The following is a 57,671-nucleotide window of genomic DNA, read 5'->3' on the forward strand; positions in this document are numbered from 1 at the left end:
TCGAGGTTCTTCGCTTTCGCGTTTTCCCTTTCCGGCGGTTCCAACTTTACCAGACTCTTTTTCGTTCCGTTTCCGGTCCGAATTCGATTTCCGGTGGCCTGTGGAGTGGCCTTGCCTTTCGGCGGATCCGACTTTATCAGAGATTCTGAGTCGGAATTCCCGCCCCCATCCAGGTTGTCCCCGGCGCACGAGTGCGCGCGGTGCTTCCCGGTCGGGCGGAGCCGTAAACGTACTGGAGCGGGGCGCCCCGATGCAAATCGAGGGGCCCCGCTCCCGTACGGGCTGGTCAGGAGGGTCAGACCTCGACGACGACCGGGAGGATCATCGGGCGCCGGCGGTAGGTGTCGGAGACCCACTTGCCGACGACGCGGCGGACCATCTGCTGGAGCTGGTGGGGCTCCATGACGCCGTCCTGGGCCGACTTGTCCAGGGCTTCCTGGATCTTCGGGGTGACGCCGACGAACGCGTTGTCGTCGATGCCGGAGCCCCGGGCCTGGATGTGGGGGCCGCCCACGATCTTGCCGGAGGAGCTGTCGACCACGATGAAGACCGAGATGATGCCCTCGTCGCCGAGGATGCGGCGGTCCTTGAGGGAGGTCTCGGTGACGTCGCCGACCGAGAGGCCGTCGACGTACACGTAACCGGCCTGGACCTTGCCGACGATCTTCGCCTTGCCGTCGATCAGGTCGACGACCACGCCGTCCTCGGCGATGACGATGTGGTCCTTGGGCACGCCCGTCAGGGCTCCCAGCTCGGCGTTGGCGCGCAGGTGGCGCCATTCGCCGTGGACCGGCATCAGGTTCTTCGGCTTGCAGATGTTGTAGAAGTACAGCAGCTCGCCGGCCGAGGCGTGGCCCGAGACGTGGACCTTGGCGTTGCCCTTGTGGACGACGTTGGCGCCCCAGCGGGTCAGGCCGTTGATCACGCGGTAGACCGCGTTCTCATTGCCGGGGATGAGGGACGACGCCAGGATCACCGTGTCGCCGGGGACGATCCGGATCTGGTGGTCGCGGTTGGCCATCCGGGAGAGGGCGGCCATCGGCTCGCCCTGGGAGCCCGTGCAGACCAGCACGACCTCGTCGTCCGGGAGGTCGTCGAGGGTCTTGACGTCGACGACTAGGCCCGCGGGGACCTTGAGGTAGCCGAGGTCACGGGCGATGCCCATGTTGCGGACCATGGAGCGGCCGACGAAGGCGACCCGGCGGCCGTACTCGTGGGCCGCGTCCAGGATCTGCTGGATGCGGTGCACGTGGCTGGCGAAGCTCGCCACGATGATGCGCTTCTGCGCGTTGGCGAAGACCGTGCGCAGGACGTTGGAGATGTCCCGCTCGGGCGGTACGAAGCCGGGGACCTCGGCGTTCGTGGAGTCCGAGAGGAGGAGGTCGATGCCCTCCTCGCTCAGACGCGCGAACGCGTGGAGGTCGGTGAGCCGGCCGTCCAGCGGGAGCTGGTCCATCTTGAAGTCACCGGTGGCCACGGCCATGCCCGCGGGGGTGCGGATCGCGACCGCGAGGGCGTCCGGGATGGAGTGGTTGACCGCGATGAACTCGCAGTCGAAGACGCCGATGCGCTCGCGCTGGCCCTCGGTGACTTCGAGGGTGTACGGGCGGATGCGGTGCTCCTGGAGCTTCGCCTCGATGAGCGCGAGGGTCAGCTTCGAGCCGATGAGCGGGATGTCCGGCTTCAGGCGCAGGAGGTAGGGCACGCCGCCGATGTGGTCCTCGTGGCCGTGCGTGAGGACGATGCCCTCGATGTCGTCCAGGCGGTCCCGGATCGTGGTGAAGTCCGGCAGGATCAGGTCGATGCCCGGCTGTTCCTCCTCGGGGAAGAGGACGCCGCAGTCGACGATGAGCAGGCGGCCGCCGTACTCGAAGACCGTCATGTTGCGGCCGATCTCGCCCAGGCCGCCGAGCGGGGTGACCCGCAGGGCGCCCTTCGGGAGCTTCGGGGGGGTGCCGAGTTCAGGGTGCGGATGGCTCAAAAGACTCTCCTTAACCACACGCGCCACGTACCGCTGAGGCACGTGGCGCGCATGTCATTCGTGCACTTGCTGTTGTCTTGGGGTCGTGCTCTCGCGAGGTGCCTCGCTCGTTCTCTTCATTCAGTTGTGAAGTCTGTGGTTACAGCTGTACCCCGCCGGCGGCCAGGTCGATCTTGAGCTGGGCCGTCTCCTGGGCGGTGAGTTCCACCAGGGGCAGGCGCAGCGGTCCGGCCGGGAGGCCCTGGAGCGTCAGCGCGGCCTTGGTGGTGATCACGCCCTGGGTGCGGAACATGCCGGTGAAGACCGGGAGCAGCTTCTGGTGGATCTCGGTGGCCTTCTGGACGTCGCCGCCCAGGTGCGCCTCGATCAGGGCCCGCAGGTCCGGGGTGACCACGTGGCCGACGACGGAGACGAAGCCGACCGCGCCGACGGAGAGGAGCGGGAGGTTGAGCATGTCGTCGCCGGAGTACCAGGCGAGGCCGGACTGGGCGATGGCCCAGCTGGCGCGGCCCAGGTCTCCCTTGGCGTCCTTGTTGGCGACGATCCGCGGGTGGTCGGCCAGCCGTACGAGGGTCTCGGTGTCGATCGGGACCCCGCTGCGGCCGGGGATGTCGTACAGCATCACGGGCAGGCCCGTGGAGTCGGCGATGGCCGTGAAGTGACGCAGGAGGCCTTCCTGCGGCGGCTTGTTGTAGTACGGCGTGACGGCGAGGAGCCCGTGGGCGCCGGTGCGCTCGGCGGTGCGGGCCAGGTCGACGCTGTGGCGGGTGTCATTGGTGCCGATGCCGGCGACGACGTGCGCCCGGTCTCCGACCGCTTCGAGCACCGCCCGTACGAGCTGGTCCTTCTCCGCGTCACTGGTCGTCGGGGACTCACCGGTGGTGCCGTTGACGATCAGTCCGTCGTTGCCTGCGTCCACCAGATGGGCGGCGAGCCGCTGGGCGCCGTCGAGGTCGAGAGCGCCGTCCGCCGTGAAGGGCGTGACCATAGCGGTGAGGACCCGCCCGAAGGGGGTCTGCGGAGTGGAGATCGGAGCCATGGGTAACACGCTACTCGCTGCTCAGCGCGTGGTCCCCCCTCGGGGGGACGGGGAAGAGGAGCCCGGCACTGCCTGCTCGGGGGTTCAAGCAGTGCCGGGTCCGTTTGATCAGCCTAGATGAACTTCTCGAAACGCCGCAATACGGACACCGCTTACGGGGCTACTCGTCCATTTTTGTTGAAGGCCGCATGAGTGAGCGGCATGAGCTGCGCCCAGTGGGCTTCCATCTGCTCGCCGACCATCTCGATCTCGCGCTGCGGGAAGGACGGGACCTTCGCCAGCTCGTGCTGGGTGCGCAGGCCGAGGAAGTGCATCAGGGAGCGTGCGTTGCACGTGGCGTACATCGTCGAGAAGAGGCCGACCGGGAGGACCGCGCGGGCCACCTCGCGGGCCACGCCGGCCGCGAGCATCTCCTGGTAGGCCGCGTAGGAGGCCCGGTAGGAGTCTTCCATCGCACGGGTGGTGAGGTCGTACTGCTCCTCGGTGCCCTCGACGAACTCGTACTTGCCGGGGCGGCCCTGCTGGACGAGCTTGCGGGAGGTTCCGGGGACGTAGAAGACCGGCTCCAGCTCCCTGTAGCGGCCCGATTCCTCGTTGTACGACCAGCCCACACGGTGCCGCATGAACTCGCGGAACACGAAGATCGGGGCGCTGATGAAGAAGGTCATCGAGTTGTGCTCGAACGGGCTGCCGTGCCGGTCCCGCATGAGGTAGTTGATCAGCCCCTTGGACCGCTCCGGGTCCTTGGTGACCTCTTCCAGCGACTGCTCGCCGGCGGTGGAGACCCGGGCGGCGAAGAGCACGTCCGCGTCGCCCGCTGCGCTTTTCACCAGGTCAACGGTGACATCGCTGCGGAAATGGGGCTTTGCGGGTTCGGGGGTGTCGGTCACCGGCGGGGGTCCTTCCAGGGGCGGCGCTCGGGCGGCGACCACTTTACGGGCCGGGTGGGTGACGCATGCACGCGGCGGCGTCGGGCAGCCGTTCGTGGAGTCCGTCCAAAAAGTACGGCGATTCGGGCACCGATCCGGCCGTTCGTACGTCTGACTCATTAGCAGCACCCGCCACTGAGATCAAGGAGAGTTTCCTCATGTTCCGCCGGCGTGAATCCGTCCCGTTCTCGTTCGTCGCCGAGGCCGACCGATTCCGCAGTAATGTCACTCCCCCTCCCGCCCCCCGTGCCAGCGTTCCCGAGCTGCTGGGGCGCTCCCTCGTCGGGCTGACCGTGGTCGCCGGGCTCGTGGGGTCGCTGCTGCTGGGTCTTCCGGCGCTCGACTCCGGGCAGTCCGCCTCGCAGGGCAAGCAGTCCGAGGCGTCGCAGGGCCGCTGACTCCCGCCCCGGGGCCGTTGAGTCCCGCCCCGGGGCCGCTGGACTTACTCGTACGGACCCCCTGGGGTGGTCTGTTCGGGGGCGGCCTCGGTAGCCTCACCGGGCACAGCAATCGAGCGTGCTTGTGAGTGAGGATGAGTCGTGCCCCTGCCCTTTCTGACGGCCGACCGCGCATTCGATGCGAGCGCGGAGGACGTTGCGCTGCCGTTCGACGACCACGACAGCTGGCGGCGGCCCTACCGCCCCGGCCCGTGGCGGGTCGCGGCGGCGGCCGGTCAGCTGCTGCTGGCCTCGTTCGTTCTGCTCGCGGCGATGATCATCGCTTTCGCCGGAGCGCCTTCCGGGGCCCTGGTCTGTCTGCTGCTGGCCGGCGCGCTGATCGGTGCCGCTCTGCGGCTCCTGCGGGTCGGTGCGTGGGTGAGCCGGCACGGTGTGCGGCGCGTGGGGTTCTTCCGGACCACCACGGTGCCGTGGGGGGCCACCGCCTCCGTCCGTACGGTCCAGCAGCCCGTCAAGTGGCTGGGGCTGCCCCGTACGGTGCAGGGCCAGGCGCTGGTCGTGGTCCGGCAGAACGGTGAGACCCTGCCGCCGCTGGCCTCCGACCACAACGCGGACTTCCTCGGGCGCGAGGAGGCGTTCGAGCGGGCCACGGATGCGGTGGAGGCTTGGGCGGATGAGTATCGGCACGGGTAGCCGTGCCGCCGTTTACGCAGGTGAGCCCGGGGCCGTTGGTCGGTCCCGGGCTCACCTGCGTACAGGCGGGAAAGATGTCCTCAATCGCCGGACGGGCTTGATTTGGTGTCCTCAGACGCCGGACGGGCTGGAGGGAGCGGGCTGGCTGGAGCGGTGCAGGGCGATCGCCCTCTGCATGGCCTTGCGGGCCCTCGGGGTGTCCCTTGCGTCCTGGTAGGCCACCGCCAGCCGGAACCAGGCGCGCCAGTCGTCCGGGGCGTCCTCCGTCTCCTCGCGGCGCTTGGTGAAGACCGCGTCGGCGGCGTCCCGGTCGATGCGGCCGGACGGGGTGCGGAGCAGGTCGTCGACCGGGAGGCCGCCCTCCGCGTCCAGTTCGGCGGCCAGGGCGTTGGCGCGTCGGGCGAACTGGGTGTTCTTCCAGAGGAACCAGACGCCGATCACCGGCAGGATCAGCACGGCTACGCCGAACGTGACCGTGAGCAGCGTGCCGTGGCGGATGAGCATCAGGCCGCGGCCGCCGACCAGGACGAAGTAGAAGACCAGGACGGCGGCGGTGACGAAGTAGGTGATCTTTGCGCGCATGGTGGGCTCAGTCAGTTCAGGTCGAGGAAGTGTTCCAGGCCGAACGTGAGGCCGGGAGTGGTCACCACGCGGCGGGTGCCGAGCAGGATGCCCGGCATGAAGCTGCTGTGGTGGAGGGAGTCGTGGCGGATGGTGAGGGTCTCGCCCTCGCCGCCGAGCAACACTTCCTGGTGGGCCAGCAGGCCGCGGAGGCGGATCGCGTGGACGGGGACGCCGTCGACGTCCGCGCCGCGCGCGCCGTCCAGGGCGGTGGTGGTGGCGTCCGGCTGGGGGGCGCTGCCCGCCTTCGCGCGGGCCTCCGCGATGAGCTGGGCCGTGCGGGTGGCGGTGCCGGAAGGCGCGTCGACCTTGTTCGGGTGGTGGAGCTCGACGACCTCGACCGACTCGAAGTAGCGGGCGGCCTGCTCCGCGAACTTCATGGTCAGGACCGCGCCGATGGAGAAGTTCGGGGCGATGAGGACGCCGGTCTCCGGGGAGTTCTCCAGCCAGGCGGTGAGCTGCGCGAGCCGTTCGTCGGTCCAGCCCGTCGTGCCGACGACGGCGTGGATGCCGTGCCGGACGCAGAAGTCGAGGTTGCCCATCACCGATGCGGGGGTGGTCAGCTCGACGGCGACCTGGGCGCCCGCCTCGGCGAGGGCCTCCAGCTTGTCGCCCCGGCCCAGGGCCGCCACCAGCTCCAGGTCGTCGGCGGCCTCGACCGCTCGTACGGCCTCGGAGCCGATCCGGCCCTGAGCACCGAGAACGGCTACGCGCAGCTTGCTCATCTTGTATTCCTTAAGGATTAAGGGATTAGGAGACCGCTTCGTGGAGACGGTCCGCCTGCTTGTCCTTGAGCGGGCCGATGACCGAGAGCGAGGGGCGGTGGGTGAGGAGCTCGCCCGCCACCTCCCGTACGTCGTCGGGGGTGACCTCCGAGATGCGGGCCAGCATGTCGTCGACCGACATCTGCTCGCCCCAGCACAGCTCGCTCTTGCCGATACGGTTCATCAGCGCGCCGGTGTCCTCCAGGCCGAGGACGGTGGAGCCGGAGAGCTGGCCGATGGCGCGGGTGATCTCGTCGTCGTCCAGGCCGTGGGTGGCGACCCGGTCCAGCTCGTCGCGGCAGATCTTCAGGACGTCGTGGACCTGGCTGGGCCGACAGCCCGCGTAGACGCCGAAGAGGCCGCAGTCGGCGAAGCCCGAGGTGTACGAGTACACGCTGTAGGCCAGGCCGCGCTTCTCCCGTACCTCCTGGAAGAGGCGCGAGCTCATTCCGCCGCCGAGGGCGGTGTTGAGGACGCCGAGCGCCCAGCGGCGGTCGTCGGTGCGGGCCAGTCCGGGCATGCCGAGGACCACGTGGGCCTGCTCGGTCTTGCGGTTCAGCAGCTCGACCTTGCCGGCGGTGCGCAGGGTGCGGGAGCCCTCCCGGGGCGCCATCGGGACGGCGTCCGTACGGGAGAGGGCCCCGGCCTTCTCGAAGGCGCGGCGGACCTGGCGTACGACCGTGGCGTGGTCGACGTTGCCGGCAGCGGCGACGACCAGGTGCGTGGGGTCGTAGTGCTTCTTGTAGAAGCGGGCGATCTGGCCCCGGTTCAGCGCGTTGATCGTGTCGACGGTGCCGAGGACCGGGCGGCCGAGGGGGGTGTCGCCGAGCATGGTGTGCGCGAACAGGTCGTGCACGCAGTCGCCCGGGTCGTCCTCGGTCATCGCGATCTCTTCGAGGATGACGCCGCGCTCGGCGTCGACGTCCTCGGGGGCGATCAGCGAGCCGGTCAGCATGTCGCAGACCACGTCGATGGCGAGCGGCAGGTCGGTGTCGAGGACCCGCGCGTAGTAGCAGGTGTACTCCTTCGCCGTGAAGGCGTTCATCTCGCCGCCGACCGCGTCGATCGCGGAGGAGATGTCGAGGGCGGTGCGCTTGGCGGTGCCCTTGAAGAGGAGGTGTTCGAGGTAGTGGGTCGCGCCGTTCAGGGTGGGCGTCTCGTCGCGTGAACCGACGTTGGCCCAGATGCCGAAGGTGGCGGACCGGACGGAGGGCAGGGTCTCGGTGACGATCCGCAGACCGCCGGGGAGGACGGTGCGGCGGACGGTGCCGATGCCGCCTGTGCCCTTGAGAAGCGTTTGGGTACGGGCGACGGCCCGCGCCTCCGAGGAGGTGCGGGCCGTCGTCGCGGAACTACGGGACGTCACTTGTCGGTGTCGTCCTTCGTCTCGTCCTCTTCACCCTCGATGACGGGGATGAGGGAGAGCTTGCCGCGGGAGTCGATCTCGGCGATCTCGACCTGGACCTTGGCGCCGACGCCGAGCACGTCCTCGACGTTCTCCACGCGCTTGCCACCGGCGAGCTTGCGGATCTGCGAGATGTGCAGCAGGCCGTCCTTGCCCGGCATGAGCGAGACGAACGCGCCGAAGGTGGTCGTCTTGACGACCGTACCCAGGTAGCGCTCGCCGACCTCCGGCATGGTCGGGTTGGCGATGGCGTTGATCGTGGCGCGGGCGGCCTCGGCCTGCGAGCCCTGCTGCGCACCGATGTAGATCGTGCCGTCGTCCTCGATCGTGATGTCGGCGCCGGTGTCCTCCTGGATCTGGTTGATCATCTTGCCCTTGGGGCCGATGACCTCACCGATCTTGTCCACGGGGATCTTGACCGTGATGATCCGCGGGGCGTTCGGGGACATCTCGTCCGGGACGTCGATGGCCTCGTTCATGACGTCCAGGATGTGCAGACGCGCGTCACGGGCCTGCTTCAGCGCGGCGGCCAGGACCGAGGCGGGGATGCCGTCGAGCTTGGTGTCGAGCTGGAGCGCGGTCACGAACTGCTTCGTACCGGCGACCTTGAAGTCCATGTCGCCGAAGGCGTCCTCCGCACCGAGGATGTCGGTGAGGGCGACGTAGTGGGTCTTGCCGTCGATCTCCTGCGAGATCAGGCCCATGGCGATACCGGCGACGGCGGCCTTGAGGGGCACACCGGCGTTCAGCAGAGACATGGTGGAGGCGCAGACCGAGCCCATGGACGTCGAGCCGTTGGAGCCCAGCGCCTCGGAGACCTGGCGGATCGCGTAGGGGAACTCCTCGCGCGACGGCAGCACCGGCACGATGGCGCGCTCGGCGAGCGCTCCGTGGCCGATCTCGCGGCGCTTGGGCGAGCCCACGCGGCCGGTCTCGCCGACGGAGTACGGCGGGAAGTTGTAGTTGTGCATGTAGCGCTTGCGGGTCACCGGGGAGAGGGTGTCCAGCTGCTGCTCCATACGGAGCATGTTCAGGGTGGTGACGCCCAGGATCTGGGTCTCGCCACGCTCGAACAGCGCCGAGCCGTGCACGCGCGGGATGGCCTCGACCTCGGCGGCGAGCGTACGGATGTCCGTGACGCCACGGCCGTCGATGCGGACCTTGTCCTTGATGACGCGCTCGCGGACCAGCTTCTTGGTCAGCGCGCGGTACGCGGCGGAGATCTCCTTCTCGCGGCCCTCGAAGGCCGGGAGCAGCTTCTCGGCGGCGATCTCCTTGACGCGGTCCAGCTCGGCCTCGCGGTCCTGCTTGCCGGCGATGGTGAGCGCCTGCGTCAGCTCGGAGGTGACGGCCTTGGAGAGCGCCTCGAAGACGTCGTCCTGGTAGTCGAGGAAGACCGGGAACTCGCCGACCGGCTTGGCGGCCTTGGAGGCGAGGTCGGACTGGGCCTTGCAGAGCGCCTTGATGAAGGGCTTCGCGGCGTCCAGACCGGCGGCGACGATCTCCTCGGTGGGAGCCTCGGCGCCGTCCTTGACGAGCTGGATGGTCTTCTCGGTGGCCTCGGCCTCGACCATCATGATCGCGACGTCGCCGTCCTCCAGGACGCGACCGGCGACGACCATGTCGAAGACGGCGTCCTCGAGCTCGGTGTGCGTCGGGAACGCGACCCACTGGCCCTTGATCAGGGCGACGCGGGTGGCGCCGATCGGGCCGGAGAAGGGCAGGCCAGCCAGGATCGTGGAGCAGGAGGCGGCGTTGATCGCGACCACGTCGTACAGGTGGTCGGGGTTGAGCGCCATGATCGTCTCGACGATCTGGATCTCGTTGCGCAGGCCCTTCTTGAAGGAGGGGCGCAGCGGGCGGTCGATCAGGCGGCAGGTGAGGATCGCGTCCTCGGAGGGCCGGCCCTCACGGCGGAAGAAGGAGCCGGGGATCTTGCCGGCCGCGTACTGCCGCTCCTCGACGTCCACCGTGAGGGGGAAGAAGTCGAGGTTCTCCTTGGGCCGCTTGGAAGCGGTGGTGGCCGACAGCACCATGGTGTCGTCGTCCAGGTACGCGACGGCGGAGCCGGCGGCCTGCTTGGCCAGGCGGCCCGTCTCGAAGCGGATGGTGCGGGTGCCGAAGGTTCCGTTGTCGATAACGGCCTCGGCGTAGTGGGTCTCGTTCTCCACTAGTGATTTCTCCATACTCGTCGTCTTTCGTCCTGCCGCCCGTATGGCGGAGGACGGTGCGGGAGAAGCGCACCGTGTGTGCGGGCCGGTCTTCGATCGAAGCTCCCGGGCATGTTCCCGGGGGCCACTACCGAGGACCGGCGGCGGCGTCGCTGCGCCTCTCCCTCGTATCCCTCGTACTCGTACTGCGGTGGTGCGGTGTTACAGGTGTTCCGGTGTCCAGGTTACTGAGCTTGACACCGGTCGCGCACGTACGGCAAAGGGAGCGGTCCCCTCAGACGCGGGAACCGCTCCCTCTCCACGGCGTACTTACTTGGCGCCGCCGGCCGCACCGCGGCGGATGCCGAGGCGGTCGACCAGCGCACGGAAGCGCTGGATGTCCTTCTTGGCCAGGTACTGCAGGAGGCGGCGACGCTGGCCGACCAGGATCAGCAGACCACGACGGGAGTGGTGGTCGTGCTTGTGCGTCTTGAGGTGCTCCGTCAGGTCCGAGATCCGGCGGGAGAGCATGGCGACCTGGACCTCGGGGGATCCGGTGTCACCCTCCTTCTGGGCGAACTCGGACATGATCTGCTTCTTCGTAGCGGCGTCGAGCGGCACGCGTACTCCTCTTGATGTTCGAAGCGCCCACGAGTGCCCCTGGTCTTGATCTCAGGGGAGCTTCCGTGACTCGGAGGCGAAGGTCCGATGAGCGCAGTCCCCAGGATGATCCGGAGAGGCGTACACAAACGGCCACTGGTCAGAGTACCAGCCATTCGGGTCACCCCCGGACGGTGCCCGCGCGAGGTCCGGTGGTCAGCTGGTGAGGGCGCGGATCGAGCGGTAGGGGTCAGCTGGTGAGGGCGCGGATCGAGCGGTAGACGTCGAAGACCGCCAGGCAGAGCGGCAGCAGCGTGAGGAGGACGGCCGTCTCGGCGATCTCCAGGAAGCGGCCCCAGAACGGGGTCACGCCCTTGCGCGGCACGATCAGGCCGATGGCGGTGATCAGGGCCGCGACGCCCGCGACGGCGGCGGCGAGCCACACCGTACGGATGTCCAGGGCCGCGCCGTCCCCCCGCAGCGCGTCGCGCACCAGGGTGAGCGGCGGGTTGAGGGAGAGGCCGAGGCCCAGGAACACGAGGGAGCCGAGGCCCGCGGCGAGGGTGCAGCCGACCTGGGCGGTGTAGCGGAACAGGTGGGCCCGCATCAGCATGGCGACCCCGGTGGCCAGGGCGAGCAGCTGGCCCCAGACGTTGTCCGAGAAGCCGAGCACCGCGGCGGCGGCCACGGCCACCAGGGCGCAGCCGCCGACCAGGCCGAGGAGCAGTTCGTGGCCGCGGCGCGCCTGGGCGGCGATCCGTACGGCGTCGACGGGGCCCTGGGGCGCCGGCTCGGCGGTGCCGTAGTCGCCGACGGCGGAGCGGGGCGGTTCGAAGCCGATGGGGAGGCGGGCGAAGCGGGTGGAGAGGCCGGGCAGGAAGGCCAGGGCGCCGACGGCGAAGGGGGCGCAGACGGCGGCGGCCTCGATGGGCGCCAGCTCCGCCGTGATCGCGATGAAGGTGACGACGAGGCCGGTGGCGCTCGCGAAGACGAACGCGACGAACGGTCCGTCGCCGCCGGGTGCGGTGATCATGAGGATGACCGCGACGACCAGCACGGCGGCGCAGGCGAGCAGGAACTGCAGCCGGCCCACGCCCTGGCCCGTGCTGAGCGAGAGCAGCCCGGAACCGGCGACCGCGGCGTTCACCATCGCGCCGGTACCGAGCGCGATGGACGAGCTCCGGTCGTCGTAGACGCGTGCCCGGACGCAGGCGAGGGCGAGCAGGAGTACGGCGGTGACCGCGGCCAGGATGCCGGGCAAACCGTGCATGTCGTGCCTGGGGTCGGCGGTCCAGAGCACGAAGGCGAGCAGGGTCAGCAGGACGGACCCGCCGAAGAGGCCGGCGCCGCGCATGAGGGAGTCGCCCCAGAGCGTGCGGTCCTTGGCCACGGCGGTGGCGACGGCGTCGGAGACGTCGTCGAAGACGGCGGGCGGCAGCGACTCGGCGAAGGGCCGCAGGGAGAGCAGCTCGCCGTCGAGGATGCGGTGGCCGGCCAGCGTACGGGCGCTGTCCAGGACGGTGCCGTCGCGGCGTACGAGGTGGTAGCCGACGGGGGCGCCGGGGGCGGGGCTCTGTCCGGAGAGCCGGAGGATCTCGGGGTAGAGGTCCGCGACGGGCACGTCCTCGGGCAACGCCACGTCGACCCGGCTGTCGGGTGCGACGACCGTGACCCGGCAGAAGCCCGTGCCGTTGCCGGACGGGACCCCGTGACTCGGCCGGCCGGTCGTGGTGGCTGCCGCTTGGGCCGTCATTGTCACCTGCTGCTCCCCCATGCATGTTTGTTCTGGACTTCGGCGGCGGCGCTCCGAAGTGACCGCGGCCGCTGTTCACGGCTGTTCCGGAACCGCTGTGTGCCGTTCTGGAACTTCTGCCGGAAACACCCCTGAGGGCGGTGGATCCCGCCCCGCGTCCCGAATGACCGTCTTCTTGCGGTAGTTAGCGGATGCGTATACGCATCGCGACACCCTACCGCCAAGCGGCCCCCGCTCCGCCAGTAGGATCCATCCCGCGGATGGAGCCCGTCGCCACGGGGGCGCCGATAGGAACACTTCCGTCCGGCAAGGGAATTGGTGAGCTGTGAGCCAGATCGTCGTCAAGCGCCCACCGCGGGCCCTGCCCTCCGAAGTGCCGGTCGAGCAGGTGCAGTTGCAACCTCCGCCGGAGCTCCCCCGGGGCCAGCAGGAGGGCATGCTCATGCAGCTCCTGCCGATGCTGGGCATGGGTGGCTCGGTCGTCTTCTTCTTCATGACGGACAAACCGATCATGCGGATCATGGGCGTGATCATGATCGCCTCCACGGTGGCCATGGCCATCGCCATGATGGTGCGTTTCCGCCGGGGCACCCAGGGCCAGCTCGCGGACATGCGGCGGGACTATCTGAAGTACCTGACGCAGACGCGGCGCACGGTGGTGAAGACGGCGCGCAAGCAGCGTGACGCACAGTTCTATCTGCACCCCTCGCCCGAGCAGCTGTGGGCGCTCGTCGCCGAGGGCAGCCGGGTGTGGGAGCGGCGGGTCGCCGACGCCGACTTCGCGCAGGTGCGCATCGGTCTGGGCAGCCAGGAGCTGGCGACGCCGCTCATCGCACCCGAGACGGCGCCGGTGGATGAGCTGGAGCCGCTGACGGCCGGGGCGATGCAGCAGTTCCTGACGACGCACTCCACGCTGGAGGGCCTGCCGATGGCCGTGTCGCTGCGGGCGTTCTACCACCTGACGATCGGTGGCCACGCGGAGTCCGCGCGCTCCTCGGCGCGGGCGATGGTCGGTGCTCTGGCCTCGCTGCACTCCCCCGAGGATCTGGTGATCGGGATCGCCACGGGCGCCGAGGCGGCCCCGCAGTGGGAGTGGGCGAAGTGGCTCCCCCACGTACAGGACAGGAGCTCGACCGATGGTGCGGGCAGCCGCCGTCTGATCACCGGTGGCGTGCTGGAGCTGGAGCAGCAGCTCGCGGCCCGGCTCGACGGCCGCCCCCGCTTCCAGCCCGGCGGCCAGCCGCTCCTGGAGCAGCCGCACGTCGTCATCGTCCTGGACGGTGATTCGGTGCCCCCGATGTCGGTGCTCGCCTCGGCCGAGGGCTTGCAGGGCGTGACGGTCATCGAGGTGGTGCCGGGCGAGGTGCAGGGGGCGCGTGGCGGCCTCTCCGTCGTGGTGCAGCCGGAGTCGTTGCAGCTGGAGTCGGGGCAGGGGCTCGTCTACGAGGGGGTGCCCGACCTGCTGAGTTACGAGGCGGCCGAGGCACTCGCCCGTCAGCTGGCCCCTCTGCACATGGCGACGGGCGGGGACGACGACGAGCCGCTGCTGGCCAACCTGGAGTTCACGGATCTGCTGAACCTGGGCGACGCGGCCTCCATCGAGGTGAGCCGGACCTGGCGCCCCCGCTCCCAGGCCGAGCGGCTGCGCGTACCGATCGGTGTCGGTGAGGGCGGCGCGCCGGTGATGCTGGACCTCAAGGAGGCGGCGCAGGAGGGGATGGGCCCGCACGGGCTGTGCGTCGGGGCGACGGGTTCCGGAAAGTCGGAGCTGCTGCGCACGCTGGTGCTCGGTCTCGCCGTCACGCACACCTCGGAGACCCTCAACTTCGTCCTCGCGGACTTCAAGGGCGGTGCGACCTTCGCCGGGATGGCGCAGATGCCGCACGTGGCCGCGGTGATCACCAACCTGGCGGACGACCTGACGCTGGTGGACCGCATGGGCGACTCCATCAGCGGTGAGCTCAACCGCCGCCAGGAGATGCTGCGCGACGCGGGCAACTACGCCAACATCCACGACTACGAGAAGGCGCGCGCGGCGGGTGCGCCGCTGCAGCCGATCCCTTCCCTCGTCCTGGTGATCGACGAGTTCAGCGAGTTGCTGACGGCGAAGCCCGACTTCATCGACATGTTCGTGCAGATCGGGCGCATCGGCCGTTCGCTGGGCGTGCACCTGCTGCTGGCGTCGCAGCGCCTGGAGGAGGGGCGGCTGCGCGGTCTGGAGACGTACCTCTCGTACCGCATCGGTCTGCGGACCTTCTCGGCGGCGGAGTCCCGGGCGGCGATCGGGGTGCCCGACGCGTACCACCTGCCCAATGTGCCGGGTTCCGGGCTGCTCAAGTTCGGTACGGAGGAGATGGTGCGGTTCAAGGCCGCGTACGTCTCCGGGGTGTACCGGGCGGGTGGTCAGCCGGTCGCGTCCGGGGGGCCGCTGCCGGTGGACCGCCGGCCGGTTCCGTTCACGGCGGCGCCGGTGCCGGTGCGGTACGTGCAGCCGAGCCCGCAGGCCGGGGCCGGGGTGCCGGACCAGCGGGCGGGGGACGACGACGCGCTGGCGGACACGGTGCTGGACGTGATCGTGCGGCGGCTGGAGGGGCGGGGTGCCTCCGCCCACCAGGTGTGGCTGCCGCCGCTGGACAACCCGCCGTCGCTGGACGAGCTCCTGCCGGGGCTGACGGCCGTACCGGGGCGCGGGCTGACGCAGCCCGGGTTCGAGGGGGCGGGGCGTCTCGTCGTACCGCTGGGCGTGATCGACAAGCCGTTCGAGCAGCGGCGCGACACGCTGTACCGGGACTTCTCCGGGGCTGCGGGCCACATGCAGATCACCGGTGGCCCGCAGTCCGGCAAGTCGACCCTGCTCCGTACGCTCATCGCGGGCTTCGCGCTCACGCACACCCCGCAGGAAGTCCAGTTCTACGGGCTCGACTTCGGCGGTGGCAGCATGTCGTCCATCGCGGGCCTTCCGCATGTCGGCGGGGTCGCCTCGCGGCTGGACCCCGAGCGCGTGCGCCGTACGGTCGCCGAGGTGTACGGCATCCTGTCGCGGCGCGAGGAGTACTTCCGCAGCGCCGGTATCGACTCCATCGCCACCTTCCGCCGGATGCGGGCGCGCGGCGAGATCTCGGTGACGGACCAGCCGTGGGGCGACGTCTTCCTGATCATCGATGGCTGGGGCAACTTCCGTTCGGATTACGAGGCGTTGGAGAACGCCGCCGTGGACATCGCGGCGCGGGGCCTCGGTTACGGCATCCACCTGATCGTCACCGCGTCACGGTCCATGGAGGTCCGGGCCAGCCTGAAGGACCACCTCATGAACCGTCTGGAGCTGCGGCTCGGCGACGTCATGGACTCCGAGCTGGACCGCAAGGTCGCGGTCAACGTGCCGGCGGGGGTGCCGGGTCGCGGGCTGACGCCGGAGAAGCTGCACTTCATGGCGGCGGTGCCGCGGATCGACGGCATCAACTCCGACAGCGACCTCTCCGAGGCGACGGCCGCGATGAACGCGGAGGTCGCCCGCCACTGGACGGCTCCGCCCGCGCCGCAGGTACGCCTGCTGCCGCGCTCCCTGCCGGCGAGCGAACTGCCGGCGGGCTACGCCGCTCCGGAGCGCGGTATCGCCTTCGGTATCGACGAGAACAACCTCGCGCCGGTTTTCGTCGACTTCGACCACGACCCGTTCTTCCTCATCTTCGGCGAGAGCGAGTCCGGCAAGTCCAACCTGCTGCGGCTGATCATCAAGCAGCTCACCGAGCGGTACGACGGCGACACCTGCAAGCTCTTCGTCATCGACAACCGGCGCTCCCTGCTGGACGTGACCCCTGCGTCGCACCTGGCGGAGTACATCCCCATGTCCAACAACATGGACCACCACATGGTCGCGCTGCACGACCTCATGAAGCGGCGCACGCCTTCGGCCGACGTCACGGCCCAGGAACTGCGGGACCGCAGCTGGTGGCGCGGCCCGACGGTCTACGTGATCATCGACGACTTCGACCTGGTCGCCACGTCGAGCGGCAACCCGCTGTCGTCCCTGACGGAGCTGCTGCCGTTCGCCCGCGACGTGGGCGTCCGCTTCATCATCGCCCGCAACACGGCGGGCGCGAGCCGGGCCCTGTACGACTCGTTCCTCCAGCGCATGACGGAGCTGGGCGCGCAGGGCGTGCTGCTGTCGGGCGACCCGATGGAGGGCGACATCCTCGGCGGCGTACGCCCGCGGCCGATGCCCGCGGGGCGTGGCCTGTTCGTCACCCGGCGGCGGGGGAACCCGCTGGTGCAGACGGGGTTGGTGGACGAGGGGCGGTAGTCCGGGGAGCGGGCCAGGACACGTGGTGGACGACGAGGGTGCGGGGGTCGTTCCGACCCTCGCACCTTCCTGACGGACGGGGGAGGTTCCCACTGATGGCTTGGGACGAATGGGAACAGCTGAAGGCTACCGCTGCTGACGAGGCCGGCGGGCGAGGCACCCAGCGTTGACACTCCACCTCACAACGCACAGCAGGCCAAGCTCATGGAGGCTCTCGTCGCCTCGATCTCGGACGACCCCGAGGGCCTGACCAAGCACGGCTACATGTCTGACAGCATCGGGCAGATCACCTCCGAGTACCTGCCGGACATCAACAGGGCCACGGCCGATGCCAGCGACGGGAATACGAGCATCCCGAAGCTCTTCCCGATCGCAGGCTCGCCTGCCGACCTGGCACATACGGACGTGACACGACTGCTGGTGTCCCTGGGGCAGAACCCGGAATGCTACAGCGCCGTGGAAGTGGGCCAGAAGGCGTACATGGGCAAGCTCATGGATTACCACCTCAACCCTGCCCTGCCGGACGACCAGAAGTACCCGCTCGCGACGGAGGACAATGACGGCAGAAGCAGACGACCACGAAGACCGGACATTTTGGGATGAGACAGGAGCACGTAGCCTTCCGCTCCATCTGCAACCCCACCCGGCCCGCAGACATCGCCCACATCAGCAACCCCGCCTGCAGCCCTACACTCCGAGAATCTACTCATAGGCGGACGGAAAAGATGAAAACGACCTCTTAGAGAGCGTTTCGTCCCGGCAGGGAAGCTTGACAACTCGGAGGACGAGCTGGCTTCAGGGAGTCGTGCAAGCGTGACGACCGAGTTGTCAGGGCTCGTAGACTCTGCAGCCGCGTACGGGACCGCCCGTAGAGGCAAGGAGGGGTGCCGGGGATGAGCAGTTTCGGAACAGCACGGCTGCTGATCAGCAATGGTGGTGAGGTCGCGCTGGAGCTGACCGTGGAGCCCTGGGCGGAGACGCACCGGATGCTCCCGGAGCAGACTTGGGCCATTGTCACCCACTCGCCTGCAGCGGATGGGCCCTGGTCCGGAACTCTACGTGGGGACGAACCCTTCCAGGTCGATCATCAGCCCGAATCGGTCACGGTGTGGGTCAACGGCAACTGCTTCCACCTGCGCGACACGGAAGAGAACGCGATCGACTCGGCTGACTGGCACTGCCCTGCTCAGGGCGCTTCCTCCTGACTCAGAAGTCACGCCACTCCTCGCGGAGTGGTTGCCGTTCGACGGGCAGCCTGCCCTCCCTTGAGCCGCCTGCGCGGAGATGGTGGCGTTCCGCAGATCGGCGTAGAAGCCGCTCTCTGAGTGACGAGCAAGCCCTCGGCGGGGGCTTGGGACGAGTGACTCCGAATTGCACGTACGTGGTCGAACACCGCAAAGGCGAGTTCTAAGGCCCGTACCCACAGCAGGGCACGTCCCGTCCCATGCTTCACCGCTCCCTGGCGAACGTCGTGACACAGAATCAGGGTGGACACCTCCCGCGCGTGTCCACCCTGATGTGCTGCTGTGCAGCCTGCCGCTTCCAGCCGGATCGGCTAGTGGAAGTTGGCCGCCGCACGCTTGTCGCCGCTGCGGTAGGCCGTCTCCGCGTCGCGCACGGCGCGGGAGATCTGGGCGAGGTTCTCCTTGATGCCCGTCGCCTGCGTGTCCCAGCGGCCCTGCGCGTCGCGGTAGGCCGTCTTGGCTTCGCCCTCCCACAGCTCCGAGACCGAGGCGATCATGGTCTTGATCGCCCGGAGGTCCTGGTCGAGCTGCTTGGCCTGGCGATCGATCGACGCGGCCGCGAGATCGAGGCTGGCATAAGTGACGACCGTCGTACCGTCGTTGGTGGCCATGTGGTCCTCCTTCAGTCGAGTTACGGAATACGGGTCAGAAGTTGTTCAGGTTCGAGGTCCGGGCCGTGGCCGCGGCGTCGCCCGAGTAGCCGTCGACGACGTCGACGCCCTGAAGGGCAGCCTTGATCTCTTCCTCGTTGTTGCCCGAGATCGTACGGGCGGCCTTGATGGCCTCCTGGAAGCGCAGCAGCTCGTTGCCGATGCCGACCATGTTGTTGTTGATCTGGACCTGCTTCTGGTTGAACGCTCCGGCGCCGATGCCCTTCCAGGCACCTTCGAGGCTGTCGATCGTCGCGTTCAGCTGCTTGAGCTGGCCCTTCACCGACTCGAACCTCTCGGTGAGCTCACCCTCGAGCCTGAGTAGGGCTGCAGCTGAGACTTTCTGGTCTGCCGACATGGCTTTCCTTTCCTTCCTTCCGGTGGATTGTGCGAGCCGGCATGGTTCGCCGGCCGGTGCATGTGAGGAACCTGCGGTCAGGCCGCGCCGCGTCTGCGGACGACGGCGAAGACCACTGCCCCGAGGACGGCCACGCCTGCGATGCCGCCGACGATCAGGCCCAGGGGGACGCCGCCGTCCGACGCCGCCGCCGCCTCGGTGTCGCCCGCTGCGACGGTCTCGTCGACCTTGTCGGCGTTCTCGTTCTGGGCGGGCTGTTCGGAGGCGGGGGCGGAGGATGTGGAGGAGGGCGCGGGGGAGGCCGGGGAGCCGCCCGTCCGCTCCGCGGTGAGGGGGCTGATGTCCGGGTCTCCGGGGTCGCCCTTGCCCTTGAGGATGTTCATCGCGGGGCGGATGAGGCCGTGACCGAGGTACTTGCTGAGAGTGCCCTTCTCCCAGTCCCTTCCGGCCGTGTCGAAGAGGACGTTGAGGACCTGATTGGCGGTCCAGTCGGGGTGGGCGGACCAGACCAGGGCGGCGGAGGCAGAGGCGATGGCGGTGGCGGAGCTGGTCCCTCCAATTCCGTCACAATACTTTTGGAAGGAATTGTCGCACCAACGGGGAATATCACTTCCCGGGGCGGCAACATCCACAGAATTGCCGTTCTGCGAAAACTTGGAGACCTTGCCCTTTTGATCCGCTGAGGCGACACCCACAACCTGAGGGTACGAGGCCGGATAAAGGTCGCCGTTACCCCCCTCCGCATTGTTTCCGACGCTGGCAAAAAAGAGCTTACCCTTGCTTTCCGCGTACTTTACGGCTTCCCTCTCGCGATCCAGGCTGAACTCGCCACCGAACGACATGTTGATAATTTTTGCATCGCTGTCGGCCGCAGCCCGAATAGCGTTCGCCCATTCCGTTGCGTTCAGGGAGGGCTTCTTCTGGAAATCGTCATTACTGATCCGCACTGGAATGATCTTGGAGCCCGGGGCAAGGCCCTTTAGCCCGCCACCCTTCCCCGTTCCGGCGATCAGTTCAGCCATGGTTGTGCCATGACCGTTGTAATCGTCGTTCTCGTCCCCCTCGGCCGCCGTAGCATCAGTGCCCTTGAGGACCTGACCCTGCAGGGACGAAGTGGACGCATTAACGCCTGTGTCGATGACGGCGACTTTGATGCCTTCGCCTGTCGTCACCTTCCACATCTCTTCAGCCTGCAACGCACTGAGGTACCACTGCTTGGGTTGCACGTCCGCAGCTGCGGCTGGCTGTGCCGCACCGGCAAGGACCACGCTCCACGAAGCGGTCACAGCCAGCGCGCTGAGTACACGCTTCTGGGAGCGGCCCATTCCTGCTGTCATCCTGACTTCCGAACCTTCCCTGGGACTACTGCTCGACCACCGGCGGCACGGCTCCGCGCCGTCGGGCCACCCATGTTTCTTCGTCTTCCGTCAGGTAGTCCGGACGAGTCGACCCGGTGTTCTCCTCGTCCTTCCGGTCAGTTTTCCGCCGACCGGCAGGGCCGCGGACCAGTCCTGCGCCACCGGCCGTGAAGCCCTTAGAGCCGGAGCCCGACGTCCCTCGGGCAGCTCCGACCACTCCATTGGCGCCCGAGACAGGCCCACCACGCTGGCCGGAGCGCGGCGCATTGCCACTTGCGCCGGGTCCGCCGATCACCGTTCCTCGCGACACTCCACGAGCCCCGCCGGCCCCGGACGCCGCAGAGGTGGCCCGCTGCGGCGTACCGCCCACGATGCCGTTGCCCTGTCCCGCACGAGAGGTACCCGGTGCCGCTGTGCCGCCATGGGCGGCGATGGGTCGGCCGCCCGTCACGCCGGACTGACCGGCCGTGGGCAGCTGTGTACCCCCGCCGGAACGCCCCGTGGCTGATGGCCCACTAGCCATCGGACTCGGACGGCCGACAGGCGCGCCGGTGCCGCCCCTGCCAGTAGCGCCGGCGCCGCTGGGGGATGCCTTACCCAGTCCTCCCCCGGCCTGGCTCATGGACCGGGGCCCACCCGCGGGTCCTGTGGCCCTTGAGGGGCCCACGGTTACCGGGTTCCCGAGACTCGGCACCACGGGCAGCGTCGGAGTGTTGACCGGGCCTGGGCCGCTCGTGGCCGGTGGTGTGAGAGGGGTACCGGTGGCCGTATTCGGAACGGTCGGAGTCGCAACACTGTTGATCTCCGTGGACGTGCTTTTGTCCAGCACAGGTGCAGGTCCGAGAGCGCCTACCGAGGTACGTTCACTCTGGTTGGCGTCAGCCGACCCGCCTACTGTTGCGCGCTCCGGTACGCCTTGCGTCACTCCCCCTGCGCGCAGGCTGTCGGTGCCTCCCGACGATCCCGAGCTCACATTTTGCTCCCCGTTGCCGCTCGGCCTGGGCACGTTGACACCAAGCCGCTGATCGAACCGCGGCGGTTCCTGCCCCGCCAGCACCTCCTCCGACACCGCGTAGTACGACGCCAGCCGGTTGATCTGGTTGATCGCCTCCTGGCGGTTCTTCTCCACCGTGAGAGCGGCCGCGTACTGCGGGTTCGTCTCGGTCCGGGCCGGGAACAGGATGTCGTCCACGTCCGTCTGGATCATCCGGCGGTCGCGCGGCGGCATGGAGTTGCGGACCGATGCCAGGCCGGTGCCGGCCACCGTGATCTGAGTGCCCGCCGCGTCGGCGAAGTCGCCGAGCTTCGTGGCGTGGGTCACCAGGCCCTTGCCCCATTTACGGAAGGCCTCGCCGGAGTCGCCCTGCCAGTCGACGCCGTCGATGTGGTCGCCGAGCTCCTTCGCCGCGCTCCGGATCGCGTCCCTGGCCTTCCAGAGCGCCTCGCCCGCGTTCTCCAGGTCGGCCGGGTTGGCGTTCTCCACCAGGTCGATGATGGCGTTGAGGTCGTGTCCCTCGAACGAGGTACGGCCTGCTCTGCCGCCGCCTCCGAAGGGAAAGATGCTCAGGACCTCCCGGCCCAGCTCCGTCATATCGGTGACGACCAGCTGGGTATTGACACGGCCCTCGTCCTGCTTCTGCTGTTCGGCAGGGGTCAGTTCCGGCTGCTTCTCGTCGCTCACTTCGCTCCCCACCCGGACTCGAACTGGTCGTCGTCGCTACGCTGCTTCTGCTTGACGGCTTCCTCGCGCTCCCGGTCCATCCGCGTCTGGATCTCGTGGAAGCGCCGCCGCGTCTCGTCGTCCACGTTGTCGAAGCCGACCGCCGCCGCGTGCACGCCCAGGCTCAGGTACTCGATCTGGTCGCCCAGCGACTTCGAGAGCGAGATCAGGGACTCGTGAACGCGGTTGTACTGGGTGTAGAGGCCGTCCGCCTCGGCGAAGCGGGCGTTCGGGCCGCTCAAGGAGGCGCGCGACACCTTCTGGGCCGCCACCTTCGACTTGCCTGCGGCCGAGCCCTCCAGGTCTGCGAGCAGGGCGTCCACCCGCTTCTTGAATGTCTCCAGCGCGCCTACGCCGCGCCTGAGGTCACCTGGACCGGTCCCCATGCCGTCCTCCCCGTTGTGCATCCCCGTTTGCTCGGATCGTTCTGCGTTGCTATCGCATCGATGCGATCCGAGCCCATCTCATCCGGTAACTCTAGTCACTGCGTGGCGCCGGGCCAATTGGGTTGGCGGCCACATGACTTGTCTCATGCCTCGGCCGAGGCGCTCCTCCGTCAGGCGCCGCCCGCGAGCCGCCTCTTGCGGCGTCTCGTGTCCCGTACGGCCACTGCCACACCGGCGATCGCGGCCACCAGGACGCCGCCGCCCACGACGACGTACGTCGCGAGGCGGGCGTTGCGTTCGTCGGCCGTTTCGCCCAGCTGGAGCTGGGCCGTGGTCGGTGCTTCGCCTTTGCTCATGCCCTCGCTCGCGACCGGGCGCTCGATGGGCTTGTCGTCCTCGGTGAGGGCGCGTACCGGGTCGACGACGCCCCAGCCCACGTGGCGGTCGTGGCCCGCCACCGAGCGCTCCGCCGTCTGCTGCATCTGGGCCACGATCTGCCGCGGCGTCCAGCGGGGGTGCTTCGCCTTGATCAGCGCGGCGACTCCGGCGACGTACGGGGCGGAGAAGCTGGTGCCGTTGTCGGCGCAGTGGCCGCCGCCGGGGACGGTGGAGACCATGTCCACGCCGGGGGCGGCGATGCCGACGAACGGGCCGCCCTGGGAGAAGTAGGCGCGTTCGTTGTTCCGGTCCGAGGAGGCGACGGCGAGGACGCCCTCGTACGAAGCGGGGTAGGTCAGCTTCGCCTTGCCGTCCATGCCGTCGTTGCCCGCCGAGGCGATGACCACGACGTTCTCGGCCAGGGCGTGGTCGACCGCCTGCTTCAGGCGCGGTGTCGGCGCGACGGCGTCGGCGGTGTCCTGGGAGATGTTGATGATGTGGGCACCCGCGTCGTCGGTGGCGTAGCGGATGGCCCGGGCCAGGGAGTCCGCCGTTCCGTTGCCGTCGGCGTCGTTCTGCTGGATCGGGATGATCGTCGCGTCCGGGGCGAGGCCGGCGAAGCCCGTGCCCTTCGCCTCGCGCGCGGCGATGATGCCGGCGACCTTGGTGCCGTGACCCACCGTGTCGGTGGTGCCGTTCTCCTTGCCGCGTTCGATCTCGCGGCCGTCCTCGGTCTTGAGCTTCTTCGGCAGGAAGTTCTTGCCCGCCTTGACGTCCACGGCGGGGGTCAGCTGGGGGTTCTTCACGTCGACGCCGGTGTCGATGACCGCCACGCGTACCCCCTTCCCGGTGGACTGCTTCCACAGCTCGTCCATGAGGACGCGCTGCAACGACCAGGGGCGGCCCGGGTACTTCTTCCCGTCGAACGTGCACTGGGTCGTGTCGTCCGCCGCCGCCTGAGGGGACGGCAGGGCGACGAGGAGGAAGCCGGTGGCCGCCGCTGTCGTCAGGAGGTGCCTGGTCGTACGAGGCAGAGGGGTGGGGCGCTTCATCTGTCCGGCGCTCCTCACGAACCCTGCGGCTGGCTCGCCGCGCCCGTCGACAGTCGCGGACCCGTCGGCAGGAACGTGGACCAGGCCGCCGGTACGGGGGTGGGGTCGACGTCCTTGTAGCCGAGGAGGTTCTGCGCCTGCTGGGCCTCCTGCAGGCGCGCCTCCCGTTCCTTCTTCGAGCCGGACGCGCCGATACCGGAGTCGTCCTGGCCGCTGTCGCTGTTGGACTGCATCGCGTAGCGCAGTCCGGTGTCGGTGACCAGGAAGAGGAAGCCGACATCGGTCTGGGAGCCCTGGAACTGGCGGAAGAACTCGCCGGATCCAGGGGTGACGTAGGCGCTGGAGGAGCCGGTGGGGAGCGTCGCCGGGAAGCCCGTACCCACCCAGGTGGAGAGGGTGGTGGCGCCGTTGTCGGCGTCGACGTCGCGCAGGACGTTGCACACGGTGTTCCGGCTTCCCTTCGTGACGTCGGGGGAGTTGACGGCCTTCGCCTCGTGGACCGGCCAGTCCAGCTCCGCGCCGAAGGCCCGGCCCGGCGAGAACGCCGAGGCGCCCACCGGCTTCACCTGGCCGGCCTGGCCGAGCTTGTCCAGGTCCCGGCTGCTGAGCAGGAGCTTGGCGATGAAGTCCGAGACCGGGGCGACCCTGCCGGGGAGGACGACGTACTGCTGGGTCCTGGTTCCGGCGGTGGCGGCCAGGACCATGCCCACCTTGTTCGTGTCGTCGTCGAGCGTGCCCGGGACGTTCGCGGGGGTGCCGGGGACGCCGTCCAGCGCCGGGAAGGTGATCCGGTCGCCCTGGTGCAGCGTCGCCAGCCACGCGGCGGAGACCCTCTGGGGCTTGGCGCCCGGGTCGACCAGGGTGCGCAGCAGCAGTTCGTCGGCGGGGACCGGGTACGCCTTGCCCGTGGCGTCCACGAGGTAGCGGGTCCGGTCGGGGCCCTCGACGTACATCACCTCGCCGCCGCGCAGCTTCGCCTTGCCCTCGGTCTTCCCCTCCTCGCGCTCGGCGAAGACGAAGGCGGCCTTCTGGATGGCCCGGCCGCCCTCTCCGGGCTGTTCGCAGACCGCCCAGCGCTTGGCGAATCCGGCGTCCTTGGGGTCGGGCAGCCGGTCGGGCGCGTACGGGATGCCGAGCGTCGCGCCGTGCGGGATCGTGCCGTTGTCCAGCACCGATTCGTCGACGTTGACGACCTTGCCCTTGTCCTGGGCGAGCAGGAGCTTGGCCGAGGACATGTTCAGGACGGGGTGGAGCTGCTTCTTGCCGTCGGTCGTCAACACCACGTAACGGGTGGTGGACTTGCTGGCGATGATGACGTTCTCGTTGGGGGTGTCCCAGTCCTTGGGGGCCACCGGCTTGAACATGCCCCAGGCGCCGAAGACGGCGAGGACGACGACGCCGATGATCGCCCCGGGGACGACCGCGCGCAGGGGGCGCGGTGCGCCTTCCTCGGAGCCGGTCGGGTTGGGTTGCAGGAACTGTGCGATCAACCTCCGCTTCGCAAAGGTGTAGGCGTTGAGCTCATCCCGCCGTGATGCCATGTTCCGCTGCCCCTTCTCCCCGATGGTCGACCAGGGTGCCACACACACCGTCGGCCCCTGGTGTCGCACCGGGCCCCTACTATGCCCCCAGGGGCTCGGCCCCCACTGCTCAGGTAGGGTGACCAACCGATCAACACCCGTACGGAAAACGGCGAATACGGGACACGAGGGGGCAACGCGGCAATGGGTGCAGCTACGCGCGAGCGTACCGGGCGGTCCGGCCGCCGGGCCTCCGGTCCTTCCCGTCGGCAACGCAGCAACGAGCCGGCCGCCACAGCCCCCGCCACCACGCCGAGCGCCCCCGCGGCCACCACCCTGCGCGCCACCGCGCGGACCGGCCGGGTCCGGCCGCTGCGACGGCAGCTGGTGATCATCGAGGCGGCGCTCGCGGTGGCCGTGGTGGGTGCGGCGCTCGGCGGTGCCTGGCTGGTGCCTGCCGGGGTGCTCGTCGTGCTGCTGGTGCTGCTCGCGGTGGTACGCCGCCGGGGCCGCGCGCTCCAGGACTGGCTGGCCGGCGCCCTCCTGCTCAGGGCCCGGCGGCGGGCGGCGGCGCCGGGCGCCGACGCGGAGCCGATGCTGGCCCCGGTCGCGGAGAACGTGCCCGGCTTCGGCCCCCACATCTACGTCGACCGGGACCACCGCACGGTGGGCATGCTCGGCGACGGCACGTTCCTGACCGCGGCGGTACGGGTGGAGGCGAGCGGTGAGGCGCTGCGGCCCGCGTTCGGCGCCCGCTCGCTCCCGCTGTCGCTGCTCGGCGACGCCCTCCGGGTCGACGACATCGTGCTGGAATCCGCGCAGTTGGTGCAGCAGGTACGGGCCGCTCCCGCCCCGCATCTGCCGCAGCAGTCGGTCGCCCGTCTGTCGTACGGGCCGCTCCAGGACAAGACGGGAGCGCCCGCCCTGCGGATGACCTGGGTGGCGGTGAAGCTGGACCCGGAGCTGTGCCGGGAGGCCATCGAGGCGCGCGGCGGCGGGCTCGAAGGAGCCCAGCGCTGCCTGGTGCGGGTCGCGGACCATGTGGCGAGCCGGATCACGGGGGCCGGGTTTCGGGCCGTGGTGCTGGACCAGGACGAGCTGAACTCGGCGGTCGCCACGTCCGCCTGCGCCAACCCCCTGCTCTCGGGGCGTGCCGGGCGCCCGGACGCCGCACCGCAGCGGCGCACCATGGAGACCTCGCGGGTCTGGCGGTGCGACGACCGGTGGCACACCACGTACGCCGTGGACCGCTGGCCCGAGTTGGGCCGGGGCGCGACGCCGCTCCCGCAGCTGGTCGCGCTGCTGACGTCGGTCCCCGCGTACGCCACGACCTTCAGCCTGACGGTGCGGCGCGGAGCCCGGCAGGGCGAGACGAGCGTCAGCGGCCATGTCCGGGTGACCGGCGGGTCGGACACCGAACTCGTCGGCGTACGAAGGACGTTGGAGCAGGCCGCCCGGCACGCGAAGGTGGGTCTGGCGCGGCTGGACCGCGAACAGCTGCCCGGTGTGCTGGCGACGCTCCCCCTCGGAGGGGCCCAGTGAGAAGCGGATCGCGGAGAGGCGGAGCAGCAGTGGCGCGTGGTGTGACGGAGCGGGCCGGGGCCAGGCGCGGACTGCTCGGCCCCCGCCACGCGGGGCACACCGTGCCCACCGACGACCTCGGCGCCCTGTCGCTCCCGGTCGGCGACGACGGCGTGATCATCGGCAACGACGCGGAGGGGCGCCCGCAGCTGATCGGGTTCCACCGCCCGGTCCCGTACGACGTCACGCTGATCGGCGGGCTGTGGACGGCGCAGGTGCTGGCGCTGCGCGCCGCGGGCACCGGTGCCCGGGTGGCGGTCGAGACCGGCCGGGTGCAGGCCTGGACCACGCTGGCGCAGGCGGCGGGCGCCGGTCTTGAGTGCGTCTCCCTGTACGACGTGGGGCGGGTCCCGCCCACGGGCGCCACGGTCGGCAGCCCCGTGGTGGTCATCCGCGACTGCGGTATGCGACCGCCGCGCGGCCGGGTGATCTCCTCCCCCTGGCAGTCCGTCCTGACGCTGCTCCCCTATCTCAGCCCCGTGGCACCCCGGTTGCTGCGTTCCTCGGCGCTCGTGGGCATCCAGCGGGTCTCGCCCGACGAAGCGCAGCAGATCGGCCGGATCCTGGGGCTCGCACCGGCCGAGAGCGAGGCGCTGCCGACGCTGGCGGACGGGGTGACGCTCTGGGTGGCGGGCCGCGACCACCACTGGGTGATGACGAGTGCGACGGACGCGGAGACCGGTCTGCTGGGCACAGCTCGCCGGATGGACTGATTCCTCTCCCGTTCGCACCACACGTGGCCCTCCCACCGGGGAGCATGGACCCCGCAACGACACACAGTTCGACAGTTCGATCGGAAGGGACGCCGGCATGGGCACCCAGCAGGAAAAGGACGAGCTCTACGCTCTCGACATCTCGGGCGTGGAGTGGCTGAGCGCGCCCGGCACCGAGGACGTCGAGGAGCGGGTCGAGATCGCGCATCTGCCCGGGGGCGCGGTCGCCATGCGCTCCTCCCTGGACCCGGACACCGTCCTGCGGTACACGGAGGCGGAGTGGCGGGCCTTCGTCCTGGGTGCCCGCGACGGTGAGTTCGACCTCAAGTAGGCGACGCAGGCGGTACGAGGGTGGTGGCCGGGCCTGGCCGCCACCCTTCGCCATATCGCCGCATGTCCTGAATTGACCGCCTCTCTCTTCCGCTTCTGCCGCACTCGGTTCGCCGGTGAGCGGCAGGTGACGCAGAGGGCGCTCTTTGCCGTGCGATACGGCCTGCCGGAGTTCGCCCCATGGCGATTAGGGTGGGTGGGGCGCGGCAGAAACCTGCGAGCGGGTTGTGCGCGTCGCAAGGGGGAGAGCCGGGCGTACCGGGCCCGATGAGACCGGTCGCCCCCACCCACCACGGCACAAGGGTGCTCGACCACACCAGGAGGCATAGTGAACAGCGATCGGGACGAGATCCGCGGCGGATGGAACACGCCCGTCGACGAGTCGTCCGACGCGGATCCCGCCGAGATGACGGGTGAGTTCACCATCGACTACACCCCTCCCGCCTGGTACACGCAGAACGCGGCGGGGGACTCCTCGGGAGGCGCGGGCTCACACCTGGCACCGCCTCCGCCGCCGCACGGGGCCCCGGTGTCCGTGCCTGAGCAGCCGTCCCAGGGCGGGTTCGACCCCAACTGGGCGCCTGCCCCTCCGGCGCCGCCCGCCCAGGCGGATGCCCCCGCCCACGCGGATGCTCCCGTCGTTCCGGCCGCCCCGGAGGCGCCCGCTCCCGTCGCCGATCCGGTCGGGCCCGTCGTTCCCGGTGTGCCGGCCGTTCCGGCCGCCTCCGCCGATGCCTCCGGTGACCCGGGGCCGTTCGGTGGCGGGGATGTGGAGAGCGGCGCCACCATGCGGTTCTCCCCGGCCGCCCTGAAGCGCGAGATCGCCGAGCGCGAGGCGGTAGCGGCTTCCGCGGCTGGGGCGGGTACGGGTACGGACTCCGGCCTGTCCGGTACGGAGCCGGGTTCGGCTTCCTCCCGTACGGAGTCGAGCTCCACGGACGCCGACGGTACGGACACGGGTTCCACGGCCACCGGCCACGGCTCGGGCACGGACGCGGACCCGCGCACGGAAACGGACACGGACGCGGGCGCGGACGGCGACTCGGACGCGTCGGCCACCGCGGATGCCCCGAAGCCCGCGGACTCCGCCGACGCGGCGGACCCGGCCGACGCGGACGCCGGTGCAGACGGTGACCGCTCCCCCGGCGCCGAGGCAGACCTCCAGGCCGACGCCGTCCCGCAGGACGCCCCTTCCCAGGGCGCCCCGCCCGCCGCCCTGCCCGGACCGCAGGCCTCCGCCGCGCCGGTCCCGTGGTCCGCGCCCGCCGAGAGCGGCGCGCTGCCGCCGCTGCCGCCCGCCTTCCAGCCGGCGGCCCCGCAGCCCAGCGCCCCGCAGCCCGCAGCACAGTGGCCCGCCCCCGTGCCGCCCCAGGAGGCCCCCGGCGGTTACGGCTTCCCGCAGGCGCCTCAGCAGCCCCAGCAGTTCCACGGTCAGGGCCCCCAGGGCGCGCCGCTGCCGCCCCAGGCCCCCCAGGGCGCGGGCGGCTACGGCTTCCCGCAGCAACAGCCGCACCAGCAGTTGCCCCCGCAGGGCGCCCAAGGCGGCTACGGCTTCCCGCAGGGCCAGCCGCACCAGGCCGCCCTCGACGCGCCCCAGCAGCACCCGCAGGGCCAGCCGCACCAGCAGCCCGCCCCCTTCCCGGCGCAGGCCACCCCCAACCTGCCCGCGCCCGCCACCCCGGCCACCCCTCAACAGCCGCAGCCGTACCAGCAGCCGGGCCAGCCCCGGCCGCCCCACGCCCAGCAACCGGGACAGCAGCAAGGCCACCAGCAGGGCCAGCAGCCGGGCCACCAAGGCAGCCCGGACCAGCCCGTCGACCCCCGTGCCGGCGGCGCCTGGCCCACCCCGGTCACCCACGACCAGCGCGAGCGTTCCGTACCGGGCGCACCGCTCGGGTACACGGCGGCGGTCGAGCTCTCCTCCGACCGGCTCGTCCGCGGCAAGCAGAAGGCGAAGAGCAGCCGCAACCCCTCCGCCGCCTCCCGGTTCAAGCTGGGCGGCAAGAAGGAGGAGGCCGAGCGGCTGCGCAAGCTGGAGCTGATCCGTACGCCGGTGCTCTCCTGCTACCGCATCGCCGTCATCAGCCTCAAGGGCGGCGTCGGCAAGACCACCACGACCACCGCGCTGGGCTCGACCCTGGCCACCGAGCGGCAGGACAAGATCCTCGCCATCGACGCCAACCCGGACGCGGGCACGCTCGGGCGCCGGGTGCGGCGCGAGACCGGGGCCACGATCCGCGACCTGGTCCAGGCGATCCCGTACCTCAACTCGTACATGGACATCCGCCGGTTCACCTCGCAGGCCCCCTCCGGGCTGGAGATCATCGCCAACGACGTGGACCCGGCCGTCTCCACGGCGTTCAACGACGAGGACTACCGGCGCGCGATCGACGTACTCGGCAAGCAGTACCCGATCATCCTCACCGACTCGGGCACCGGCCTCCTCTACAGCGCCATGCGCGGCGTGCTGGACCTCGCCGACCAGCTGATCATCATCTCCACGCCCTCGGTCGACGGCGCCTCCAGCGCCTCCACCACGCTGGACTGGCTCTCGGCCCACGGGTACGCGGACCTGGTGCAGCGTTCGCTCACCGTCATCTCGGGCGTCCGCGAGACCGGCAAGATGATCAAGGTCGACGACATCGTGCAGCACTTCGAGACGCGCTGCCGGGGTGTCGTGGTCGTCCCGTTCGACGAGCACCTGGCGGCGGGCGCCGAGGTCGACCTGGACATGATGCGGCCGAAGACCCGTGAGGCGTACTTCAACCTCTCGGCCCTGGTCGCGGAGGACTTCGCGCGCGCCCAGCAGCAGCAAGGGCTGTGGACGGCGGACGGCCAGAACCCGCCCCCGCAGTACGCCCCGCCGATGCCTGGCCAGCAGGGCTACCCGGCACAGGGCCAGCCGTTCCCCGGCCAGCAAGGTCAGCAGGGCCAGCACCCCCACGCCCCACAACAGCACCAGCAGCCCTACCCGCAGCAGCAGCCGGGCGGCCCCGGCGGCCAGCAGCCGTACGCGCCCCAGCACCCCGCCCCCGGCCGGCCCTACCCGCCGCAGCAGCCGTACCCCGGGCAGCAGGGTCACCCCGGCCACCCCGGTCAGCACGGCCAGCAGGGTCACCCCGGTCAGCAAGCTCACCAGGCCCAGCCGATGCCGCATCAGCAGCCCTACCCCGGACAGCAGCAGCCCCAGCCGCCGTACGGGGGATATCAGCCGAGCGCTCCCCAGCCCCCGCAGCAGCCCTACCCCCCGCAGCCGGACCCGGCCGGACAGCAGAACGGGTGGCAGCAGGCGCCGCCCGCGCAGGCCCAGTCGGGTGGACCGGCCCCCGCCACACCTCCGCAGGGACAGCCGGGCGGTCAGCCGGGTGGCCAGGACAACCCGGCAGGCCAGCCCGATCTGCAGGGTCCGGTGGATCCGGCCGGGTGGCAGCAGAGGCCTCCGCAGCCGCCGCAGGCTCCTCACCAGTAAGGCGTTAGAGGTCTCGACCAATGAGGGCTCGTACCGCTCGCGCGGTGCGGGCCCTCATCGCTGTTTTCCCAGCCCACACGCGGTTTGACGGACCGTTGACCAGCCTCGCGACCGCTGATAGACCTTCGCTTCACCAGCTGGCGAACCAGAGATCAACCCTCCCTCTCAAGCGAGTGATGACGCGAGGTCCCCGTCCATGGTCACAAGAGTCTCCCCCCACACCCTCCGGCCCGGCAGTCGCCTGCGTACCCTGCTCGCCTCGGGTGCGACGGCCCTGGCGCTCACCGCCGGGGCCGTCGTCCCGGGAAACCCGCTCGCGCCCGCGCCCTCCGAGGCCCGCGCCGACGACGGGAGGACGACGCTCACGGTCGCCGTCGCGCAGAGCGTCGACTCGCTGAGCCCGTTCCTCGCCCAGCGGCTGCTGAGCACGAGCATCCACCGGCTCATGTACGACTACCTGACCAACTACGACGCCAAGGACAACAAGGCGATCCCGGGCCTGGCCACCGCCTGGGAGCCGTCGGCGGACAAGCTGACGTGGACGTACACGATCCGGCCGGACTCGCAGTGGTCCGACGGGCAGCAGGCCACCGCCGAGGACGCGGCCTGGACGTTCAACAAGATGATGACCGACGAGGGCGCCGCCACCTCCAACGGCAGCTTCGTCTCCAACTTCGAGAAGGTGACCGCGACCGGCAAGGACAAGCTGGTCATCCAGCTCAAGGAACCGCAGGCCACGATGGCGGCTCTGGACGTCCCGATCGTGCCCCGGCACGTCTGGGAGAAGGTCGAGGACTTCTCCAAGTTCAACAACGACAAGGACTTCCCCGTCGTGGGGAACGGCCCGTTCATCCTGACGGACTACAAGGTCGACAGCTTCGTGAAGCTCAAGGCCAACAAGGACTTCTGGCGCGGCTCGCCCAAGTTCGACGAGCTGGTCTTCCGCTACTACAAGGACCAGGACGCGGCCGTCGCCGCCCTGCGCAAGGGTGAGGTCTCCTTCGTCGCGGGCAGCCCCAGCCTGACCCCCGCTCAGTCGGCCTCGCTGGAGAACGCCCCGGACATCAAGGTGAACGACGCCCCGGGCCGGCGCTTCTTCGCGCTCGCCGTCAACCCCGGAGCCCGTACCAAGGACGGGAAGAAGTTCGGCGACGGCCACCCGGCGCTGCTGGACCAGAAGGTGCGGCACGCGCTGTTCATGGCCGTCGACCGCAAGACCATCATCGACAAGGTCTTCCAGGGCCACGCCGTCGAGGGCGAGGGGTACATCCCGCCGCGCTTCTCCGACTACTTCTGGAAGCCGTCGGACGGCCAGAAGCTCGCCTACGACCCGGCGAAGGCCTCCGCCCTGCTGGACGAGGCCGGGTACAGGAAGAACAGCGCGGGCAAGCGCGTCGGCAAGGACGGCAGGCCGCTCGACTTCCGGATCCTCTGCCACGCCACCGACCCGAACGACAAGGCGATCGGCAAGTACCTCCAGGAGTGGTGGGGCGAGCAGGGCATCGGGCTGAAGGTCGACTGCCTCGACAACGTCTCCGACCCCTGGTACGCGGGTGAGTACGACCTCGCCTTCGACGGCTGGTCCGTCAACCCGGACCCCGACTTCGTCCTCTCCATCCACACCTGCGCCGCGCTGCCGTCCAAGGCGAAGGAGTCGGCCGCGACGGACAACTTCATCTGCGACAAGCAGTACGACGAGCTCTACAAGAAGCAACTGGCGGAGTACGACCCCGCCAAGCGGGCGGATCTTGTGCGGCAACTGGAGTCGCGGCTGTACGACACCGGGTACATGAACGTCATGGCGTACCCGAATGCCGTCGAGGCCTACCGCACCGACCACATCGAGTCCATCACCACCATGCCGGCGGCCGCGGGCAACATCTACGGCCAGGACGGTTACTGGAGCTGGTGGTCGGCGGTCCCTGCCGCAGGGGCCTCCTCGTCGTCCTCCTCCGACTCCGGTGGGTCCTCCACCGGGGTGCTCATCGGGGTCGGGATCGCCGTCGTCGTCCTCGCCGGTGGCGGACTGCTGTTCGCCATGCGTCGCCGCTCCACCGCGGAAGACCGTGAATAGTCCATGAGCTCAGAATCCACTCCCGCGCTGGTCAAAGGCGCGGCGGGCGTGGAGAGCACCGCATCCGGCGGCCCGGCTCCGGCCGGGCCGCCGACCCGCTCCCCGCGCTCCCGCTCGACGGCCGCCTACCTCCGCTATGCGGCGGGCAAGCTGGCCGGGGCGGCCGTCTCCCTCTTCGCCGTCCTCGTCACCAGCTTCTTCCTCTTCCGGCTGATCCCGGGCGACCCGGTCAAGCAGATGACCGGGGGCCGCCAGGTGTCGACCGAACAGATCGCGGCGATGCGCCGTGAGTTCGGACTCGACCTGCCGCTCTGGCAGCAGTTCACCCAGTACTGCGGCAAGGCCCTGACCGGCGACTTCGGTACGTCGTACCAGTTCCGGGCGCCCGTCATCGACAAGATCGGCGAGGCGCTGCCCGCCACCCTGCTGCTCACCGGCACGGCGTTCGTCATCTACACGCTGCTCGGCATCTGGCTGGGCGCCCGCTCCGCCTGGCGCAACGGCAGCGCCGGGGACCGGACCAACACCGCGTTCGCGCTGACGCTGTACTCGGTGCCCTCGTTCTGGCTCGGCCTGCTCCTCATCATCACCCTGTCGGTCGGCATCGGCCCGATCCCCGGGCTCTTCCCGACCGGCGGCATGGAGTCCGGCTCCACCACCGGCTTCGACCGCGTCCTCGACATCGCCCACCACATGGTGCTGCCCGTCATCACGCTCGTCGCGGTGGAGTACGCGCGCACGCTGCTGGTGATGCGCTCCTCACTGCTGGACGAGATGGGCAGCGACTACCTGACGACAGCCAGGGCGAAGGGGCTGCGCGACGACCTCGTACGCCGGAAGCACGCCGTGCCGAACGCGATGCTGCCGACGGTGACGCTGCTCTTCGTGAACCTCGGTACGACAGTGGCGGGTGCGATCCTCGTGGAGACGGTCTTCTCCTGGCCAGGGCTCGGCGGCCTCTTCTACCAGGCGCTGAGCGTGCCGGACCTGCCATTGGTGCAGGCGCTGTTCTTCGTGTTCGCCTCCGCGGTGATCCTGATGAACACGCTCGCCGATGTGATCTATCCGCTGCTGGATCCCCGGGTGGGCCGATGACTGTCACGACCGACAAAGCCGCGTCCCCACCGACGGACAGCCCGCGCGCCCTCGCCCGGGCCCGGCGGCGGCAGGCCGCCCTCCGCTTCTGGCGGCAGTACCGCACGCACCGCGCCGGGCTCGTCGGCCTCGCCGTGCTGGCGGTGATCGCCCTCCTCGCGCTGACCGCGCCCCTGCTGGTGGGGGCCGACTCGCAGAGCGTGACCAATGCCCCCGGCGGCCCGATGGAGGCGCCGAGCGGCGAATTCCCTCTCGGAACCGACCAGTTCGGGCGCAGCCTGCTCGCCCTGATGCTCTGGGGCACCCGGGTCTCGCTCACCGTCGGCCTGCTGGCCGCCTTCCTCTCCGTGGCCATCGGCACCCTGATCGGGATCACCGCCGGCCACTTCAAAGGCTGGTACGCCACCGTCATCATGCGGGTCACCGACTGGTTCCTGGTGATGCCGACCCTCGTCCTGGCCATCGCCCTGGCCACGGTCCTCTCCCGGTCCATCTGGACGACCATCCTGGCGATCGGCGTGACGACCTGGCCGACCACCGCCCGCCTGGTCCGGGCGCAGACGCTCTCGGTCGAGTCCCGCCCGTACATCGAACGCTCGCGGGCACTCGGCGGCGGACACGGCCACATCATGTCCCGCCACGTCCTGCCCAATGTGATGCCGCTGGTGCTCGCCCAGACCACGCTGGTGATCTCCACCGCCATCCTCACCGAAGCGACCCTCGCCTTCCTCGGGCTCAGCGATCCGACGATCGTCTCCTGGGGCGGGCTGCTCCAGGACGCCCGTGAGGCGGGGGCCGTCAGCTCCGGCAACTGGTGGTACCTCGCCCCGCCCGGACTCGCCATCGCCGTCGTCGCGCTCGCCTTCACGCTCTGCGGCCGCGCCATCGAGTCCGTGCTCAACCCCAAGCTGGGGGTGTCCCGTTGACGGCAACAACCACCACGACGAACCCGAACCCCGACCCGTCCCCCAGGCCCGATCTCTCGAAGCCCGTCGGTGACCCACCGCTCCTGGAGGTGCGGAACCTGACGGTGACGTACGGCAGTGGGGCCGGTGCCGTCCCCGCCGTACGGGGGGTCGATCTGCGGGTGGAGGCCGGGCAGAAGCTCGGCATCGCCGGGGAGTCCGGCTGCGGCAAGTCCACGCTGGCCCTCGCCCTGCTGCGCCTCCTCCCCGCATCGGCCGGGCTGTCCGGGGAGATCCTGCTGGACGGCGAGGACATCCTCACCATGAAGTGGGGGCGGCTGCGGGCGGTCCGCTGGGCGGGTGCGTCGATCGTTTTCCAGGGCGCTATGCACTCGCTCAACGCGGTCCACCGGGTCGGGGACCAGATCGCCGAACCGATCCTGCTGCACAGCAAGGCCACCCCGGCCGCCGCCCGCAAGCGCGCCGGGGAGCTGCTGGAGCAGGTGGGGCTGCCCGCCGCCCGGGCCCAGGCGTACCCGCACGAGCTGTCCGGCGGTCAGCGGCAGCGCGTGATGATCGCGATGGCGCTGGCCTGCGATCCGCGCCTGATCGTCGCGGACGAGCCGACGACGGCCCTGGACGTGATGATCCAGGCCCAGATCCTGCGCCTGATCGAGCAACTGGTGGCCGACCAGGACGTCGGCCTGATCATGATCAGCCACGACCTTGCCGTGCTGGCGGACACCTGCGACCGGCTCTCGGTGATGTACGCGGGCCGGGTCGTCGAGGAGGGCCCGGCCCGGGAGGTGTACGCGGAGGCCCGCCACCCGTACGGCCGGGCGCTCTCCGCCGCCTTCCCGAAGATCGGGGACCTCGCCTCCCGGCGCGCCCCACGCGGCCTGCCGGGCGACCCGCCGGACCCGGCGGCGCTCCCGGGCGGCTGTACGTTCCACCCGCGCTGCCCGGTGGCGCTGGACTCCTGCGCCACGGAGGACCAGGAGCTGCGGGAGGCCGGGGGCGAACGGCGGGCGGCCTGCGTGCTGGTGGACGCGCCCCCTTCGGACCGATCGAGGAGCACCTCATGAGCACGGCCCCCCTCGCCACCACCACCCCCCGCCTCCCCCTCCTCAGCGCCGAAGCCCTGAAGGTCACCTTCCCCGGCCGGCGCGGGGCCGCCACCGCCCGCGCCGTCGACGGCGTCGACCTCGACATCCGGCCCGGCGAGATCGTCGCGCTGGTCGGGGAGTCGGGGTGCGGGAAGACGACACTGGCCCGGTCGCTGCTCGGCCTGGTCCCGCCCACCGCCGGCCGGGTCACCTTCGCGGGTGCGCCGCTGGACTACGCGGGCCGGGCGCTCAAGGCGTACCGGAAACGCGTGCAGCTGGTGCTCCAGGACCCCAGCGGCTCGCTCAACCCGCGGCACACGGTGTACGACGCGGTGGCCGAGGGCCTGCGCATCCACGGGTACGCCGGGGACGAGCGGGCGGCTGTCTCGGAAGCCCTGTCCCGGGCCGGGCTGCGTCCGCCGGAACGGTTCTTCCTCCGCTACCCGCACGAGCTGTCGGGCGGCCAGCGCCAGCGCGTCGTGATCGCCGGGGCGCTGGTCCTGGAGCCGGAGCTGATCGTGGCCGACGAGCCGGTGGCCTCGCTGGACGCGTCGGTACGGGGCGAGATCCTGGCCCTCCTGCTGCGCCTCCGCGACGAACTGGGCCTCTCGGCGCTGGTCGTCACCCATGACCTCGGGCTCGCCTGGAACATCGCGGACCGGGTGGCGGTGATGTACCTCGGCCGGATCGTCGAGACGGGCCCGGTCGAGCAACTGCTGACGGCCCCTCAACACCCGTACACGCAAGCGCTGCTGTCCGTCCTCCCCGAGGCGGAAGGCGAACCGGTCGTCCTGACCGGCGAGCCCCCGGACCCCTCGAAGGTCCCGTCGGGCTGCCGCTTCCACGTCCGCTGCCAGGTCCTCGCCTCGGGCGAGGCGGAGCGGGCCGGGGTGGCGGAGGCATGCCGCACGGTGGACCTGCCGGTGCTGAACGGCGGGGCGGACACCCAGGTGGCGTGCCACTGGGCGGCGGTGTGCGGGCGCCAACAGCGCTCGTGATCCGTACAGCTAAGGCGTGATCCCGTGGTGGATGGCGCCCGTCAGCTCGCCGAGCGGGCGCCCCGTGCCGCCCCAGCGGTGCTGAATGATCTCGGCCGCGATGGAAACCGCCGTCTCCTCCGGCGTACGGGCTCCGAGGTCGAGGCCCACGGGTGAGGCGAGGCGGGCGAGTGCCGCCTCGTCCACCCCGGCCTCGCGCAGCCGGGCGAGGCGGTCGCGGTGGGTGCGGCGGCTGCCCATGACCCCGATGTACGCGGCCGGGGTGCGCAACGCGGCGACGAGCAGCGGCACATCGAACTTCGGGTCGTGGGTGAGGACGCAGATCACCGTACGGGCGTCGACCTCGGTCGCCTCCAGATAGTCGTGCGGCCAGGCGCGGACCACCTCGTCGGCGGTCGGGAAGCGTTCCCGGGTGGCGAAGGCGGGGCGGGCGTCGCAGACGGTGACCCGGTAGCCGAGGAACGAGCCGATGCGGGCGGTGGCCGCCGCGTGGTCGATGGCGCCGAAGACGAGCATGCGGGGCGGCGGCGCGTGCGGACGGACGAAGACGGACACCTCCTGCATACGGCGCTGGCCGTGCGCCCCGTACCACTGGATGCCGGTGAGGCCCTGCTCCAGCAGCCCGCGGGCGTCGTCCGTGACGGCCGCGTCCAGCCCCTCCGTGCCGAGCGTGCCGGAGACATCGGTGGCGCGGACGACCAGGCGGGCGCCGGTCCCGGCCGCGCCGCCGGACAGGACCGTGGCCTCCGCGACCGGCACGTCGGCGGCGATCAGGTCCAGCAGCGCCGCGAGACCGGCCAGCTCGGCCTCCGACGCATACGCGCGCACCAGCACCTCGATCGTGCCGCCGCACGTCAGCCCGACGCCGAACGCCTCGTCGTCGCTGATCCCGTACGACACCACGCGTGGCGCCGCCCCGGCGAGCACCTCACGGGCGACCTCGTACACATCGCCCTCGACGCAGCCCCCGGAGACGCTGCCGAGCACGGTGCCCGCCGCGTCGACCACCATGACGGCGCCCGGGTCGCGGGGCGCGCTGCCGTGCACGGCGACGACGGTCGCCAGGGCGAGGGGCGTACCGGCGGCGCAGCGGGCCCGGAGGCCGGGCAGGATGTCGTGCACCCTGTCAGCATCCGCCGTCCCCGGGCGGGGCGCACGGCCAGGACGTACGTCAGTGGGAGCGGTCGTACGCGGCGATCAGCTCGCTGCACCGCTTCACGTCGCCGGCCATCGCCACCAGGAGGTCGTCGATCGTGTCGAACTTCAGCATGCCGCGTACGTACGCGAGGAAGTCGACGGCCACGTGCAGCCCGTACAGGTCCAGGCCGACGCGGTCGATCGCGTACGCCTCGACCGTCCGCTCGGTGCCGTCGAACTGCGGGTTGGTGCCGACGGAGATCGCGGCGGGCATCGACTCGCCCGCCACCTCCAGCCAGCCCGCGTAGACGCCGTCGGCGGGGATCGCGGTGTGCGGGAGGGTCTCCACGTTGGCCGTGGGGAAGCCCAGTTCGCGGCCGCGCTGGGCGCCGCGGACCACGATGCCCTCGACGCGGTGCGGGCGGCCGAGGATCTCGGCGGCGCCGGCGACGTCGCCCTCGGAGACCAGCCGGCGGGTGAGGGTGGAGGAGAACGGCTGGCCGCCGCCCGCCTCACCGGTCACGAACAGGTCGATGACCTCGACGGTGTAGTCGTAGGTGGCGCCCAGCTCGGTCAGCAGCGCGACGTTCCCGGCGGCCTTGTGGCCGAAGCGGAAGTTGGGGCCCTCGATGACGGCCTTGGCGTGCAGCTTGTCGACGAGGACCTTCACGATGAAGTCGGCGGGCGACAGCTTCGAGAACTCCGCGGTGAACGGCAGGATCAGCACCGCGTCCACGCCCAGCTCCGCCATGAGTTCGGCGCGGCGGTGGTGCGGGGCGAGCAGCGGCGGGTGGCTGCCGGGGCGGACGACCTCGCTGGGGTGCGGGTCGAAGGTGACGACGACGGACGGAACGCCCAGCTCACGGGCGCGCTCGACGGCCCGGCCGATGATCAGCTGGTGTCCGCGGTGCACGCCGTCGTAGGAGCCGATGGTGACGACGCTGCGTCCCCAGTCCTGGGGGATGTCCTCCAAGCCACGCCAGCGCTGCACTGTGACCGCTCCTCGCCCGAACCTGTGTACGTGTGTATGTATGCCGATTACGCAGGTCTAAGACTGCCATGCTCACGCCCCGCCGCCTGCATCGGCATCGGCATCGCCCGACGTGATGTCTCCAACGCCTCCACCGTGCGCCGGGCGCTGGGGCCCACCACGGCCGCCCACTCCTGCGGGGCGTCGGCGAGCCAGCGGATGACGAGGGCGGCGAATCCGGGCACGTCCCGGGCGAGCTCGACGAGGCGGCGGTCGAAGCGGGCGGCGCCCTCGGGGGTGCGGACGAGGAGCATGCCGGTGCGGTGGACGAGGGCGCGCGTACGGATCTCCGGGCGGGCCTGCGCCCCTGCTGCCGCGGCCTGGAGGAGGACGTCCAGGACGTCCGGGTCCCGGCCGGTGGTCTGCTCGAACTCCAGCAGGACCTCCAGCAGCTCGGCCCGCAGCGGCCGGGAGGCGGTGGACCCGGCCCCGGCGAGCACCCGGGCCAGTGCGGCGCGTACGGGGGGTGGGGCGGGGCGGTCCCTGAGGAGTCCGGTGACCAGGGGGAGGAGCAGGGCGCGGGCGGCGGGGCCGTGTTCGAGGCGGAGGTCGACGTACTCGGCGGCGTGGGTGCCGTCCTCGGGGTGGGCGTCGATGTACTCGCGTACGAGCCCGGCGACGTGCAGCGCGAGCGCGGGCGTGTCGAGCCCGGCCAGGGCCCGCAGGACCGCCGCCGCGCCGTCGCCGGGGCGGGCCAGGCGGGCGCGGAGGGCGGCGAGCACCGGCTCGGGGTGGAGGGGGAAGACCTCGGCGAGCAGCTCCACGGGGAGGCGGGGGTCGCCGTGGGCGAAGAGGCGGAGCGCCTGCGGGAGGTGGCGGCCCCGGCTCTTGGGGTCCCGGACGAGGAGGGTGAGGGCGGCGGCGTGGAGGCCGGCGTCGTCGGGGCGGGCGAGCAGCTCCGAGGCGGCCGAGCGGAGCAGGGCCCGGTCGCCCTCGGCGGTGATCCGGGGCTGGAGGAGTCCGGCGTACCTGGCGGCGGCGGAGCGGCGGGCCGGGCGGTCCTCGTCTCGGGCCCAGCGCTCGACGGCCCGGCAGAGCGCGGTGGGCTCGTCCTCGGCGAGGGCGGCGAGCAGCTCTCCGGCCCGGGTGTGCGGGGTGGCGACCAGGGCGTCGGTGAGGTCGTCGACGGCCAGGTCGCGGCGGGCGTGGAGCAGTGCCTGCGCGGCGGCGGCCACGGTGGGGCGCAGGCCCTCGTCCGGCGCGTCGGAGCCGCCGATCAGGAGCGGGCGTTCGTCGGTGAACCAGCGGCAGAGCAGCGGCAGGACGACGGGGGCGTTGAGCGTGAGGCGGCGGGCCACGGCGTCCAGGTACCGCTCGTCGCCGTCGGTGCGGGGCACACCGTCGGCGGGGACGAGGCGGCGCAGGAGGTCGATCCGGTCCTCCTCGGGCAGCCGGAGCCGCCGCCAGAACCAGGGCCCGAACTCCCCGTACGCCCCCGGTGCCGCCGGTCCCCCGGCGGCGTCGGCCGCGCGGCGGGTGATGCGCCCGGCGAGGACCCGCAGGACGCCGAGGTACGGGCGGGCGTCGGGCACCCGGAGCAGGCTGCCGCCGAGGAGGTGGGCCGCCCACCAGGCGGCGTCCTCGCCGCGGGGGCCTTCACCGTGGTGTCCGTCCGCCCACAGCCGGTCCAGCGCCTCGATCAGGTCGGCCATCCGGTGCGCGAGCGCGGCGGTGCCCTGGCGGCGGCCGAGGAGCACCATCGCCTGGATCACCGGCCCGATCCGGTGCCGGGGCACGGGCAGGGAACGCGGCTCCCCCTCGACCCCGGCGCTCGGCAGGCGCACCACCGCCCCGCTCCCCCGGTGCCAGCGGTGCACCAGCGAGCGCAGCGCCGCGTCCAGGTCCAGATGGGCGCCCTGCACCCAGTCGCCCAGCTCCTCGTGGGCGAAGCGGTAGCCGGCCCCGGCGGGCACGAGGAGCCCCTCCGTCAGCACGGCCGAGGCCCACCCGGTGCGCCAGGGGAAGACCTCCTCGAACGCCTCCCGGTCCAGCTCCCCCTGCCCCGGGCCCAGACAGCGCCGGGCCGCCTCGTGGACCTGGCCCGCGACCCGGGCGGCCAGCCGGCGTACGGCGGTGCCCCGGGGCTGTTCACCGGCGGCGGCCGCGATCCGGACCGCGATGCGCACGCACATGAGGTCCAGGTGGGCGCCGAAGACGTCCTCGGTGTCGGGGCGGCCCGGGACGCCGGGCGGCAGGGCCTCGCGGACCTCGGCGAGCAGCCGCAGGGTGAGCGGGTGCCGGTCGTGGCCGGGGGCGAGGGCGTGCGGCGGGATACCGAGGCGCTCCTTGGCCCGGTCGGCCTGGTCGGGGGTGAGGTCGGCCAGGCGCAGGGACGGCGGCAGCGCCCGGGCGGGGCGGTGGGGGCGGTGCAGGGCTCCGGGCGGATAGAGGGCACCCGCCGTCTCCCAGTGCTCGGGGCGGCAGGCGACGACGAGCCGGACGCCGTGCTCCCGCAGCCAGCCGGCGGTGTTCGCCGTCCACTCGGGGAGCCGGTGGGCCAGCAGCGGGGGCATCTCCTCGGGGCCGTCCAGGACCACGAGGAGGGGGTGGCCCGCGTCGGCGGCGAGCGCGGCGATCCGTTCCGCGGTGGCCGTCGCCATGTCGCCGAGGGCCCCGGCGGCGGCGACGATGCGGGCCGAGCGGGTCAGCGTACGGTCCGCCGCTTCGGCGACCGAGGTGTCGTCGGCGAGCAGGTCGGCGCCGCGCAGCCAGAGCGTGGGGGCGGGCGCCGCGCCGTCGGCCCGGCGGGCGGCAAGGGCGGCCAGCTCGGTGGTGCGGCCGGTGCCGGGTCCGCCGACGAGGCCCAGGACCGTGCCGGTACCGGTGGCGAAGGCGGCGAACTCCGCGTGGATGTCCTCGCGCTCGACGGGTGCGGTACGTGCCTTCGGACCGTCCGCCGAGCCGACGGAGGTGGCGGTGAGCTGGAGGGCCCCGGCGAGGTTGAGGTCGGGGCCGTAGGCGGGGGCGGCGGTGGCGTTGCGCGCGAGGAGGGCGTCGAGGGCGGGGTCGGCGCCGCGCGGGACGGGGAGGGCGAGCCCCGCGGCCTCGTACGGGGTGGTGAGGGCGGTGCACAGGAGGCCGAGGACCGCGCCCGTGGCCGGGTCGGTGACCGGTCCGCCGATGGCCGCCCCGCCGGAGCGCAGGGCGTCGCGCCCGTCGGTGCCGAGGGCCAGCTCCAGGGCGGCCGGGACGGGGTGCCCGCAGCCGTCCGGTGCGGTGTAGGTGGCGGGGGCCGTGCCGAGGACCCGGGCCTCGCGGCGGCCGTGGGCGGCGATCCCGACGTAACTGCCGGGCTCGATCCGCTCCCGTACGGCGATGGGCAGCGGCTCCACGCCGAGGGTTCCGGAGCCGCCCGTACGCAGGAGGGCGAGGCCGAGGGCGGGCAGCGCGGTGATGTCGTCGGGGCCGACGGAACAGGTGCGGCCGTCGGTGCCGTGGAGGAGGTACGGGCCGGGGGCGGCGGTGGCCTGGTGGGCGGTGACGACCGTGCCGCGGTCGTCCGCGACGAAGCCCGTCCCCCGCGGCCGGCCGGCCTGATCACAGATTCTCACCAGCGTCGACCGGTCCCCACTGCCCATGGTCCGACGGTAGGCCGCCGGTGATCTCCAGGAGCGCACGGACGGGGAACGCGCCCCCCGCGCCCCCGGTATTCACTCCGAGCGCCCGTCCGATGGGGTGAATAGCCGTGTCCTGGCGGAGCAGAGATGGTCCCGGGGTGGGGAAGGTGGAGCGGGCACCGGGTGGGGGGTGGTGCCCGCTCCACACACCGAGCGGGAGCGGTTCAGGCGAAGACGGCGAGGCTCTTGGCCTTGCCCTTCTCCTCCTCGACGAGCACGAGGAACGTCCCGTCGGGCCCGAAGACCGCGACCGGCCCCGGCGGGCAGGCGGGCATGTCCAGCCGTACGCCGTTGAGGAGCAGCTTGGCGCGCTTCTCGTCGACGTCCCAGCGGGAGAAGGCGGAGGCGGCCGCCTCGGCGACGGGCATCACCGTCAGCTCCTCCTGGTGCTGGTCCAGGGTGCGGGCCGCGTCCAGTCCGTACGGGCCGACCCGGGTGCGGCGCAGGGCCGTCAGATGGCCGCCGACGCCGAGTCCGGCACCGAGGTCCCGGGCCAGCGCGCGGATGTACGTCCCCGAGGAGCAGACGACGGAGACGACCAGGTCCATGACCGGGGTGCCGTCCTCGGCGACGGCCTCGCGGACGTCGTAGACGTTGAAGGAGGAGACGGTCACCGGGCGGGCCGGGATCTCGAACTCCTCGCCGCCGCGCACCCGCGCGTAGGACCGCTTGCCGTCGATCTTGATGGCGCTGACCTTGGACGGGACCTGCATGATCGCGCCGCTCAGGGCCGCCACTCCGGCGTCGATGGACTCGCGGGTCACGCCGGACGCGTCGGTGGAGGAGGTGATCTCACCCTCGGCGTCGTCCGTGACGGTGTCCTGGCCGAGCCGGATCGTGCCCAGGTACTCCTTCTCGGTCAGCGCGAGGTGGCCGAGCAGCTTGGTGGCCCGCTGGACGCCGAGCACGAGGACTCCGGTCGCCATCGGGTCGAGGGTTCCGGCGTGGCCGACGCGGCGGGTGCGGGCGATGCCGCGCATCTTGGCCACGACGTCGTGCGAAGTGAAGCCGGACGGCTTGTCGACGATGACAAGGCCGTCCGGCGTGGTGGTCTGCTCGGTCATGCGGAGGCGGGGCCCTCGTTCTTGTCGGTCGAGCCGGGGGTCTCCGCCTCGTCGTCCTCGTCCTCGGGCTTGCGGTACGGGTCGGCGTCGCCGGCGTACTTCGCGCCCGTGGAGACCTCGCGCACCTCGGCGTCCTTGGCGCGCGCCTTGTCGAGGAGGTCCTCGATGGTGCGGGCGTTGTCCGGGAGGGCGTCCGGGACGAAGGCCAGGCTCGGCGTGAACCGGACCCCGGTCTGCCGGCCGACCTCGGAGCGGAGGACGCCCTTGGCGCTCTCCAGCGCCGCGGCGGAGGCCGCGCGCTCCTCGTCGTCGCCGTAGACCGTGTAGAAGACCGTGGCCTCCCGCAGGTCGCCGGTGACCCGGGCGTCCGTGATCGTCACGAATCCCAGCCGCGGATCCTTGATTCGCCGGTCCAGGGTCTCCGCGACCACGACCTGGATGCGATCGGCCAGCTTGCGGGCCCGCGCGTTGTCGGTCACCGGTCCGTCACTCTTCCTTCTGATTTCGCTTGCGTGTCAGTCTTCGTCACTGTGCAGCCGCCGTCTCACCGAGAGCAGCTCCACCTCGGGGCGGGCGGCCACCAGCCGCTCGCACCGGTCCAGCACGTCCGTCAGGTGTCCGGTGTCACCGGAGACCACGGCAAGGCCGATCTCGGCCCTGCGGTGGAGATCCTGCCCGCCGGTCTCCGCCGCACTCACCGCGTACTTGCGCTGGAGTTCGGCGACGATCGGACGGACGACGGAGCGTTTCTCCTTCAACGACCGTACGTCGCCGAGGAGCAGATCGAAGGACAGGGTCCCCACATACATGTGTGTCCGGATGTCCCGCCGGTTCGGGTTCGTGCCCCGCCAGAGCTTGGCGGGAACATCAGAACCGTACCGGAACGGCCGGGGCCGATCGACGGAAATACGACCCGTCGACCGGCCCCGACCGTGGTGGCCGGGTTCCGGGGGCGAACCCCCGGAACCCGGTCAGATCTCTGCGGATCAGCCTCGCGGCTTCTCGCGCATCTCGTACGTCGCGATGACGTCGTCGATCTTGATGTCGTTGAAGTTTCCGAGGTTGATACCGCCCTCGAAGCCTTCGCGGATCTCGGTGACGTCGTCCTTGAAGCGGCGCAGACCGGAGATGTTGAGGTTCTCCGCGATGACCTTGCCATCGCGCAGCAGGCGCGCCTTGGTGTTGCGCTTGACCTCGCCGGAGCGGACCAGCACACCGGCGATGTTGCCCAGCTTGGACGAGCGGAAGATCTCGCGGATCTCCGCCGTGCCGAGCTCGACCTCTTCGTACTCCGGCTTGAGCATGCCCTTGAGGGCCGCTTCGATCTCTTCGATCGCCTGGTAGATGACCGAGTAGTACCGGACGTCCACGCCTTCGCGCTCGGCCATCTGCTCGGCACGCCCTGCGGCGCGCACGTTGAAGCCGATCACGATGGCGTCGGAACCCGTCGCCAGGTTGATGTCCGACTCGGTGACCGCACCCACACCGCGGTGCAGGACCCGGATGTCGACCTCTTCACCGACGTCGAGCTGGAGCAGCGAGGACTCGAGAGCCTCCACCGAACCGGACGCGTCGCCCTTGATGATGAGGTTGAGCTCCTGGACCAGACCGGCCTTGAGCGCCTCGTCCAGGTTCTCCAGGGAGAACCGGACACCCTTGCGGGCGAAGTTGGCGTTGCGCTCACGGGCGGCACGCTTCTCGGCGATCTGACGGGCCGTACGGTCCTCGTCGACGACCAGGAAGTTGTCGCCGGCGCCCGGGACGTTGGTGAGACCGAGGACCAGGACGGGGGTCGAGGGACCCGCTTCCTGCACGTTCTGACCGTTGTCGTCGAGCATGGCGCGGACTCGGCCGTAGGCGTCGCCCACGACCATCGTGTCACCGATGCGCAGCGTTCCGCGCTGGACCAGGACGGTCGAGACGGCACCACGGCCGCGGTCGAGGTGGGACTCGATCGCAATACCCTGCGCGTCCTGCTCCGGGTTGGCCCGCAGGTCCAGCGAGGCGTCGGCGGTGAGGACGACGGCCTCCAGGAGCGCCTCGATGTTGAGGCCCTGCTTGGCGGAGATGTCGACGAACATGGTGTCGCCGCCGTACTCCTCGGCCACCAGACCGAACTCGGTGAGCTGACCGCGCACCTTGGTCGGGTCGGCACCCTCGACGTCGATCTTGTTGACCGCGACCACGATCGGCACCTCGGCCGCCTTGGCGTGGTTCAGCGCCTCGATCGTCTGGGGCATCACACCGTCGTTGGCCGCCACCACGAGGATCGCGATGTCGGTCGACTTCGCACCACGTGCACGCATGGCGGTGAACGCCTCGTGACCCGGGGTGTCGATGAAGGTGATCTTGCGGTCCTCACCGTTGACCTCGGAGGAGACCTGGTACGCACCGATGTGCTGCGTGATGCCGCCGGCCTCGCCCGCGACGACGTTCGTCTTGCGGATCGCGTCCAGCAGTCGGGTCTTACCGTGGTCGACGTGACCCATGACGGTCACGACCGGCGGACGGGAGACCAGGGCCTCTTCGCCGCCCTCGTCCTCGCCGAACTCGATGTCGAAGGACTCGAGCAGCTCGCGGTCCTCCTCCTCGGGGCTGACGATCTCCAGGACGTAGTTCATCTCGTCCGCGAGAAGCCGGAGCGTCTCGTCGGAGACGGACTGCGTCGCCGTGACCATCTCGCCGAGGTTCATCATCACGGCGACGAGCGACGCCGGGTTGGCGTTGATCTTCTCCGCGAAGTCGGTGAGCGAGGCACCGCGCGACAGCCGGACAGCCTGTCCGTTGCCGCGAGGCAGCATGACGCCGCCGACGGACGGGGCCTGCATGGCCTCGTACTCCTGGCGCCTCTGCCGCTTCGACTTACGGCCACGACGCGCCGGACCGCCGGGACGGCCGAACGCACCCTGCGTGCCGCCACGGCCACCGGGACCACCCGGACGACCGCCGAAGCCGGGACGGCCGCCGAAGCCGCCGCCACCACCGGGACGACCGGCACCGCCGCCGCCACCACCGGGACCGGCCGGACGGCCTGCGAAGCCGCCGCCACCGCCACCGCCGGGACGACCGGCGAAGCCGCCGCCGCCACCGGGACGACCGGCACCGCCGCCACCGGGGCGACCGCCACCGGCACCGGGACCACGGCCACCGCCGGGGCCGCCACCGGGACGCGGGCCGGCAGCGGGACGCTGCGGCATCATGCCCGGGTTCGGCCGGTTACCGGCGGGACCGCCGCCGGGACGCGGGGCCTGCGGGCGGGGCATGCCGCCCGGAGTGGGACGGGCACCGCCCTGACCCTGACCGCCCTGGGGGCGCGGGGCGCCGCCGGGGCCGCCCTGGGGACGCGGGGCGCCGGGGCGCTCCGAGCCGCCACCGGGGCGCGGGGCACCGCCGGGACGGGGCGCCGAGGGGCGCGCCATGCCGGTGGAACCGCCGGAGGTGAAGGGGTTGTTGCCCGGACGGGGACCGGCCGGACGGGCGCCGCCGGGGCGCGGTGCGCCCTGGCCGGCGGGACGTGCGGGGCGGTCTCCGCCACGCTCGCCGCCACGGCCGCCGTCACGCTGGCCACCGTCGCGGGCGCCACCGTCACGCTGACCGCCGGCCGGAGCCGGACGGGCAGGGCCACCGGCAGGACGCGGTCCCGGGGAGGCCGCGGGACGCGGGGCCTGGGGCTGCTGGGGGGCGGCCGGCTGGGCCGGAGCCGGTGCCGAGAACTCGGCGGCCGGGACCGGGGTCACCGGGGCCGCCTTCGGCGCGGGCTTCGGGCCCGGACGGGGGCCCGCCGACGGCGCGGAAGGCGCCGCGGGGGTGCTGGTCTCCGGGGCCTCGGCAGCGGCCGGCTTGGCAGCCGGTACGCCGGGCTTCGGGGCAGCGGGACGTGCCGCAGCGGCCGGGGAGGGCGCTGCGGGCTTCGCGGGCGTCGCCTTGCGGGGCGCGCCAGGCTTGGCAGCGGACTTGCCGGCGTTGCCGCCGGGCCCCTGCAGTGCGTCGGTCAACTTACGTACAACCGGCGCCTCGATCGTCGAGGACGCCGAACGGACGAATTCACCGAGTTCTTGGAGCTTGGCCATGACGACCTTGCTCTCGACGCCGAACTCCTTGGCGAGTTCGTATACCCGGACCTTAGCCACTTCGCTCCTTTTAGGTCCGGGTTACCGCCGGACCGTCGCTACTTCATGGGCGTACTCATCGCGTACTCATCGAGTGCTCATCGCAATCTCGACCTACTTCCAACTCGCGAGGTACCTGACCGCACGGGGACCCGTGCCGTTCACGTTCTTTCTTACGGTGTCACCCGCTCGACGAACCGCGTGAGTGCCGCGGTGTCGAACGGCCCCTTGGCCTTGAAGGCCCTGGGGAACGCCCGGCGGCGAACCGCCAGGTCGAGACAGACAGAGGTGGGGTGCACATAAGCACCCCGGCCGGGCAGCGTACCGCGTGGATCAGGGGCGCAGGCGCCCTCGTCCACCACGATGCGCAGCAGCTCGCTCTTGGCCGCTCGCTCCCGGCATCCCACACAGGTTCGCTCGGGGCAAGCGCGGGCTTGCGTCCGGCCAGACACGTTTAAGTCTACCTCCCCGCACCGACCTCACCCCTTTGGGGCAAAAATCGAACGGATGTTGTCGTGATCTCAGCGGCGTACGGCCAAGATCTATTCCCTGGAGCGGCTCCGGGTCAACGCCTTTCCGAGCGCTCCCGGGCCCGCTCGGCCCGCTCGCGGTCGGCGTTCTCGCGCTCCTCGTCCGTCTCGGTGTCGGGACGGATGTCGATGCGCCAGCCGGTGAGGCGGGCGGCGAGGCGGGCGTTCTGGCCCTCCTTGCCGATCGCCAGCGAGAGCTGGTAGTCCGGCACGGTGACGCGGGCGGAGCGGGCGCCGAGGTCGACGACCTCGACCTTGCTCACCCGGGCGGGCGAGAGCGCGTTGGCGACCATCTCGGCCGGGTCGTCCGACCAGTCCACGATGTCGATCTTCTCGCCGTGCAGCTCGGCCATGACATTGCGCACACGGCTGCCCATCGGGCCGATGCAGGCGCCCTTGGGGTTCAGGCCGGCGCGGGTGGAGCGCACGGCGATCTTGGTGCGGTGACCGGCCTCGCGGGCGATGGCCTCGATGACCACGGAGCCGTCCGCGATCTCGGGGACCTCCAGCGCGAAGAGCTTCTTCACCAGGTTCGGGTGGGTGCGCGAGAGCGTCACCGACGGGCCGCGGACGCCCTTGGCGACCCGGACGACATACGTACGCAGGCGCAGGCCGTGGGTGTACTCCTCGCCCGGGACCTGCTCCTGCACCGGAAGGATGGCTTCGAGCTTGCCGATGTCGACCAGGACGTTCTTGGGGTCCTTGCCCTGCTGGACGAGGCCCGTGACGACATCCCCCTCGTGGCCGGCGTACTCCCCGAAGGTCTTGTCGTCCTCGGCGTCGCGGAGCCGCTGCAGGATGACCTGCTTGGCGGTGGTCGCGGCGATCCGGCCGAACCCGGAGGGGGTGTCGTCGAACTCCTTGGGCTCCTGGCCCTCCTCGAGGTCGGCCGGGTCCTCCTTGGCCCACACGGTGACGTGGCCGTTCTCGTCGAGCTTCACGCGCGCCCGGCGGTGGCTGCCGTCGGTGCGGTGGTAGGCGATGAGGAGCGCCGACTCGATCGCCGCGACGAGCACGTCGAAGGGGATCTCCTTGTCCTGCGCCAAGCCCTTCAGAAGCTTCACATCGATGTCCACGGCTACGCCTCCTCTTCCTTCTTGTCCTTGCGGTTGAATTCGATCTCCACGCGCGCCTTGGCGATCTCGTCGAAGGCGAGGCGGCGGGACGTGGGCTTGCGGCCCTTGACGCCGGGCACTTCGAGGTCCAGCCCGTCCTCGTCGACGGCGAGGATGCGGGCGACCAGCTCACCGGAGCCGTCGGCGGCAAGGTGGAAGCGGGCCAGCCGGCCGGTGGCGCGTACGTAGTGGCGGGGCTCGGAGAGCGGACGCTCGGCCCCCGGGGAGCTGACTTCGAGGACGTACTCGCCCTCGCCCATCACGTCGGTCTCGTCCAGCTTCTCGGAGATCGCGCGGCTCAGCTCCGCGCAGGTGTCCAGCTCCACGCCCTCGTCGGAGTCCACGATGACCCGCAGCACTCCACGTCGGCCGGCCCGGGACACCTCGATCTCCTCGAGGTCCAGCTGCTGCGCGCTGACGAGCGGTTCCAGCAACCCGCGCAGCCTCTCGCTCTGGGTGGTGCTCATCCGGGTGACTCCTCGGCCGCGTGTGCTGTTGTGGGGATCGTCGTGTGTCAGGTCAAAGGGTATCCGGTCGCCAGGGGTGTTGCCGTCCGCCTGCCTTGTCACCGCGGGTACGCTCGCCTGCGGTGATCACTTCAGGACAGATCCTGTCAGGATCGGTCCCGGCCCGAAGGAGAAACGTGCGGCGCACGGGGACGACCCGCAGGGGGGCGCTCACCGCGACGGGGGCTCTCGCACTGGGTGCGGTGCTGACCGGCTGCGGGGACGACGACAAGAGCCAGGGCCGGAACGGGCCCGTCCGCACCGAGGCCGAGGCGGTCCGGGTGGAGAAGGCCCTGCGGACGGCGGCGGCGCGCACCGCCGCCCTGACGCTCGCCCACTACGACTTGGCCGCCGAGGCCCATCCGGCGCTCGCGGAGGGCCTGGCGCCCCTGCGGACCGCCGTACGGGAGCACGCCAAGGCCCTGTCGGCGGGTGCCCGGAAGGCCGCGGCCCCGCCCGCACCCGGTCCCGTGTCAGCCGACGCGCGGGCCGCGGTGAAAGAGCTGGCCGCCGCCGAGCGCCGCCGGGCCGACTACCACGCCGAGGCCCTGCTCACCGCGGAACCGGAGCTGGCGCGGCTGCTGGCCTCGGTGGCCGCGGCCGCTGCGGTCCACGCGTACCTGCTGACCGAGCTGGCCAAGGAGACCGCGTCATGACCCTTCCCGCCGAGGACGAAGCCTCCTCCCCCGCCCTCACCGCCACGCAGACCGCGCTGGCCGCCGAACACGCGGCCGTCTACGGGTACGGGGTGCTCGGCGGCCGGATCACCGGGAAGCGGCGCACCGAGGCGAGCGCGGCGTACGACGGGCACCGCGCGCGCCGGGACGCGCTGATGCGCACCGTGCGTGACCTGGGCGGTGCGCCGGTCGCCGCCGACGCCGCGTACGCTCTCCCCTTCGCAGTTACCGACACCGCGTCGGCACTGCGCCTCGCCGCCGTCCTGGAGGACCGGGTGGCGGGCGTGTACTCCGATCTCGTACGGGCCACCGAAGGGCCCGCGCGCGCCGACGCGGCGGGCGCACTGCGGGAGGCGGCCGTGCGGGCGGCCCGCTGGCGGGGCGGCAACGTAGCCTTTCCGGGGCTCGCCGAGCGGGCTCCGGGCGCCGGTCCGGCCGAGAAGACGGGTCCGGTGGAGGCCGCGGGAGCCGACGGCACGGCCTGACGAAGGACGGAAAGGGAACAACGGACGTATGGGTTTCGAACCGCCGCAGCGCCTGGTGCGCGCGCTCGGCGAGATGTACGGGGACGGTGCGGCGGCCGAGTGGCTGGACCGCCTCCCCACGCTCACCGAACAGGCGATCGAGGCCGCCGGGCCGGACCTCACCGTGGAGCGGGTGGCCGCCCCCGGCGGGCGCAGCGCCCTGGTGCTCCTGGTCCGGCAGGCCGACGGGACCCCGGCCGCGCTGAAGATCGCCCCGCCGCGCGCCGAACCGGAGCACGAGCGGGCGGCGCTGGCGCACTGGAACGGCTGGGGCGCGGTGAAGCTGCTGGACGCCCCGGAGACCGACGCGTCCGGGGCGCTGCTGCTGGAGCGGCTGCACCATGAGGTGTCGCTGCGTTCGCTGCCGGAGGCCAAGGCGTTCCTGGAGGCGGCGGGTACGGTCCGGCGGCTCTGGGTGGAGCCGCCCGCCGGGCACCCCTTCGAGACCGTGGCCGAGCGGACGGGGCGGCAGACGGAGGGCATGCGGGCGGCGGCCGAGGCCGACCCGGAGCTGGCCCCGCTGGTGGACGCGGCCCTCGCGGCCCGTACGGAACTGGTCGAGGGCTCCCCCGAACTCCTCCTCCTGCACGGCAACTTCCGGCAGAGCAAGGTGCTCTCCGGCGAACGCGCGCCCTGGCTGACGGTGGGTCCGGAGCCGCTGGTGGGCGAACGCGCCTACGACCTGGCGCGGCTGGTGCGGGACCGGGTGGAGGATCTGATCGCCTCGCCGGGCGGCCCGGTGACGGCGCGGCGGCGGGTCAAGAGGCTGGCGGAGTCGCTGGAGGTGGACCAGGCGCGGCTGCACGGCTGGACGCTGTTCCGGGCGGTCGAGTCGGGGACCCGTGCGCTGGCCGAGGGGCGGCGGCAGATGGGCGAGGTCAACCTGGAGTTCGCGGGCTGGCTGTAGACCGTACCCGGCGTACGAGGAGGGCCCCCGCACACGGTGTGCGGGGGCCCTCCTCGTACGTACGCGATCTACGCGATCAGCCCAGGTCGGCCGTGAGGCGGGCGATCGCCTCGTCGACCGTCAGCTCCTCGCGCTCGCCGGTGCGGCGGTCCTTGAGCTCCAGGACGCCGTCGGCGGAGCGGCGGCCGGCGACCAGGATCTTGGGCACGCCGATCAGCTCGGAGTCGGTGAACTTCACACCGGGCGAGACGCCGGGGCGGTCGTCGACCAGGACGCGCAGGCCCGCCGCGTTGAGCTTCTCCGAGACGTCGAGGGCCAGCTCCGTCTGGAGGGCCTTGCCCGCGGCGACGACGTGGACGTCGGCCGGGGCGACCTCGCGGGGCCAGCACAGGCCCTTGTCGTCGGCGGTCTGCTCGGTGAGCGCGGCCACCGCGCGGGAGACGCCGATGCCGTACGAGCCCATCGTGACGCGGACCGGCTTGCCCTGCTGGCCCAGCACGTCGAGCTGGAAGGTGTCGGCGTACTTGCGGCCGAGCTGGAAGATGTGGCCGATCTCGATGGCGCGGTCCAGGGTGAGGCCGGTACCGCACTTGGGGCAGGGGTCGCCCTCCTCGACCACGACGACGTCGAGGTACTGGTCGACCTCGAAGTCACGGCCCGCGACGACGTTCTTGGCGTGCTTGCCGTCCTTGTTGGCGCCGGTGATCCAGGCGGTGCCGGGGGCGACGCGGGGGTCGGCGAGGTAGCGGACCTTCTCCAGGCCCTGGGGGCCGACGTAGCCGCGTACGAGATCGTCACGGCCGACGAAGTCCTCGGCGGTGACCAGCTCGACGACGGCGGGCGCCAGGTGCTCGCCGAGCTTGCCGAGGTCGACCTCTCGGTGACCGGGGACGCCGACGGCGACGATCTCGCCGTCCACCTTGACCAGCAGGTTCTTCAGGGTGGCCGAGGCGGGGACGCCCAGGTGCGCGGCGAGGGTCTCGATGGTCGGGGTGTCGGGGGTGTCCAGCTCCTCGACCGCGCCGTGCGCCGAGCCGTCGACCGGGGCGAGCGCGAAGGTCACGGCCTCGGTGTTGGCGGCGTAGTCGCAGTTCGGGCAGTCCGCGAAGGTGTCCTCACCGGCGGCGGCGGGCGCCAGGAACTCCTCGGAGGCCGAGCCGCCCATCGCGCCGGAGACGGCGGAGACGATGCGGTGGTCGAGGCCGAGGCGCTCGAAGATCTTGATGTACGCGGCCCGGTGCAGCGCGTAGGAGTGCGCGAGGCCCTCGTCGGTGGTGTCGAAGCTGTACGAGTCCTTCATCTGGAACTCGCGGCCGCGGAGCACACCGGAGCGGGGGCGCGCCTCGTCGCGGTACTTCGTCTGGATCTGGTAGAGCATCACCGGCAGGTCCTTGTAGGACGTGCACTGGTCCTTGACGGTCTGGGTGAAGATCTCCTCGTGGGTCGGGCCGAGGAGGTAGTCGCCGCCCTTGCGGTCCTGGAGGCGGAAGAGCAGGTCGCCGTACTCCTCCCAGCGGCCGGACGCCTCGTAGGGCTCCTTGGGCAGCAGGGCGGGGAGCAGGACCTCCTGGGCGCCGATGGCGTCCATCTCCTCGCGCACGACGTTGGAGATGTTGTCCAGGACCTTCTTGCCGAGCGGCAGCCAGGACCAGATGCCGGCCGCGTTGCGGCGCACGTACCCGGCGCGGACCAGCAGCTTGTGGCTGAGCGTCTCGGCGTCCGCCGGGTCGTCGCGCAGTGTCTTGATCATCAATCGGGACATGCGCTGGACCTGGGCCATGATGAACTCCTGCTCGCAAGGGTGGTGAGCCCGAGGTTAGCCGGGGGGTGCGGGCAGGCGGAAATCCATTCAGCCCTGGGGCCTCTGGAGCGGAAGAGGCGCACCCATGACCGCGTACGGCAGCGGGGCGCTGGGGAAGACCACCTGGCGGGCCAGGTCGCGGTAGCCGAGCGCGCGGTAGAGGGCGCGGGCGGGGCTGTCCCGGTCGATCGCGGAGAGGATCGAGCGGGGGTGCGGGACGGCGTCGGTGATGCCGGTGATCAGGGTGCGGCCGATGCCGTGCTGCTGGTGGTCGGGGTGGACGTGGAGCTCGGTGATGACGAAGGAGTCGTCGAGCCAGCCGTCGGAGCCGGTGGCCCGGAGGTAGGGCTCGACGACGGTGGACCACCAGTGGGCGCGGTCGTTGGGCAGCCCGTAGACGAAGCCGACGAGCCGCCCGTCGGGGGTGAGGGCGCCGAGCGCGCGGGCCTCGGGGTGGTCGAGGTGGCGCAGGACGATGTGGCGGCGTACGTCGATCTCGTCCTGGCTGAGTCCGAAGGCCGCCGCCTGGACGTGGAGGGCTTCGTCGACGCGTGTGGCCAGGTCGATGGGGCCGACCTCGATGCCGGGGTGCGCGGGGCCGTTCCCGGTGACTGCTGGTGCCATGCGCGAACCCTACTGGCCGGGGTGGGCGGGCCGGTACGGGCGGGAGGCCGGGAAGCCACCTCCGTAGAGGAAGCTCTCCGTACGGGGTTTCAGAACAGGACGCTCATGAAGGTGCCCGTCTCGCGGAAGCCCACGCGCCGGTAGGCCTTGCGGGCGGGGGCGTTGTAGTCGTTCACGTACAGGCTGACGATGGGGGCGACATCGGCCAGGGCGTAGCGCAGGACGGCGGCCATGCCGGTCTCGGAGAGGCCCTTGCCGCGGTGTTCGGGGGCGACCCAGACGCCCTGGATCTGGCAGGCCTGGGTGGTGGCGGCGCCGATCTCCGCCTTGAAGACGACCTTGCCGTCGTCGATCCGGGCGAAGGAGCGTCCGGCGCCGATGAGTTCGGCGACCCGGGCCTGGTAGAGGAGTCCGCCGTCCCCGGCGAGTGGGGAGATGCCGACCTCCTCGGTGAACATCGCCACGCAGGCCGGCATCAGGATGTCGGTCTCGTCCTTGCGGATGCGGCGGACGAGCGGGTCGGGGGCGATATCGGCGGAGGGGCTCTCGGTGACCATGAGGGGCTGGTTGGCGCGGACCTCGCGGGCGGGGCCCCAGCCCGGCTCCAGGAGTCGCCAGAGCAGGGCGGTGGGTTCGGCGGGGCCGACGATCGAGGAGCAGCGGCGGCCGGCCCGGCGGGCCCGGTCGGCGAAGGCGCGTACGGCTTCCGGCCCGGCGCAGATGGGGACCAGGTTGGCCCCGGCGTAACAGAGGGAGCGGAGCCTTCCGTCGGCGTACCAGCCCCACATCTCGCCGCCCAGGCGCCAGGGGTCGAGCCCCGCGACCTGCACGCGGGACGTGACGAATGCGTTGGCCACGGGCTCGCTCTCCAGGATGGCGAGCGCTGCGCCGAGGTCGCTGGGTTCGAGGACCCGGGTGGTGGTCTGCGTCAACACGAGGGGGCCTCACCATGCGGTCTGCTGATTTCCGCACTGTACCCAACAAGCCTGGAGAACGCTGCCCGGGCCGGGAAGCGGGCTTCCGGACCGGCCATGGACCGGCCACGGCTACGCCGCCGCCCCGCCGGGAACGGGGCCCGGCGGGGCGGTGATGGCGCGGAGGGGCGCAGGTCAGGCGCCGATGGAGACCTGGGGCTCGCCGGAGGCGATGCCGTCCTTCTCCATCTGCTCGGCGATCTTCAGGGCTTCCTCGATGAGGGTCTCGACGATCTTCGACTCGGGCACGGTCTTGATGACCTCGCCCTTGACGAAGATCTGGCCCTTGCCGTTGCCGGAGGCGACACCGAGGTCGGCCTCGCGGGCCTCGCCGGGGCCGTTGACGACGCAGCCCATGACCGCGACGCGCAGCGGGACCTCCATGCCCTCCAGTCCGGCGCTGACCTGGTCGGCGAGCTTGTAGACGTCGACCTGGGCGCGGCCGCAGGAGGGGCAGGAGACGATCTCCAGGCGGCGCTGCTTGAGGTTGAGCGCCTCAAGGATCTGCAGGCCCACCTTGACCTCCTCGGCCGGCGGGGCCGAGAGGGAGACGCGGATGGTGTCGCCGATGCCCTCGGAGAGCAGGGCGCCGAACGCGACGGCCGACTTGATCGTGCCCTGGAACGCCGGCCCGGCCTCGGTGACGCCGAGGTGGAGCGGGTAGTCGCTCTGGGCGGCGAGCTGTCGGTAGGCGTTGACCATGACGACCGGGTCGTTGTGCTTGACGGAGATCTTGATGTCGCCGAAGCCGTGCTCCTCGAAGAGGGACGCCTCCCACAGGGCGGACTCGACGAGGGCCTCGGGGGTGGCCTTGCCGTACTTCTTCAGGAGCCGCGCGTCCAGGGAGCCGGCGTTGACGCCGATCCGGATCGGGGTGCGGGTCTCGGAGGCCGCCTTCGCGATCTCCTTGACCTTGTCGTCGAACTGCTTGATGTTGCCGGGGTTCACGCGGACCGCCGCGCAGCCCGCGTCGATCGCGGCGAAGACGTACTTCGGCTGGAAGTGGATGTCGGCGATCACCGGGATCTGCGACTTGCGCGCGATCGTGGCGAGGGCGTCGGCGTCGTCCTGGGTCGGGCAGGCCACCCGGACGATCTGGCAGCCGGAGGCCGTCAGCTCGGCGATCTGCTGGAGGGTGGCACCGATGTCCGACGTACGTGTCGTCGTCATCGACTGCACGGAAACGGGCGCGTCGCCGCCGACCGCGACCGAGCCGACCTGGATCTGTCGGCTGACCCGTCGGTCGGCGAGCTTGGTCGGAACGGCCGGCATTCCGAGAGAAATCGCAGTCATGCGCTGTGCATCCCCAAGGTGTGGATCAAGGTCCCGATGTCGGCGGGCTCCAGGCTTCGAGGTTACGGCACCGGAGGCGGGACGCACGCACCGTATGGACAAGTCAACCAGATGGTGACCGACCGGACACAACGCGTGTGCCGGGCGGTCACCTCTGGGACGGAAGGGACGACTACTCAGGCAGCCACCCGGA

46 protein-coding genes and 1 pseudogene are annotated in these 57,671 nt (G+C 71.2%); 17 read left to right on the forward strand and 30 right to left on the reverse strand.

What is annotated here, in order from left to right; all coding sequences use genetic code 11:
• Positions 1-295 precede the first annotated feature (295 nt).
• From IF17_RS0123685 to thyX, 3 genes are all read right to left on the reverse strand, one after another.
• The gene (locus IF17_RS0123685; protein ID WP_030569288.1) at positions 296-1,981 is read right to left on the reverse strand and encodes a ribonuclease J; all 1,686 of its coding nucleotides are present in this window, start codon (positions 1,979-1,981) and stop codon (positions 296-298) included.
• 139 nt (positions 1,982-2,120) lie between these two features.
• Entirely contained in the window at positions 2,121-3,020 is a 900-nt protein-coding gene (dapA, locus tag IF17_RS0123690) for a 4-hydroxy-tetrahydrodipicolinate synthase (protein ID WP_030569291.1), read from the reverse strand.
• 152 nt (positions 3,021-3,172) lie between these two features.
• Entirely contained in the window at positions 3,173-3,910 is a 738-nt protein-coding gene (gene thyX / locus IF17_RS0123695) for an FAD-dependent thymidylate synthase (protein ID WP_030569294.1), read from the reverse strand.
• A 197-nt stretch (positions 3,911-4,107) separates the two neighbouring features.
• On the opposite strand from thyX, the gene IF17_RS0123700 reads away from it, so the two are divergent.
• Together IF17_RS0123700 and IF17_RS0123705 are read left to right on the forward strand one after the other, a co-directional pair.
• Positions 4,108-4,347 (forward strand): hypothetical protein, encoded by a 240-nt coding sequence (locus IF17_RS0123700; RefSeq protein ID WP_030569297.1) that lies wholly within the window; start codon positions 4,108-4,110, stop codon positions 4,345-4,347.
• Between the two features lie 141 nt (positions 4,348-4,488).
• Positions 4,489-5,040 carry a PH domain-containing protein gene (locus IF17_RS0123705; protein WP_030569300.1) on the forward strand — a complete coding sequence of 184 codons (552 nt, stop codon included), beginning with the start codon at positions 4,489-4,491 and terminating at the stop codon, positions 5,038-5,040.
• Positions 5,041-5,151: 111 nt separating this feature from the next.
• Here the strand turns inward: IF17_RS0123705 and IF17_RS0123710 are convergent, their stop codons facing one another.
• The 6 genes from IF17_RS0123710 to eccD all read right to left on the reverse strand — a co-directional run bounded on the left by IF17_RS0123710 (position 5,152) and on the right by eccD (position 12,333).
• The gene (locus IF17_RS0123710; protein WP_030569304.1) at positions 5,152-5,622 is read right to left on the reverse strand and encodes a tetratricopeptide repeat protein; all 471 of its coding nucleotides are present in this window, start codon (positions 5,620-5,622) and stop codon (positions 5,152-5,154) included.
• An 11-nt stretch (positions 5,623-5,633) separates the two neighbouring features.
• Positions 5,634-6,386: a 4-hydroxy-tetrahydrodipicolinate reductase gene (gene dapB, locus IF17_RS0123715; RefSeq protein WP_030569307.1), complete on the reverse strand. Its 753-nt coding sequence runs from the start codon at positions 6,384-6,386 to the stop codon at positions 5,634-5,636.
• Positions 6,387-6,411: 25 nt separating this feature from the next.
• Positions 6,412-7,791 carry a M16 family metallopeptidase gene (locus IF17_RS0123720; protein ID WP_030569310.1) on the reverse strand — a complete coding sequence of 460 codons (1,380 nt, stop codon included), beginning with the start codon at positions 7,789-7,791 and terminating at the stop codon, positions 6,412-6,414.
• Positions 7,788-10,001: a polyribonucleotide nucleotidyltransferase gene (locus IF17_RS0123725; RefSeq protein ID WP_030569313.1), complete on the reverse strand. Its 2,214-nt coding sequence runs from the start codon at positions 9,999-10,001 to the stop codon at positions 7,788-7,790. Before IF17_RS0123725 ends, IF17_RS0123720 begins: the two co-directional genes overlap by 4 nt.
• Before the next feature lie 309 nt (positions 10,002-10,310).
• Positions 10,311-10,601, reverse strand: coding sequence for a 30S ribosomal protein S15 (gene rpsO, locus IF17_RS0123730; protein WP_003965855.1), 291 nt, complete (start codon positions 10,599-10,601; stop codon positions 10,311-10,313).
• Positions 10,602-10,830: 229 nt separating this feature from the next.
• Positions 10,831-12,333, reverse strand: coding sequence for a type VII secretion integral membrane protein EccD (gene eccD / locus IF17_RS0123735; RefSeq protein WP_030569316.1), 1,503 nt, complete (start codon positions 12,331-12,333; stop codon positions 10,831-10,833).
• A gap of 325 nt (positions 12,334-12,658) precedes the next feature.
• On the opposite strand from eccD, the gene IF17_RS0123740 reads away from it, so the two are divergent.
• From IF17_RS0123740 to IF17_RS0123750, 3 genes and pseudogenes are all read left to right on the forward strand, one after another.
• Entirely contained in the window at positions 12,659-16,633 is a 3,975-nt protein-coding gene (locus tag IF17_RS0123740) for a type VII secretion protein EccC (RefSeq protein WP_030569319.1), read from the forward strand.
• A 144-nt stretch (positions 16,634-16,777) separates the two neighbouring features.
• Positions 16,778-17,170, forward strand: a pseudogene (locus IF17_RS0123745) (hypothetical protein); the annotation flags it as partial.
• 356 nt (positions 17,171-17,526) lie between these two features.
• Positions 17,527-17,838 (forward strand): hypothetical protein, encoded by a 312-nt coding sequence (locus tag IF17_RS0123750; RefSeq protein ID WP_030569325.1) that lies wholly within the window; start codon positions 17,527-17,529, stop codon positions 17,836-17,838.
• A 350-nt stretch (positions 17,839-18,188) separates the two neighbouring features.
• Here the strand turns inward: IF17_RS0123750 and IF17_RS0123755 are convergent, their stop codons facing one another.
• The 7 genes from IF17_RS0123755 to eccB form a co-directional block, all read right to left on the reverse strand.
• Positions 18,189-18,488 (reverse strand): WXG100 family type VII secretion target, encoded by a 300-nt coding sequence (locus tag IF17_RS0123755; protein ID WP_018509534.1) that lies wholly within the window; start codon positions 18,486-18,488, stop codon positions 18,189-18,191.
• Positions 18,489-18,522: 34 nt separating this feature from the next.
• Entirely contained in the window at positions 18,523-18,885 is a 363-nt protein-coding gene (locus IF17_RS0123760; RefSeq protein WP_018509535.1) for a WXG100 family type VII secretion target, read from the reverse strand.
• A gap of 77 nt (positions 18,886-18,962) precedes the next feature.
• Entirely contained in the window at positions 18,963-20,222 is a 1,260-nt protein-coding gene (locus tag IF17_RS0123765) for a S8 family serine peptidase (RefSeq protein WP_030569330.1), read from the reverse strand.
• A gap of 25 nt (positions 20,223-20,247) precedes the next feature.
• The gene (locus IF17_RS1000000138000) at positions 20,248-21,924 is read right to left on the reverse strand and encodes a WXG100 family type VII secretion target (protein WP_078616013.1); all 1,677 of its coding nucleotides are present in this window, start codon (positions 21,922-21,924) and stop codon (positions 20,248-20,250) included.
• Positions 21,921-22,370 carry a hypothetical protein gene (locus IF17_RS0123775; RefSeq protein WP_030569336.1) on the reverse strand — a complete coding sequence of 150 codons (450 nt, stop codon included), beginning with the start codon at positions 22,368-22,370 and terminating at the stop codon, positions 21,921-21,923. Before IF17_RS0123775 ends, IF17_RS1000000138000 begins: the two co-directional genes overlap by 4 nt.
• A gap of 149 nt (positions 22,371-22,519) precedes the next feature.
• Positions 22,520-23,779 carry a type VII secretion-associated serine protease mycosin gene (gene mycP, locus IF17_RS0123780; RefSeq protein WP_030569339.1) on the reverse strand — a complete coding sequence of 420 codons (1,260 nt, stop codon included), beginning with the start codon at positions 23,777-23,779 and terminating at the stop codon, positions 22,520-22,522.
• A 14-nt stretch (positions 23,780-23,793) separates the two neighbouring features.
• Positions 23,794-25,320 (reverse strand): type VII secretion protein EccB, encoded by a 1,527-nt coding sequence (gene eccB, locus IF17_RS0123785; RefSeq protein WP_030569342.1) that lies wholly within the window; start codon positions 25,318-25,320, stop codon positions 23,794-23,796.
• 183 nt (positions 25,321-25,503) lie between these two features.
• Between eccB and eccE the strand changes: the two genes are divergently transcribed.
• The 9 genes from eccE (at position 25,504) to IF17_RS0123830 (ending at position 37,570) form a co-directional block, all read left to right on the forward strand.
• Positions 25,504-26,841, forward strand: coding sequence for a type VII secretion protein EccE (gene eccE / locus IF17_RS0123790; RefSeq protein WP_030569345.1), 1,338 nt, complete (start codon positions 25,504-25,506; stop codon positions 26,839-26,841).
• A 41-nt stretch (positions 26,842-26,882) separates the two neighbouring features.
• Positions 26,883-27,593, forward strand: a complete 711-nt coding sequence (locus IF17_RS0123795) for a hypothetical protein (protein ID WP_030569348.1) — start codon at positions 26,883-26,885, stop codon at positions 27,591-27,593.
• Positions 27,594-27,690: 97 nt separating this feature from the next.
• Positions 27,691-27,924: a DUF397 domain-containing protein gene (locus IF17_RS0123800; RefSeq protein ID WP_015611831.1), complete on the forward strand. Its 234-nt coding sequence runs from the start codon at positions 27,691-27,693 to the stop codon at positions 27,922-27,924.
• A 327-nt stretch (positions 27,925-28,251) separates the two neighbouring features.
• Positions 28,252-31,392 carry an SCO5717 family growth-regulating ATPase gene (locus tag IF17_RS0123805; protein WP_030569353.1) on the forward strand — a complete coding sequence of 1,047 codons (3,141 nt, stop codon included), beginning with the start codon at positions 28,252-28,254 and terminating at the stop codon, positions 31,390-31,392.
• 196 nt (positions 31,393-31,588) lie between these two features.
• Positions 31,589-33,466 carry an ABC transporter substrate-binding protein gene (locus tag IF17_RS0123810; RefSeq protein ID WP_030569356.1) on the forward strand — a complete coding sequence of 626 codons (1,878 nt, stop codon included), beginning with the start codon at positions 31,589-31,591 and terminating at the stop codon, positions 33,464-33,466.
• Positions 33,467-33,469: 3 nt separating this feature from the next.
• Positions 33,470-34,561, forward strand: coding sequence for an ABC transporter permease (locus IF17_RS0123815; protein ID WP_030569359.1), 1,092 nt, complete (start codon positions 33,470-33,472; stop codon positions 34,559-34,561).
• The gene (locus tag IF17_RS0123820) at positions 34,558-35,487 is read left to right on the forward strand and encodes an ABC transporter permease (RefSeq protein ID WP_030569362.1); all 930 of its coding nucleotides are present in this window, start codon (positions 34,558-34,560) and stop codon (positions 35,485-35,487) included. Before IF17_RS0123815 ends, IF17_RS0123820 begins: the two co-directional genes overlap by 4 nt.
• Positions 35,484-36,551, forward strand: a complete 1,068-nt coding sequence (locus tag IF17_RS0123825; RefSeq protein ID WP_030569365.1) for an ABC transporter ATP-binding protein — start codon at positions 35,484-35,486, stop codon at positions 36,549-36,551. The genes IF17_RS0123820 and IF17_RS0123825 overlap by 4 nt, the downstream gene beginning before the upstream one ends.
• Positions 36,548-37,570, forward strand: a complete 1,023-nt coding sequence (locus IF17_RS0123830) for an oligopeptide/dipeptide ABC transporter ATP-binding protein (protein WP_030569368.1) — start codon at positions 36,548-36,550, stop codon at positions 37,568-37,570. The genes IF17_RS0123825 and IF17_RS0123830 overlap by 4 nt, the downstream gene beginning before the upstream one ends.
• Before the next feature lie 9 nt (positions 37,571-37,579).
• On the opposite strand, the gene IF17_RS0123835 is transcribed toward IF17_RS0123830, so the two are convergent.
• The 10 genes from IF17_RS0123835 to rimP all read right to left on the reverse strand — a co-directional run bounded on the left by IF17_RS0123835 (position 37,580) and on the right by rimP (position 50,639).
• The gene (locus IF17_RS0123835) at positions 37,580-38,692 is read right to left on the reverse strand and encodes an XdhC family protein (RefSeq protein ID WP_030569371.1); all 1,113 of its coding nucleotides are present in this window, start codon (positions 38,690-38,692) and stop codon (positions 37,580-37,582) included.
• A 49-nt stretch (positions 38,693-38,741) separates the two neighbouring features.
• Positions 38,742-39,698, reverse strand: a complete 957-nt coding sequence (locus IF17_RS0123840) for a bifunctional riboflavin kinase/FAD synthetase (RefSeq protein ID WP_030569373.1) — start codon at positions 39,696-39,698, stop codon at positions 38,742-38,744.
• Positions 39,699-39,745: 47 nt separating this feature from the next.
• Positions 39,746-43,315 carry a hypothetical protein gene (locus IF17_RS0123845; protein ID WP_030569375.1) on the reverse strand — a complete coding sequence of 1,190 codons (3,570 nt, stop codon included), beginning with the start codon at positions 43,313-43,315 and terminating at the stop codon, positions 39,746-39,748.
• A 203-nt stretch (positions 43,316-43,518) separates the two neighbouring features.
• Complete coding sequence (gene truB, locus IF17_RS0123850) at positions 43,519-44,418, reverse strand: tRNA pseudouridine(55) synthase TruB (RefSeq protein ID WP_030569377.1); 900 nt, start codon at positions 44,416-44,418, stop codon at positions 43,519-43,521.
• On the reverse strand, positions 44,415-44,897 hold the full coding sequence (gene rbfA, locus IF17_RS0123855; protein ID WP_018509552.1) for a 30S ribosome-binding factor RbfA: 483 nt from the start codon (positions 44,895-44,897) through the stop codon (positions 44,415-44,417). The genes truB and rbfA overlap by 4 nt, the downstream gene beginning before the upstream one ends.
• 36 nt (positions 44,898-44,933) lie before the next feature.
• Positions 44,934-45,227 (reverse strand): DUF503 domain-containing protein, encoded by a 294-nt coding sequence (locus IF17_RS0123860; protein ID WP_015611818.1) that lies wholly within the window; start codon positions 45,225-45,227, stop codon positions 44,934-44,936.
• 177 nt (positions 45,228-45,404) lie between these two features.
• Entirely contained in the window at positions 45,405-48,548 is a 3,144-nt protein-coding gene (infB, locus tag IF17_RS1000000138005; RefSeq protein ID WP_076968446.1) for a translation initiation factor IF-2, read from the reverse strand.
• A gap of 152 nt (positions 48,549-48,700) precedes the next feature.
• Entirely contained in the window at positions 48,701-48,979 is a 279-nt protein-coding gene (locus IF17_RS0123875) for a YlxR family protein (protein WP_179115590.1), read from the reverse strand.
• A 113-nt stretch (positions 48,980-49,092) separates the two neighbouring features.
• Entirely contained in the window at positions 49,093-50,133 is a 1,041-nt protein-coding gene (gene nusA, locus IF17_RS0123880) for a transcription termination factor NusA (protein WP_030569386.1), read from the reverse strand.
• 2 nt (positions 50,134-50,135) lie between these two features.
• A complete protein-coding gene (rimP, locus tag IF17_RS0123885; protein WP_030569388.1) occupies positions 50,136-50,639 on the reverse strand; it encodes a ribosome maturation factor RimP in 504 nt (167 codons plus the stop codon).
• A 176-nt stretch (positions 50,640-50,815) separates the two neighbouring features.
• On the opposite strand from rimP, the gene IF17_RS0123890 reads away from it, so the two are divergent.
• From IF17_RS0123890 to IF17_RS0123900, 3 genes are read left to right on the forward strand one after another with little or no spacing between them, the layout of a single operon-like run.
• Positions 50,816-51,334 (forward strand): hypothetical protein, encoded by a 519-nt coding sequence (locus IF17_RS0123890; protein ID WP_030569391.1) that lies wholly within the window; start codon positions 50,816-50,818, stop codon positions 51,332-51,334.
• Positions 51,331-51,840 carry a ferritin-like domain-containing protein gene (locus IF17_RS0123895; RefSeq protein WP_030569394.1) on the forward strand — a complete coding sequence of 170 codons (510 nt, stop codon included), beginning with the start codon at positions 51,331-51,333 and terminating at the stop codon, positions 51,838-51,840. The genes IF17_RS0123890 and IF17_RS0123895 overlap by 4 nt, the downstream gene beginning before the upstream one ends.
• Before the next feature lie 28 nt (positions 51,841-51,868).
• Entirely contained in the window at positions 51,869-52,786 is a 918-nt protein-coding gene (locus IF17_RS0123900) for an aminoglycoside phosphotransferase family protein (RefSeq protein ID WP_030569397.1), read from the forward strand.
• A gap of 76 nt (positions 52,787-52,862) precedes the next feature.
• Here the strand turns inward: IF17_RS0123900 and IF17_RS0123905 are convergent, their stop codons facing one another.
• The 4 genes from IF17_RS0123905 to ispG all read right to left on the reverse strand — a co-directional run bounded on the left by IF17_RS0123905 (position 52,863) and on the right by ispG (position 57,478).
• Positions 52,863-54,566, reverse strand: coding sequence for a proline--tRNA ligase (locus IF17_RS0123905; RefSeq protein WP_030569400.1), 1,704 nt, complete (start codon positions 54,564-54,566; stop codon positions 52,863-52,865).
• Positions 54,567-54,635: 69 nt separating this feature from the next.
• Complete coding sequence (locus IF17_RS0123910; RefSeq protein WP_030569403.1) at positions 54,636-55,211, reverse strand: GNAT family N-acetyltransferase; 576 nt, start codon at positions 55,209-55,211, stop codon at positions 54,636-54,638.
• Between the two features lie 89 nt (positions 55,212-55,300).
• Positions 55,301-56,146: a GNAT family N-acetyltransferase gene (locus tag IF17_RS0123915; protein ID WP_179115591.1), complete on the reverse strand. Its 846-nt coding sequence runs from the start codon at positions 56,144-56,146 to the stop codon at positions 55,301-55,303.
• A gap of 174 nt (positions 56,147-56,320) precedes the next feature.
• Positions 56,321-57,478 (reverse strand): flavodoxin-dependent (E)-4-hydroxy-3-methylbut-2-enyl-diphosphate synthase, encoded by a 1,158-nt coding sequence (gene ispG, locus IF17_RS0123920; protein WP_026241002.1) that lies wholly within the window; start codon positions 57,476-57,478, stop codon positions 56,321-56,323.
• Between the last annotated feature and the right edge of the window lie 193 nt (positions 57,479-57,671).

Source organism: Streptomyces cyaneofuscatus (assembly GCF_000718135.1).
Taxonomy (GTDB): Bacteria; Actinomycetota; Actinomycetes; order Streptomycetales; family Streptomycetaceae; genus Streptomyces; species Streptomyces cyaneofuscatus.

What these genes read in the sequence shown, in the direction of transcription:
- dapA (WP_030569291.1), bottom strand. Translation starts at nt 3,020, where the DNA reads ATGGCTCCGATCTCCACTCCGCAGACCCCCTTCGGGCGGGTCCTCACC.
- IF17_RS0123700 (WP_030569297.1), top strand. Translation starts at nt 4,108, where the DNA reads ATGTTCCGCCGGCGTGAATCCGTCCCGTTCTCGTTCGTCGCCGAGGCC.
- IF17_RS0123710 (WP_030569304.1), bottom strand. Translation starts at nt 5,622, where the DNA reads ATGCGCGCAAAGATCACCTACTTCGTCACCGCCGCCGTCCTGGTCTTC.
- dapB (WP_030569307.1), bottom strand. Translation starts at nt 6,386, where the DNA reads ATGAGCAAGCTGCGCGTAGCCGTTCTCGGTGCTCAGGGCCGGATCGGC.
- eccD (WP_030569316.1), bottom strand. Translation starts at nt 12,333, where the DNA reads ATGACGGCCCAAGCGGCAGCCACCACGACCGGCCGGCCGAGTCACGGG.
- IF17_RS0123750 (WP_030569325.1), top strand. Translation starts at nt 17,527, where the DNA reads ATGAGCAGTTTCGGAACAGCACGGCTGCTGATCAGCAATGGTGGTGAG.
- IF17_RS0123755 (WP_018509534.1), bottom strand. Translation starts at nt 18,488, where the DNA reads ATGGCCACCAACGACGGTACGACGGTCGTCACTTATGCCAGCCTCGAT.
- IF17_RS0123760 (WP_018509535.1), bottom strand. Translation starts at nt 18,885, where the DNA reads ATGTCGGCAGACCAGAAAGTCTCAGCTGCAGCCCTACTCAGGCTCGAG.
- IF17_RS0123765 (WP_030569330.1), bottom strand. Translation starts at nt 20,222, where the DNA reads ATGACAGCAGGAATGGGCCGCTCCCAGAAGCGTGTACTCAGCGCGCTG.
- IF17_RS0123775 (WP_030569336.1), bottom strand. Translation starts at nt 22,370, where the DNA reads ATGCACAACGGGGAGGACGGCATGGGGACCGGTCCAGGTGACCTCAGG.
- mycP (WP_030569339.1), bottom strand. Translation starts at nt 23,779, where the DNA reads ATGAAGCGCCCCACCCCTCTGCCTCGTACGACCAGGCACCTCCTGACG.
- eccB (WP_030569342.1), bottom strand. Translation starts at nt 25,320, where the DNA reads ATGGCATCACGGCGGGATGAGCTCAACGCCTACACCTTTGCGAAGCGG.
- eccE (WP_030569345.1), top strand. Translation starts at nt 25,504, where the DNA reads ATGGGTGCAGCTACGCGCGAGCGTACCGGGCGGTCCGGCCGCCGGGCC.
- IF17_RS0123800 (WP_015611831.1), top strand. Translation starts at nt 27,691, where the DNA reads ATGGGCACCCAGCAGGAAAAGGACGAGCTCTACGCTCTCGACATCTCG.
- IF17_RS0123810 (WP_030569356.1), top strand. Translation starts at nt 31,589, where the DNA reads ATGGTCACAAGAGTCTCCCCCCACACCCTCCGGCCCGGCAGTCGCCTG.
- IF17_RS0123815 (WP_030569359.1), top strand. Translation starts at nt 33,470, where the DNA reads ATGAGCTCAGAATCCACTCCCGCGCTGGTCAAAGGCGCGGCGGGCGTG.
- IF17_RS0123820 (WP_030569362.1), top strand. Translation starts at nt 34,558, where the DNA reads ATGACTGTCACGACCGACAAAGCCGCGTCCCCACCGACGGACAGCCCG.
- IF17_RS0123830 (WP_030569368.1), top strand. Translation starts at nt 36,548, where the DNA reads ATGAGCACGGCCCCCCTCGCCACCACCACCCCCCGCCTCCCCCTCCTC.
- IF17_RS0123845 (WP_030569375.1), bottom strand. Translation starts at nt 43,315, where the DNA reads ATGGGCAGTGGGGACCGGTCGACGCTGGTGAGAATCTGTGATCAGGCC.
- truB (WP_030569377.1), bottom strand. Translation starts at nt 44,418, where the DNA reads ATGACCGAGCAGACCACCACGCCGGACGGCCTTGTCATCGTCGACAAG.
- IF17_RS0123860 (WP_015611818.1), bottom strand. Translation starts at nt 45,227, where the DNA reads ATGTATGTGGGGACCCTGTCCTTCGATCTGCTCCTCGGCGACGTACGG.
- rimP (WP_030569388.1), bottom strand. Translation starts at nt 50,639, where the DNA reads ATGAGCACCACCCAGAGCGAGAGGCTGCGCGGGTTGCTGGAACCGCTC.
- IF17_RS0123895 (WP_030569394.1), top strand. Translation starts at nt 51,331, where the DNA reads ATGACCCTTCCCGCCGAGGACGAAGCCTCCTCCCCCGCCCTCACCGCC.
- IF17_RS0123900 (WP_030569397.1), top strand. Translation starts at nt 51,869, where the DNA reads ATGGGTTTCGAACCGCCGCAGCGCCTGGTGCGCGCGCTCGGCGAGATG.
- IF17_RS0123905 (WP_030569400.1), bottom strand. Translation starts at nt 54,566, where the DNA reads ATGGCCCAGGTCCAGCGCATGTCCCGATTGATGATCAAGACACTGCGC.
- IF17_RS0123910 (WP_030569403.1), bottom strand. Translation starts at nt 55,211, where the DNA reads ATGGCACCAGCAGTCACCGGGAACGGCCCCGCGCACCCCGGCATCGAG.
- ispG (WP_026241002.1), bottom strand. Translation starts at nt 57,478, where the DNA reads ATGACTGCGATTTCTCTCGGAATGCCGGCCGTTCCGACCAAGCTCGCC.